This window comes from Pseudonocardia xishanensis, assembly GCF_039541715.1.
Lineage (GTDB): Bacteria > Actinomycetota > Actinomycetes > Mycobacteriales > Pseudonocardiaceae > Pseudonocardia > Pseudonocardia xishanensis.
The window spans coordinates 278,329-333,032 of the sequence record NZ_BAABGT010000122.1; the positions used below are offsets into that span (position 1 = coordinate 278,329).

Below are 54,704 nucleotides of genomic sequence, written 5' to 3' on the forward strand. Positions count from 1 at the left end.
CCGGTGATCCGGAACCCGCCCGCCGAGTCCGGGCCGAGCGAGACGTCCGCCGTCACGTCGAGCGACTCCGGCGTAGCCCCCTCCTGACCGATCAGCGCCGAGAGCTGCATGGCGTAGCAGGACGAGTGCGCCGCCGCGATCAGCTCCTCCGGGCTGGTGGTGCCCCCGGCCTCGTCGGCCGCGCGCTTCGGGAAGCTGACCTCGTACGTGCCGACCCTGCTGCTGGTCAGCTCGACCTGCCCGGAGCCCTCCTCGAGGGAGCCGTTCCAGGCGGTCCGTGCCGTGCGGGTGGGCATCTGCGCATCCTCCGATCGGTCGAGCGACTCCGCTCAGAGGAACCCCGGTCTGTCGCTCCGACACACCCGCAGGCTCGCCGCAGGCGACGAACGGTCGTCTGCGGGCGACGACCGGCCCCGCACGGCGTCCGAGCGGCGGGCCGTGGCGCCGCTGCCCGGGTTCGCCCAGGTCGTCGACGCGGGACGGATGCCCCGGGCGGCGCGCGTAGGATCACCGCGCCGAGGTCCCGAGGCGAAGGAGTACCCATGCCCGACTCCCCCCGACCGACCGCGTCGGTGGTGCTGGCCGCGGGCGAGGGCACGCGGATGCGCTCGGCCACCCCCAAGGTCCTGCACGAGCTGGGCGGGCGGAGCCTGCTCGGGCACGCCGTGCACGCCGTCGCCGAGCTCGAGCCCGAGCACCTCGCGGTGGTCGTCGGGCACGGGCGGGCGGAGGTCACCGCGGCACTGCTCGGGATCGGCGAGGAGATCGCCCGGGACGTCCGCACCGCCGTCCAGGAGCAGCAGAACGGCACCGGGGACGCGGTCCGCTGCGGGCTCTCCGCACTGCCCGGCGGCCTGACCGGCACCGTGCTCGTCACCTACGGGGACGTCCCGCTGCTCGACGCCTCCACCTTCGGCCGAGTGCTCGACGCGCACTCCGGGGCCGCCGTCACCCTGCTCACCACGGATCTCCCCGACCCGACCGGGTACGGCCGGATCGTGCGGGCCGAGGGCCGGGTGACCGCGATCGTGGAGCAGAAGGACGCCACCCCGGAGCAGCAGTCGATCACCGAGATCAACTCGGGCGTGTACGCGTTCGACGCGGAGTTCCTCACCGCCGGGCTCGCCCGCCTCGACACCGACAACGCGCAGGGCGAGCGGTACCTCACCGACCTCGTCGCGCTGGCCGTGGCGGACGGGCTGCGGGTCGAGGCCGTGCGCGTCGACGACCCGTGGCTGGTCGCCGGGGTGAACGACCGCGTGCAGCTCGCCGAGGTCCGCGCGGAGCTCAACCGCCGGGTGCTGCGCCGGGTGATGCTGGGCGGGGCGACCGTCGTCGACCCGGCCACGACCTGGGTGGACGTGCAGGTCACGCTCGGGCGGGACGTCGTCGTCGAGCCGGGGACGCAGCTGCGCGGCCGGACGACCGTCCGGGACGGCGCCGTCGTCGGGCCGGACACCACGCTGGTGGACTGCGAGGTCGGCGAGGGTGCGTCGGTGATCCGCACGCACGGCTCGGCGTCGGTCGTCGGGGCGGGCGCCAGCGTCGGCCCGTTCGCGTACCTGCGGCCCGGGACCCGGCTCGGGGAGAGCGGCAAGATCGGCACGTTCGTCGAGACCAAGAACGCGGAGATCGGGCGCGGCTCGAAGGTCCCGCACCTGACCTACGTGGGGGACGCGACGATCGGCGAGCAGAGCAACATCGGGGCGTCGTCGGTGTTCGTGAACTACGACGGTGTCAGCAAGCACCGGACCAGCATCGGTTCCCACGTGCGCACCGGATCGGACACGATGTTCATCGCCCCGGTGAGCATCGGCGACGGCGCTTACACGGGGGCGGGGACGGTGGTCCGCGAGGACGTCCCGCCGGGGGCGCTGGCGGTGTCGTCCGGGCCACAGCGCACCATCGACGGGTGGGTCGTACGGAAGCGACCCGGAACGCCGGCGGCCGAGGCCGCCGAGCGCGCCACGAACGCAGCCGGAAGCGGCCAAGGAGGCTCAGCGCAGTGAGTGCCATGTCGGGTCAGCCCAAGAAGAACCTGATGTTCTTCGCCGGGAGGACGCACCCGGAGCTGGCCGAGCAGGTCGCCAAGCACCTCGATGTCACCGTCACGCCGCAGTCGGCGTACTCCTTCGCGAACGGCGAGATCTTCGTCCGCTTCGAGGAGTCCGTCCGCGGGTGCGACGCCTTCGTGCTGCAGGCGCACTCCGCCCCGATCAACGACGCGATCATGGAACAGCTGATCATGGTCGACGCGCTCAAGCGCGCCTCGGCCAAGCGGATCACCGTGGTCATGCCGTTCTGGGGCTACGCGCGCCAGGACAAGAAGCACCGCGGCCGTGAGCCCATCACCGCGCGCCTGGTCGCCGACCTGTTCAAGACGGCGGGCGCGGACCGGATCATGACCGTCGACCTGCACACGTCTCAGATCCAGGGCTTCTTCGACGGCCCGGTGGACCACCTGTTCGCCCTCCCGGTGCTGGCCACGCACATCAAGGAGCGCTACTCCGGCGCGGACCTGGCGGTGGTCTCGCCGGACTCGGGCCGCGTGCGGCTCGCGGAGCGCTGGGCGGAGACCCTCGGCGGCACGCCCCTGGCCTTCATCCACAAGACCCGGGACCCGCGCAAGCCGAACGAGGCCGTGGCGAACCGGGTGGTCGGTGAGGTCGAGGGCCGCACCTGCGTGGTGATCGACGACATGATCGACACCGGCGGCACCGTGGCCAAGACGGTCGAGGTGCTGCTCAAGGAGGGCGCCCAGGACGTGATCATCGCGGCCACCCACGGCGTCCTCTCCGGCCCCGCGGTGGAGCGGCTGAGCACCTGCGGCGCGCGCGAGGTCATCTTCATGGACACCCTGCCGATCCCGGAGGAGAAGCGCTTCCCCGGGATGACGGTGCTGTCCATCGCCCCGCTGCTCGCCGAGGCGATCCACCAGGTCTTCGACGACGGCTCGGTCACCAGCCTGTTCGACGGCAACGCCTGACGGCCAGACCGGCGGTCACCCAGGGCAGGCGGCGGCGCTTGCGCTCCGCGGCCTTCTTCTCCGCGCGGCGCGAGAGCGTGGTCGGCCACGGCTCCGCGGCAGGGATCGGGTTCGCAGGCACACCCCGGTCGCCCGTGGCGTTCCACGCCGCCCCCGGGTCGACGGCCCCGGTCGACCCCACCTCGGGCCCCGGGGCGGGGGCCCGACCCCGCGTCCACATCCGCGCCCCCGCGGCCTCACCGACGGTCATGACCCGGTAGCCCTCGGCGGCGGACGGCCGGTCCCCCGGCGAACGCTGGGCGGGGACCGCCGCGAAGGTCGGGACCGCCGGGATCGCCTCGGTCGCGGAGTCGACGTCGCTGAGCCGGTGCGGCGTGTTGGTCGGCGTGGTGGTCATGGCGTTCCCCCGAATGCCTGGAGTGTGTGCGGACATCCGGCCCATCGCGACACGCGGCGGCGGCCGTAGCAGCGACACGCCGAAATCGTCGAAACTGACGAGAACACCCACCTCCGGGGGGCTGCGGGCGCCGGCGTACGCTCGTCACCATTCCGCGGCGAGGGCGGGTGTTCGTCGAGCCCGCCGTCATCGACGTGGTCGGCCCCTCTCGGTCGTCCCTCCTCGCCGCGCGCACGTCATCCGCAGTACCGAGGAGAGAGACCCACCGTGGCCCAGTCCAAGATCGCCGCCGAGACCCGGACCGAGTTCGGCAAGGGCGCAGCGCGCCGCACCCGCAAGGCGGGCAAGATCCCCGCCGTCCTGTACGGGCACGGCACCGACCCGCAGCACCTGGCGCTCCCGTCGCTGGAGTTCGCCGCCGTCGTCCGCGAGCAGGGTCGCAACGCGATCCTCGAGCTGGACGTCGCCGGTGGCGCGCAGCTCGCGCTGACCAAGACGGTCACCTTCCACCCGATCCGCCCGTACATCGAGCACGTCGACCTCCTCGTGATCAAGAAGGGCGAGAAGGTCGTCGTCGAGGTGCAGGTCATCGTCACCGGCGAGGCCGCCCCCGGCTCGCTCGTGACCCAGGAGCTCAACACCATCGAGCTCGAGGCGGACGCCCTGAACATCCCCGAGAGCATCGAGCTCTCGGTCGAGGGCGCCGAGGTCGGCACCCAGTTCCTCGCGGGCCAGCTCGTCCTCCCCGAGGGCTCCGAGCTGCGCACCGACCCCGAGTACCTGGCCGTCAACGTGGTCGCCGCGCCGACCGCCGAGGACCTCGAGGCCGAGATCGACACCGAGGGCGCCGGCGTGGTCGAGGACCAGCCGGAGACCCCGGCCGCCGAGTCCTCCGAGGGCTCGTCCTCCAACTCCGAGAGCTGATGGCCGCAGCGGGCACCGCGCTGGTGGTCGGGCTCGGGAACCCCGGGCCCGGCTACGCGGAGACCCGGCACAACGTCGGGTTCGCCGTCGTCGAGCTGCTCGCCGACCGGGCAGGGGCGCGGTTCTCGCTGCACAAGCGGTCCAACGCCGAGGTCGCCGAGGGCAGGCTGGCGGGCCGCAAGGTCGTGCTGGCCAAACCGCGCACGTACATGAACGAGTCCGGCGGCCCCGTCGCCGGGCTCGTGCGGTACTTCTCGGTTCCCCGGGAGGACCTCGTCGTCGCGCACGACGACCTGGACCTCGGCTTCGGCGTGGTCCGGCTGAAGCGGGGCGGCGGCGAGGGCGGGCACAACGGGCTGCGCTCGATCAGCCGCTCGATCGGCACGAAGGACTACCTGCGGCTGCGCTTCGGCATCGGCCGCCCGCCCGGCCGTCAGGACCCGGCGGACTTCGTGCTCAAGAAGTTCTCCCCGACCGAGCGCAAGGAGCTGGACTTCGCGGTCGACCTGGCCGCGGACGCCGTCGAGGCGCTGCTGGAGCAGGGCCTCGAGCCCACCCAGAACCGCTTCCACGCCCTCTCCTGAGCCGTGCGCGGTGAGTGGCACTCACCGCGCACGGTCTAGAGGAGATCGGCGGTCGCGGCGCGGCGCAGCTTGCCGCTCGGGGTCTTCGGCAGCGAACCCGGCGCCAGCACCTCCACGCGGGCGGGCCGCACCCCCACCGCGTCCATCACCCGCGAGATCACGTCCTTGCGGATCACGTCCACGTCGTCCGTCCGCCGGGACTCCACGACCACGGCGAACGACTCCCGCCGCTCCCCCGCGGGCAGCCGGACGGCCACGGCGTTGCCCGCGCGGACGCCGTCCGCCTCCGCCGCGGCCCGCTCGATGTCCGTGGGATAGATGTTGCGGCCGCCCATGATGATCACGTCCTTGCGCCGGCCGCACACCACCACCTGCCCGTCCTCGGTCAGGTAGCCCTCGTCCCCGGTGTCGAACCAGCCGTCCGCGTCCTGGGTGGCGAGCGGGCCGTCGACGGTGAGGTACCCCGGCGTCACGGACTCGCCGCGCAGCTGGATCACCCCGACCCCCCGGGTGCCGAGCACCTCGCCCGCCTCCCCGACCACGCGCGCCTCGATGCCCGGCAACGGCGGCCCGAGCAGCGGGAAGACGCGCCCTGTGCCGGGCTCGGCGCGCCGGCCGGACTCGAGCGCCTCGGCGTCGATCTCGTCCACGGCCAGCCCCGCCTCGACCGGCGCGAACGCCACCCCGAGCCCGGTCTCGGCCATGCCGTAGGCGCACAGCACCGACTCCGGCCGCAGCCGGAACCGCGCGCCGGCCTCGACGAACGCGGCGACCGCGGCCGGGTCGACGGGCTCGGCCCCGTTCAGCGCGATCCGCAACGACGAGAGATCCAGGTCGGAGGCCCGCGCGAGCTGGCGGGCGAGGACCGCGTAGGCGAAGTTCGGGGCGGCGGTGACGGTGCCGCCGTACTTCGAGATCAGCTCGGCCCACAGCAGCGGCCGGGACAGGAAGTCCACCGGCGTGACCGTGACCAGCTCCAGGCCGGTCACCATGGGGATGGTCAGGAACCCGACCATGCCCATGTCGTGGAACAGCGGCAGCCACGAGACCATCACGTCCCGCTCGACGTCCAGCCGCGCCGCCTCCCGCATGCCCGAGATGTTGGCGTGCAGGTTCCCGTGGGTGATCCGCACGGCCTTCGGCTCGGCCGTCGACCCGCTCGTGAGCTGGAGCAACGCCGTGTCGCCCTCGGCGGCGACGGCGTCGTCCGGGGCGAACGCCCCCGGGTCCCCGGTGAGCGCGTCGATCAGCAGGAACGGGACGCCGCGCTCCTCCAGGACCGGGGCCAGCGCGTCGAACGGGGCACCGAGCAGCACGGTCTTCGCGCCGATCATGTGGAGCACCTGGACGGTCTCCTCGGCCCAGCGCGCGAGGTCGGTGCGGGCCGTGGGTTGGTGCAGCATCGTGACGCTCCCGCCGAGCAGCCAGACGGCCTGCGCGAGCGGGGCGATGACGACCGGCTCCCCGGCGAGCACCCCGACGGCCTGCCCGGCGCCCAGCCCCTCCCGGCGCAGTGCGTCGGCCCGCCCGCGGGCGACGGCGTGCACCTCCGACCAGGTGCGACGGGCGGGTTCGGCGGGTTCGCCGGTGGTCATACCGCGGGTCGTCACGCGGGCGGAGTCCAGCAACGACACCAGGAACCGGGACATATCCCCAGCCTACGGCCGCGGGGGTACCGTCGCCTCGTGTCCGACACCCGGGAATCCCTGGCCGCGGCCGTCGAGGCGGTCCTGCCCGCCGCCCGCGCCGACCTCGAACGTCTCGTGCGGATCCCCAGCATCTGGGCCGATCCCGCGCACGCGGCGGACACCGAGGCCAGCGCCGCGGCCGTCGCCGAGCTGGCCGGGGCGCTGAACCCGACCACCCTGCAGATCCTGCGGGCGGGGGACGGGGCACCCGCCGTCGTCGCGCGGTGGCCCGCGCCCGAGGGGCAGCCGACGGTGCTGCTCTACGCCCACCACGACGTCCAGCCCACCGGCGGGGACGACCAGTGGACCAGCCCGCCGTTCGAGCCGACGGAGCGCAACGGTCGGCTCTACGGGCGCGGCGCCGCGGACGACAAGGCCGGCGTGATGACCCACCTCGGCGTACTGCGGGCGTTCGACGGGAAGCCCCCGGTCGGGGTCACGCTGTTCATCGAGGGCGAGGAGGAGTCCGGCTCGCCGACGCTGCCCGCCCTGCTCGCCGAGCACCACGAACTGCTGGCCGCGGACGTCATCGTCATCGCGGACGCCGCCAACCCGGCGGTGGACGTCCCGGCGCTGACCACGAGCCTGCGCGGCCTGGTGGACGTGGTCGTGGAGGTGTCGCTGCTGGAGCGGCCGCTGCACTCCGGGGTCTTCGGCGGCCCGGTCGGGGACGCGCTCACCGCCCTCACCCACACGCTCGCGAGCCTGCACGACGAGAAGGGCGAGGTCGCCGTCGCCGGTCTGCGGCACAACGAGGGGACGGACGCCGCGGCCACCGACATGCCCGAGGCCGAGTTCCGGGCCGAGGCCGGGCTGGTCGAGGGCGCCGAGCTGCTCGGGACCGGCACGCTCGCCGAGCGGATCTGGCACAAGCCCGCGATCGCCGTGCTGGGGATCGACGCGCCGAGCGTGGCCCAGTCGGCGAACGTGTTGCTGCCCAGGGCCCGCGCGATGGTCAGCATGCGGCTCGCGCCCGGCGAGGACACCCTCGCGGCGCGGGACAAGCTGGCCGAGCACCTGCGTGCGCACACTCCGTGGGGCGCCCGGGTCACCATCACCCCGGGCTCGGGCGTGGCCGAGCCGTTCTCGCTGGACGCGAACGGCGGCGCGTACGACGCCGCCAAGCGCGCCTTCTCCGAGGCCTACGGCAACGCCGCGGTGGAGACCGGCATCGGCGGGTCCATCCCGTTCATCGCCGAGTTCGCGCGCACCTTCCCGGGCGCGGCGGTGCTGGTCACCGGCGTCGGCGATCCGGCCAGCCGGTGGCACGGCATCGACGAGAGCCTGTCGCTGTCCATGTTCGGCACGGGAGTGAAGGCCGAGGCGTTCCTGCTGGACGAGCTCACGTCGAGATGAACCGGGGTGTGGGCCAGACCATGATCGAACAGCACTGAGGTTCCTCTCGACGGCGGTTGAGCGATATATCGCTAGCGCTGGCACGGGTCGCGCGGCAGACTGGGGCGATGCGGATCGGCGTGCTGGGCCCGGTGGCGGCGTGGGCCGCCTCGGGCGCGGACGTCGCGCCCGCGGGCCTGCGGCTGCGCGGCCTGCTCGCCCGGCTCGCGCTCGCCCCGGGCCGCACCGTGACCGGCGAGACGCTGGTGGACGACCTGTGGGGCGGCGAGCCTGCGAGCGCGAACGCCCTGCAGGCCCTGGTCTCGCGGCTGCGCCGAGCCCTCGGGCCCGAGCTCGTGGCCACCGTGCCCGGCGGGTACCGACTGGAGATCGGGCACGGCGACGTGGACGCGGTGCGCGCCGCCGGACGTCTCGCCGAGGCCACCCACGAGCCCGATCCCGCGGCCGCGCGGGAGCTGGTGGGGCAGGCCCTCGCGCTCTGGCGGGGCCCCGCGCTGGCGGACGTCCGCAGGCTGCCGTTCGCGACCGTCGCCGCCGACCGGCTGGACGAGCAGCGCGCGGCCGCCGTCGAACGGGCGGCGGGGCTGGACCTGCGGCTGGGGCACGCCGCGGCGAGCGTGGAGCCGCTGACCGTGCTGCTCGGGGAACAGCCGCTGCGGGAGAGCGCCGCCGCCGCGCTGGCCCGCGCCTTGCACGCCACCGGTCGTCAGGCGGACGCCCTCGCGGTCCTGGACCGCACCCGCGCGCGGCTGGCCGGGGAGCTCGGGGTCGATCCCGGACCGGAGCTGGACTCGACCCGGCTGGACGTCCTGCGGGGGGTCTCGGCGCCGGTGGCGCCCGCGCCGCCCCGGCCGACCCGGTCCGCTCCCCCGGCCGCGCTGACCAGCTTCGTCGGCCGGGACGCGGACGTCACCCGGCTGCGTGAGCTGTTGGACACGGCCCGGCTGGTCACCCTCGTGGGGCCCGGCGGGGCGGGCAAGACGAGGCTCGCGCGGGAGGCCGCGCCCGCAGCGACGGTCGCCGAGCTGGCCCCGCTCACCGGGCCGGACCAGCTGGTCGAGACCGTGCTGGCGGCGGTCGGCACCCCGGAGCTGGTCATCCGGCAGGAGGAGCACACGGACGCGGTCGACCGGCTCGTCGCCGCGGTCGGCGGGCGCGAGCTGACCCTCGTCCTGGACAACTGCGAGCACCTGGTGCACGCCGCCGCCGGGCTCGCGGGCACCCTGTTGGACCGCTGCGCCGCGGTGCGGATCCTCGCGACGAGCCGGGAGCCGCTGGCCGTCCCCGGCGAGCGGCTGCACCCCGTGGAGGCGTTGGACGAGACCGCGGCCGTCCGGCTGTTCGTCGACCGCGGGGCCGCCGTCGCCCCGGACTTCGACACCGCCGACCCGGCCATCCCGGAGATCTGCCGCAGGCTGGACGGCCAGCCGCTGCCGATCGAGCTCGCCGCCGCTCGGCTGCGGATGCTGACCCCCGCGGAGATCCTCGCTCGGTTGGACGACCGGTTCCGGCTCCTCACCTCCGGCTCGCGCACCGTGCTGCCCCGCCACCAGACCCTGCGCGCGGTGGTCGACTGGAGCTGGGACCTGCTCACCGAGCCCGAACGCGCCCTGGCCCGCAGGCTGTCCGTGTTCGCGGGCGGCGCCACAGCGGACGCCACCGACCAGGTCTGCGGGGACGGGCTGGACGACCCCTTCAGCACGCTCGCCGCCCTCGTCGACAAGTCGCTGGTCGTCACCGTGCCCGGCAGCCCGACCCGCTACCGGATGCTGGAGACGATCCGGGAGTACGCACGGGAAAGGTTGGTCGCGGCGGGCGAGCAGCCGCGGACGGAGGCGCGGCACGCGGCCTGGACCGTCGCGCTGGTCGAGCGGGCCGAGCCGGAGCTGCGCGGCCGGGACCAGCTGCGGTGGCTCGCGGTGCTCCGGGCGGAGGCGGGCAACATCACCGGAGCGCTGCGCCGGGCCGTCGGGCAGCGGGACTCGGCCATGGCGTACCGGCTGGTCGCGGCCATGTTCTGGGCCTGGCTCATCCGTGGCGCCACCGAGGAGTCGATGAGCTGGGTGCGGTCCGTCGGGGAGCTCCCCGCGGCGGAGGCGCCCGCCTCGGCCGTCGCCCGCGTGACCGCCTTCCAGGCGATCGAGTCGCTCGGCCGCGGGCAGATGCCCGCCGCGCAGCGGTACATCGCGACGGCCCGGCACCTGGCCGAGTCCGTGCCTCAGCCCCGACACCCGGCGCTGGACCTGCTGGCGCCGATCAGCGAGGCGTTCCTGGTCAGGGACCAGGAGCCGCTGACCGCGATCAGCACCACCCACCCCGACCCCTGGGTGCGCGCGTTCGCACTCGAGATCCGTGCCACGCTGTCGGAGAACTCCGGCCTGATCGACCTCGAGCGGGAGCTGGTGCGCGCCGCGCACACCCTGTTCACGCAGGTCGGCGACCGGTTCGGGCTGGGCATGACGCTGACGACCCTCGGCGAGCTGGAGAAGTGGGCCGGGAACGCCGACGCGGCCGCCGCCGCCTTCGACGAGGCGATGGCCCTGGCCACCGAGCTCTCCAACGACGACGACCTCCCGCAGTTCATGGTCCAGCGCGGGGCCCTCGCGGCGCGCTGCGGCGACCACGCGCTGGCGCGCAAGCTCTACGGCGAGGCGCTGGACCGGATGAGCGGGTCGGCCTACGCCACGCCGGAGATGGTGCTGGTCTCGCTGGCCGAGCTCGACCGGCTGGAGGGCGACCTCGACGGCGCGCGGGCCCGGCTGGCGGAGGTCGATCCGGCCGCCGGCAGCGGGATCGCGGTGGCGCAGCGGGTCGCGCACCTGCACGTCCAGCAGGCGTTGCTCGAGCTCGCGGCGAACGCGCCCGCCGCGGCGGCCGCGCTGCTCGCGAAGGCCGTCGACGCAGGCGAGACGAGCCGGGACGGGCCGGTGGTGGCGGTCGTCGCCGAGACGGTCGCGCAGCTCGCCATCGCCCGGGGGGACGCCGCGGGTGCGGCGCGGGCGCTGGGGGTCGCCGAGGCCCGCCGCGGCACGCTCGACCTGAGCGATCCCCCCGTCCGTGCCCTACTGCGGGAGACGGACGAGGGCCTGCGCCGGGAGGCGGCGAGCCTGCCGACGCAGGCCGGGCTGGACCTGCTGCGGTCCGTCTGCGTCGTCCCGGTCAGGTCCGACGGCGGTACAGGGCCACCGCCACCGGCGCGAACACCAGCGTGATGCCCGCGGCCCAGATCAGGGCCGTCCCGGCGGGGCCTGCGACCGGGCCGCCCAGCAGCAGGCCGCGGACCGCGTCGGCGGTCTTGGACACCGGGTTGACGTTCACCCAGCCCTGCAGCCAGCCGGGCATGGTGCTCGCGGGCACGAACACGTTGCTGCCGAAGGTCAGCGGCAGCGAGATCAACGCGCCCAGACCCTGCACCGAGCGCGGTTCCTTGACGACCATCGCCAGCGCGGTGAACACCCAGCACAGGGCGAACGCGAAGGCCATGACCATCGCCAGCGAGGCGACGATCGCGAGCGGGCCCGCCTCGGTGCGGAAGCCGAGGATCGCGCCGAACACCAGCATGATCACACCGGAGGTGGCGTACCGCGCGAGGTCCGCGGTGATCGCCCCGAGCAGCGGCGCCGACCGCGGGATCGGCAGGCTGCGGAAGCGGTCGAAGATACCGGTGTGCAGGTCGTCGGCCAGCGCGGTGCCGGTCCCGGCGGACGCGAAGATCACCGTCTGGACGAGCACGCCGGGCAGGGCGAACTGCAGGTAGGCCGAGGGGTCGCCGGCGATCGCGCCGCCGAAGACGTAGACGAACAGCAGCAGGAAGATGACCGGCTGCAGCGTCACGTCGATCAGCGCCTCGGGCGAGTGCACGGTCTTGACGAGCCCGCGCCAGGCGAGCGTCATCGCGTGCCGGAGTGGCCCGTGGCGGGCTCCGGTGCGTGGCATCGGTTCCCGGACGGGCGTGGGGACGGGCGCGAGGCTGTCGGTGCGGGTGGTCATGCGGTGATCTCCTCGGCTGCGTGGCCGGTCAGGGTCAGGAAGACGTCGTCGAGGCTGGGCAGGCGCAACCCCAGCTCGGCGATCGGCACCCCGGAGCCGGCACCGAGCCGCGCACCGAGGGCTTGGAGCAGCTCGGGCGAGCCTGCGACGGTCAGCTCCCCCGTCGGGTCGATGGCGGGCGCCTCGGGGGTCAGCTCGGCGAGCAGGGTCGCGACGGCGGGCACGTCCGTGCGGTGCAGCGGCCGGACGTGCAGCAGCTGTCCGCCGACGTCCGACTTCAGCGACGCCGGGGTGCCGGTCGCGATGACCCGACCCCGGTCGAGGACGACCAGGTCCTCGGCGAGCTGGTCGGCCTCCTCCAGGTACTGCGTGGTCAGCAGGACCGTGGTGCCCTCGGCGGCGAGCGTGCGGACCTGGTCCCACACCTCGTTGCGGTGCCGGGGATCGAGGCCGGTGGTGGGCTCGTCGAGGAACAGCACGTCCGGCCTGCCGACCAGGCTCGCGGCCAGGTCCAGCCGCCGACGCATGCCGCCGGAGTAGGTCTTGACCCGACGTCGGGCGGCGTCGGCCAGGCCGAAGCGCTCCACGAGCTCGTCGGCGCGGGCCTTGGCGTCGCGCCGGGAGAGGTCCAGCAGCCGGGCGATCAGCTGCAGGTTCTCCAGGCCGGAGAGGGCGTCGTCGACCGCGGCGTACTGGCCGGTCAGCCCGACGACGGCGCGGACCGCCGCGGCCTCGGCCACGACGTCGTGGCCCAGCACGGTGGCCCGCCCGCCGTCCGGACGCAGCAGGGTGGACAGGATGCGCACGGTGGTGGTCTTGCCGGACCCGTTGGGGCCCAACAGACCGAGCACCGAGCCGCGGCGCACGGACAGGTCGATGCCCGCCAGCGCGGTGGTGTCGCCGAAGGTCTTGCGCAGGCCTTCGACGCAGAGGACAGGTTCCATGCCGACGAGCATCGCGGCCGGCCCTGCGATCTCCCTGACACGGCACTGACGCCATCGACTCCGCCACCGCGCCGAGATGTCAGCGGGCCGGCCCGGGGCCCGCAGGCCCCGCGACCACCACCTCGAGCAGGACAGCGCGGGAGGCCGCCGAGTCCGCGCGAGTAACGACTACATGGACCCGATCGCGAGCGCCGCCCTCTTCGGCGCCACCGCGCAGCTCGCGGCGGCCCCCACGTCCTGACGCGGGTCAGGCCTCGGCGCGCTCCGCGGCCTCCAGCCACTCCACCTCGACCTGCTCCTGCTCCGCCTGGACCTGCTTGAGCTCCGACGAGAGCTCGATCAGCTTCTGCGGGTCCGTGGCGGCCTCGGCGAGCTTGGTGTGCAGCTGCTCGGCGCGCTTCGTCAGCTGTGTCATGCGGCGCTCCAGACGCTGGGCCTCCTTGCGGGCGACCCGTTGGGCCGCGGCGTCCACCGCCTTGGGCGCAGCGGAGCCGGTGGCCTTCGCCGACGGGCCGGTCTGCGGGGCGGACGTGTCGGTGCCCTGGATCGCCCGGCGGCGCAGGTACTCCTCGATCCCGCCCGGCAGGTGCGTGATCCTGCCGTCCCCGAACAGCGCGACCACAGTGTCGCACACCCGCTCGGTGAGGTACCGGTCGTGGCTGACCACGATCAACGTGCCCGGCCAGCCGTCGAGCAGGTCCTCGAGGTTGGTCAGGGTGTCCACGTCCAGGTCGTTCGTCGGCTCGTCCAGCAGCAGGACGTTCGGCTCGGCCATGAGCAGCCGGGTGAGCTGCAGCCTGCGCCGCTCGCCGCCGGAGAGCCGCCCCACCGGCGTCCACTGCCGCGCGGGCGGGAAGCCGAGGCGCTCGGCGACCTGGGAGGCCGTCATCTCCTCCTTGCCGAACCGCACGTACTTGGCGACGGCCTCGACCGCCTCCAGCACCCGCATGTCCTTCGGCAGGTCGACGAGGTCCTGCGTGAGCTGCGCGAGCTGCACGGTGGTGCCCTGCACGCGCTTCCCGCCGTCCAGCGGGCGCTCGCCGGTCAGGGCCCGCAGCAGCGTGGTCTTGCCGGAGCCGTTCACCCCGACGATCCCGATCCGGTCCCCCGGGCCGAGCCGCCAGGTCTGGTGGTCCAGCAGCGTCCGCTCGCCGATCTTCACGGTCGCATCCTCGAGCTCGAGGACGGTGCGGCCCAACCGGTTCGTGGCGAAGTTCAGCAGCTCCACGGAGTTCCGCGGCGGCGGGACGTCCGCGATCAGCGCCTCCGCGGCCTCGATCCGGTACCGGGGCTTCGACGTCCGCGCGGGCGGTCCGCGGCGCAGCCAGGCCAGCTCCTTGCGCGCCAGGTTCCGCCGCCGGGCCTCCGCCGCGTCCGCCTGCTTGGTGCGCTCGGCCCGGGCGTAGACCCAGTCCTGGTAGCCGCCGAGGTAGCTCTCGACCTGCCCGTTCGCGACCTCCCAGGTCCGCGTGCAGACCGAGTCGAGGAACCAGCGGTCGTGCGTGACCACCACGACGCCGCAGCGCCGGGCGATCAGGTGCTCCGCGAGCCAGGTGACGCCCTCGATGTCCAGGTGGTTGGTCGGCTCGTCCAGCACCACGAGATCGGGCTCGCCGAGCAGCGCGCGGGCCAGCGCGACCCGGCGCTTCTCGCCGCCGGACAGCCCGTCCGTGGACCGCTCGAGGTCACGGATCCCGAGGCCGCCCAGCACGTCCCTGGCCTTCGCGTCGCTCGCCCACTCGTGGTCGGAGCCGTACTCGGCGAGCACCACGTCCCGGACCGTGGAGCCCTTCGGGAAGTCGTCCCCCTGGGTCAGGTAGGCGAGCTTGAGCCCACCGAGCCGGGAGACGCGGCCCGCGTTGGGCTCGCGGCGCCCGGAGAGGACCTCCAGGAGCGTGGTCTTGCCGCCCCCGTTGAGCCCCACGACGCCGACGCGCTCGCCCCGCTCGATGCCGAGCGACACGGCGTCCAGCAGCACGCGGGAGGCGTCCCCCGGGACGTGAGCGGTGACGCTCTCCAGGTTGACGAGGTTCTGACCAGCCATTATCACGCTCTCGCAGGCGGCCAGGAGCCGCTCGGGGTGGGTGGGGTGTCGGAGCCGTCCGACGCGACGACGCGCGCGCCCGGCACCGGGCCGTGCGCGACGCGGACGGTACGGCACACGCCGACACCCGCCAGCTCGGCGGCGACCTCGACAGCGGAGTCCGCGCTGGGACAGAGGAAGGCGCAGGTGGGACCGGAGCCGGAGACGATCCCGGCGAGCGCGCCCGCGCTCACCCCGGCCCGCAGGGTGCGGCGCAGGTCCGGCGCCAGGCTGACGGCCGCGGCCTGCAGGTCGTTGCCCAGCGCCAGCGCCAGCACGCGGGGATCGCCCTGGGCCAGCGCCCCCAGGACGGGTTCGACCGGTCGCTCGGGCGGCTCGTCCGCCCCGCGCAACCGGTCCAGCTCGTGGAAGACCGTGGGTGTGGAGAGCCCGCGGCGGGCCAGGGCGATCACCCAGTGCAGCGGGTGCCGGGAGAGCACGGGCACGATCTGCTCGCCGCGCCCGGTGCCGAGCGCGGTGCCGCCGTGCAGCGCGAACGTGACGTCGCTGCCCAGCTGTGCGGCCATCTCGGACAGCTCGTCCCGGGAGAGGTCCAGCTTCCACAGCGCCGCCAGCGCGACCAGCGTCCCCGCCGCGTCGGCACTCCCCCCGGCCATGCCCCCGGCGACCGGGATGCCCTTGCGGAGCACGACCTTCACCTCGGGATCACGCCCGGAGTGGCGGGCCAGCAGGTCGACGGCGCGCCAGGCGAGGTTGGTGTCGTCCACCGGGACCTCGGAGACTCCCTCGCCGAACACCTCGAGCCCCGGCTCGTCGCTCGCCGAGACCGCGACCTCGTCGAACAGGCTCACGGCGTGGAACACGGTGACCAGGTCGTGGTACCCGTCCTCGCGCACGCCACCGACCGCGAGGTGCAGGTTGATCTTCGCAGGCACCCGGACGGTGACCGGCGGTCGGAGGGCGGAGAGCACCACCCAACCCTACTGACCGCGGCCGGGCCGGAGGCTGACGGTGAAGGTGAGCACGGCCACCAGGCCCAGGACCAGCACGCCGGCCGGGAGCAGCAGGGACTGCGCCATCGCGGTGCTGAAGCCCGCGTGCAGCGCGGGCGGGATGGCGGTGATGGTCTCGCCCGCGGGCGAGGCCCCGCCGCCCGAGAACTGGGCGGCGATCCGGGACTCCATGAGCACGGCGATCCCCGCGCTGCCCAGCACCGCGCCCACCTGGCGGGTGGTGTTGTAGACACCCGCGCCCGCACCCGCCTGGTCCTGCGGCAGGTTGCGGTTGGCGGTGGTGGACACCGGCCCCCAGACGAACGCGTTCCCGACGCCGAGCAGGGCGATCGGCAGCAGCAGGACCCACACCGCGGTGCCCGGCTTCATCACCGCCGCCAGCCAGACCAGCGCCACCACCCAGGCCGCGATGCCGAACCCGGCGATCCAGCGGGGGTGCGCACGGTCGGTGAGCCTGCCGACGAACGGCGCCAGCACCCCGGAGAACACCGCCATCGGGATCAGCAGCAGGGCCGCGCGCGTGGGGCTGAGCCCCATGACCCCCTGCGAGTAGAAGGTGATGGGGAACGCCATCGCGGTGATGGCGAAGCCCACCGTGGTGATCGCGATGTTGGCGAGGCTGAAGTTCCGGTCCCGGAACAGCGACAGCGACATCAGCGGCTCGGCGCGGTTGCGCGCCTGCCAGAACACGAAGCCCGCGAGCACCACCACACCGGACGCGATCAGCGCCCACACCCCAGCGCCCCAGTCGTAGCTCTGCCCCTCCTGGATCCCGAAGACCAGCAGGAACATGCCGACGCCCGACAGCACGACGCCGAGCACGTCGAACCGGCGCACCGTCGTGGGCAGCGCCGGGACCAGCCGCATGGCCAGCACGAACGCGACCACGCCGATCGGGACGTTGATGAAGAAGATCCACTCCCAGCCGAGCCCGTCCACCAGGACGCCGCCCAGGATCGGGCCGACCAGCGTGGCGACCCCGGCGCTGGCGCCCCACAGGCTCATCGCCTGGCCGCGCTTGTGCGGCGGGAACGTGCGGGTGATCACGGCCATGGTCTGCGGGGTCATCAGCGAGGCGCCGAGGCCCTGCACCGCCCGGGCCGCGACGAGCATCTCGATCGACGAGGTGAGCCCGCACCACAGCGACGCCAGCGTGAAGACCGTCAGCCCGACGAGGTACATCCGCCGCGGGCCGAACCGGTCCCCCAGCCTGCCGGTGATCAGCAGCGGCACGGCGTAGGCCAGCAGGTAGGCGCTGGTCACCCACACCACCGCATCCACGCTCGCCCCGAAGTCCCGCTGGATCGCCGGGGTGGCGATCGACACGATCGTCATGTCGATCAGGATCATGAAGAAGCCGACCACCAACGCCCAGAGGGCCGGCCACGGGCTCACCTCGACGGGAGCGGTGGCACGGGTGCCTGAGTCACTGACGGCCATGGGTGCACCTTCGGGACGGGTTCGGTTCGCCGTGAAAGCCTAGGCCGGACCCCCGACACTTCTCGCGGCGGAGGCGGCCCGACCCGGGCGCCTATCTCCGCGCGGCGGCGATCCGGGCGAACTCGTCGATCCCGAGCGTCTCGGCCCGGGCCATCGGGTCGACGTCCGCGGCCCGCAGGATCTCCTCGGCCGCTGCGGCCGAGCCCGCCCACCCCGCCAACGCGGGCCGCAACGCCTTGCGGCGCTGGGCGAACGCCGTGTCGACGACGGCGAACACCGCGGCCCGGTCCCCGGCGGGCGGCTCGCGGCGGGTGAAGGCCAGCAGGCCGGAGTCGACGTTGGGCACGGGCCAGAACACCGCGCGCGGCACCGGTCCGGCCTTACGGGCGGTGGCGAACCACGCCAGCTTCGCGCTGGGCACGCCGTAGACCTTGCTCCCGGGCCCGGCCGCCAGCCGGTCCACGACCTCCTGCTGCACCATGACCAGCCCCTTCTCCAGGCTGGGCAGCGCCCCGAGCAGCGTCAGCAGGACCGGGACGCCGACGTTGTACGGCAGGTTCGCGACGACGGCGGTGGGCCGGGGATCGAGCTCCCGCACCGTCATCGCGTCCGCCTCGGTGACGGTGAGCCGGTCGACGAGGTCCGGTGCGAACTCCGCCACCGTGCCCGGCAGGGCCGCGGCCAGCGCCGGGTCGATCTCCACCGCGTGCACGTGCGCCGCCGCGGGCAGCAGGGCGAGGGTCAGCGAGCCGAGCCCCGGCCCGACCTCGACCACCACGTCCTCCGGGGTGAGGCCCGCGGCCTTGACGATGCGCCGCACCGTGTTCGGGTCGTGCACGAAGTTCTGCCCGAGCCGCTTGGTGGGTCGGATCCCGAACCGCTCGGCGAGCGCACGCACCTCGGCCGGGCCGAGCAGGCGGGAGGTGGTCACGGGCCCCATCTTCCGGGATGGCCCGGAACGGGCACACTGCCGGGTGTGCTGAGGCTGCGCTGGCTCACCCTGCTCACCGGGGACCGCGACGTGCGGATCGGCGGGGTCGACTTCGCCCTCCGCCGTAATACAGTTGCATCATGACTGATCTCCCGGCTGTCGTGTTCGACTTCGGTGGCGTGGTGACCTCGTCGCCCTTCGAGGCCTTCGCCCGGGTCGAGGCCGAACGCGGGCTGCCGAAGGACCTCGTCCGCCGGATCAACGCGACGAACCCGGACACCAACGCCTGGGCGCGGTTCGAACGCGCCGAGATCGACGCGGCCGCGTTCGACGCCGAGTTCGCCGCCGAGGCACGGGCGCTCGGCCACGACCTGCCCGGCAGCGTGGTGCTCGCCGTGCTGTCCGGCGCGGTGCGGCCGCGGGTGGTCGCGGCGATCGACCTGCTGAAGGAGCGCGGGCACCGACTGGGCTGCATCACCAACAACGTCCCCGCGGGCCACGGCGCGCAGATGTCGGCGACGGCGGAGCAGGCCGCCGAGATCGCCGCGGTCATGGCGCGGTTCGACCACGTCGTGGAGAGCAGCAAGGTCGGCGTGCGCAAGCCGGACCCGCGGATCTACGAGATGGCCTGCGCGGGGCTGGGCGTGCGCCCCGAGGACTGCGTGTACCTGGACGACCTGGGGATCAACTGCAAGCCCGCCGCGGCGCTGGGCATGCGGGCGATCAAGGTGACCGGCGAGGAGCAGGCGTTGCGCGACCTCGGGGCCGCGCTCGGCCTCACCTTCTAGCGCGGCAGGCCGAGCTTGCGGGCGCAGGCGGGCCAGGCGCCGTAGCCGCCGCGGTCGTCCCTGACCTTCTCGGCCACCGCGATCTGCTCCTCGCGGGAGGCCTGGTGCGGCAGCGGGGCGTACTGGTTGCCGCCGTAGGCGCGCCAGGTGGAGGCGTCGAACTGGACGCCGCCGTAGTAGCCGTTGCCGGTGTTGATCGCCCAGTTCCCACCCGCCTCGCACTTCGCGAGCTTGTCCCAGGTGGCGGTGTCGCCGATCTCGGGCGCGGGCGGCTGCTCGTCGTTGGTGCCGACCTTGACGATGCGCGGGCTGGGCGGGGTGCTGGCGCCGCCGCGGATCTGCTCGCGCCGGACCTCCTGGCCGTTCTGCACGTACACCCGCATCACGGCGGTCTGCTCGCCCGGCTTGCCCGGGTCCACGACCTTCTTCTCGCCGCGGGGCATGTCCGGGTCCTCGATCTCCTGCACCGGCGGGTCGGTCCTGCGGACCTCGACGACCTCGCCCTCGCCGTTGCGCACCAGGTGGACCTGGAGGCCGTCGGTCAGCGGGGTGTCGCCGCTGGGGACCGAGACGTCGTCCGGGCCGAGGGTGATCCCGCGCTGCTCCAGCAGGCCGCCCACGGTGCCCGCGTTCGTGCGGACGTCCTCGGGGGCGCCCGTGCCGTCGACCAGGGTCACCGAACGCGTGACCTCGATCTGCACGGCGAGCCCCGCCATGGGGATCTCGGTGTCCGGGGACAGCGACATCTGGATGGGCGCCACGCTCACACCCATGCCCTGCAACGCCTCCTCGACCGACGCCGCGGTGGTCCAGATCGTGCGGGTCCGGCCGCCCTCGGTGAGGGTGAGCACCCGGGCCCGGTTGACGATCACCTGGTCGCCGTCGGCGAGGTCGGTGGTGGGGGCGGGCTCCACCCGGTCCTGCGGGGACGCCGCGACGCCCGCCGCGGCGAGCACGCCCTGCACGTCCCGGGCGAACGTGTGGACGGTGCGGTCCCGCCCGTCCACGGTCACCGTGATCGTCTTGTCCATCGCCAGCGCGGTCCCGCTGACGCCGGTGAGCATCAGCAGCGCGACCATCACCGCGACCTTGGCCCCCCTGCCCCGGCGCGGCGCGGCTGTCCGGGGGTGGCGGGGTGCGGCACGACGAACGGGCCGCTCGGCCCGTTCCGGAGCGGGGGCGGGCTCCGCGGGGGTGACCCGGCCGGGCGCCCCGGGCGCCCCGGGAGCCGCGACGGCGGCGAAGGCCTCGGTCGGCGGCTCGTCCTCGACGACGGGGAGCGCACCGGAGGCGACCGTGGGGAACGAGCCCGTCGCGGGCTCCGCCACGACGGTCGGGAACGCACCCGTCGCGGGCTCGGACCGGACCGCCGGGAAGGACCGGGACCGCGGCTCGGACTCCGACGCCGAGACGGCGGCGAACGCGCCGGTGGCGGCCTCGAAGGTGCCGGTCGCGGGCTCGACCCGGGGCAGCCCGCCCGTGGGGGCGTCCTCGGTGAACCAGTCCCGCACCACGGGGACCGGGGAGGTGAGCGGCTCGTCGACGACCGGGAACGGGTCCGAGGGGAGACCGTCCTGCCAGGAGCCGGGGACGTAGCCGGTCGCGGTGGTCCCCGCCGGGACGCTCGCCCAGTCGACGGCGCCGGAGTCGGCGCCGGAATCCGCGTCGGAGTCCGCGCCGGAGTCCGCCTCCGCGTCGCGCTCCAGCCACGGGCCGACGCGGTCCTCGGCGCGCTCGTCCAGCGCCTCGAGCCCGAGGCGCACGCGGACGGCGCGGCGTCGCGCGCGTGCGGATACGTCGACCACTGGCTTCCAGACGCTCGGCGGACCGGGCAGGGGTGGCGCGCGACGGACGACCGGGGAGCGTGGCCGACCCTCGCGACACCGGTGCTGGGGAGCGTCCCATCCCGGCTGGGCGAATCACGGAACCGTAACGGGGCGTGGTCGCCTACTTCGACCCCCGACACGCGAGCGGCGCCGAACGGTGCCCCTGCTACGCCGAACGAGACCCCGGACCGCCGGGCGACGTCACACCCGTCCACAGGTCCGCGCCGAAGACGCGGCGGGCGTTGCGCAGCGTGACCTCGGCCAGCGAATCCGCCTGTGCGCCACGGAGTTCGGCCAGGCCGCGCACGGTCCAGGGCAGGCAGAACGGCTCGTTGCCGCGACCCCGGTTCGGGTGCGGGGTGAGGAAGGGCGCGTCCGTCTCGACCAGCAGCAGATCCTCCGGTGGGACGACGGCGGCCTCACGCAGGTCCTCGGCGTTACGGAACGTGACCGTCCCCGCGAACGACAGCACGTACCCCGCCGCGGCGCACTCGCGCGCCATCGCCGCGTCCCCGGAGAAGCAGTGGAAGACCACCGTCTCCGGCGCGCCCTCCTCGCGCAGGATCCGCAGGACGTCCGCGTGGGCGTCCCGGTCGTGGATCATCAGCGGCTTGCCCAGCCGCTTGGCGAGGTCGATGTGCCACCGGAACGACTCCTGCTGCGCCGCGGGCGGCGAGTAGTCCCAGTAGTAGTCCAGCCCCGTCTCCCCGACCGCGACCACACGCGGATCGGCGGCGAGCCGCTCGATCTCGGCGAACTCGTCGTCGCTCACGGCGGCGGTACGGGTCGGGTGCAGCGCGACGGCCGCGTACACCCGCGGGTCCCAGTGGGCGGCCTGCACGGCGGACCGCGCCGCGGGCAGGTCGTCGGCCACCGTCACGGCCCCGACGACCCCCACGGCCGAAGCACGGTCCATCGCGGCGACGACGGTCTCCGGGGAGTCGCACCCACACGCGTCGAGATGGGTGTGGGCGTCCACGGTGGGCGCCCCGAGCGGCTCCGGCGGCGCGGGCGGTTCACGCCGGCTCATGCGTCTCCCTACGAGGTCGAGAGGAACCTCCGTGCTGTTCGATCACGGTCTCGACAGCACTGGGGTTCCTCTCGGCTACTTCTGGATGGGGGCCCACTCCGGGCCGTCCTCGCCCAGGCCCGGGTCCAGCTTCCGGAACAGTGGGCTCGGCTTCTGCAGAGGCTTGCCGACCTCGATCGGGCGGGACTCCCACACGGCCTGCTGCTCGGCGTACTCCCCGGTCAGGACGTCGTAGTCCGGGCCGTCGCCGAGGTCTTCGACGGTGCGGATCGCCGGCTGCGCCGCCCACACGCCCTCGCCGCCCAGCGCCTCGTGCACCTTCTGCGCGGCGTGCGGGAGGAACGGGGTGAGCAGAGTGTTCGCGTCCGACACGACCTGCAGGGCCGTGTGCAGGATCGTGTCCCGGCGGTCCGGGTCGTCCTTGCGCTTCCACGGCTCCTGGTCGGAGATGTACTTGTTCGCCGAGGACACCACCCGCATGGCCTCGCCGACCGCCTGCTTGAACCGGTTGCGCCGCAACAGGTCCCCGACGACGTCGAAGCTCGCCCGGGAGGCCGCCAGCAGCTCGGCGTCCTCGGCGGTGGGCGCGGTGGGCTTGGGGATGGCGCCGACGTTCTTGTGCGCCATCGACACCGAGCGGTTGACCAGGTTGCCCCACTCGTTGGCCAGCTCGAAGTTCGTGCGCCGCACGAACTCCTCCCAGGTGAAGTCCGTGTCCTGGTTCTCCGGCCCGGCCACGGCGATGAAGTACCGCAGCGCGTCCGGCCCGAACTCCTCGAGGAAGTCGCCGACGTAGATCACGGTGCCGCGGGAGGTCGAGAACTTCGACCCGCTCATCGTGAGGTACTCCGAGGACACGATCTCGTTCGGCAGGTTCAGCGTGCCGAACGCGCCGGGCTCGCCGCCGTGGTCCCCGGCACCGTTGTGCCCCAACAGGATCGCGGGCCACATCACCGAGTGGAAGGTGATGTTGTCCTTGCCCATGAAGTAGTAGCCCTGGGCGGCCGGGTCCGTCCACCACTGCTGCCAGGCGTCCGGGTCCGGGCCGCGGCGGGCCCACTCGATGGAGGCCGAGAGGTAGCCGATGACGGCGTCGAACCAGACGTAGATCTTCTTGAGCGGGTTGTCCGACCAGCCGTCCAACGGGACGGGGACGCCCCAGTCCAGGTCGCGGGTGATGGCCCGCGGCTTGAGGTCCTCGATGAGGTTCGCGGAGAACTTGAGGACGTTCGGCCGCCAGTCCGTGCGCGTGGACAGCCAGCGCCCCAACGACTCCGAGAAGGCGGGCAGGTCCAGGAAGAAGTGCTCGGTCTCGACGAACTTCGGCGTCTCGCCGTTGATCCGCGAGCGCGGGTTGATCAGGTCGGCGGGGTCCAGCTGGTTGCCGCAGTTGTCGCACTGGTCGCCGCGCGCGCCGTCGTACCCGCAGATCGGGCAGGTGCCCTCGACGTAGCGGTCCGGCAGCGTACGGCCCGTGGACGGGCTGATCGCGCCCATCTGGGTCTTCGCGACGATGTAGCCGTTCTTGAACAGCGACAGGAACATCTGCTGCGTGACGTCGTAGTGGTTGGACGTCGTGGTGCGCGTGAACAGGTCGTAGGACAGCCCGAGCCCCTGCAGGTCCCGGGTGATCACGCCGTTGTACTTGTCGGCGAGCTGCCGCGGGGACAGCCCCTCGGCGTCCGCCTGCACCTGGATCGGAGTGCCGTGCTCGTCCGTGCCGCTGACCATCAGGACCCGGTCGCCCGTCATCCGCCGGAAGCGCGAGAAGACGTCGGAGGGCACACCGAAACCGGAGACGTGGCCGATGTGTCGCGGACCGTTGGCGTAGGGCCACGCCACGGCGGTCAGCACGGCACTCGACGGGCTGGAACTCATGCCGACCAGCGTATGCCCGGGCGGGAAGCGGCTTTCGGCCGCCCACGACCGGGCGGATCACACGGCCCGGTGGCCGGGCGGGCGATACGGTGAGGTCATGGACGCCGCAGAGCCGCGCGCGGTCGGGGCCGAGGACCGGCGGGCCGCGATGCGCGACGCCGGCCTGCAGATCTGGGCGGACGAGGGCTGGGCGGCGGTCACCGCGCCCGCCGTCTGTGCCGCCACCGGGGTGTCGCCGTCGGCCTTCGCCGCCGAGTTCGCCACCGCCGAGGAGCTGCTCGGTGAGATCTTCGACGAGGGCACCGAGGAGCGCACCGCGGTCGTCCTGGCGGCGATGGAGGCGGCGGGCACGAACCTGGTCGCCCGCATCCACGCCTGCCTGGACGCCGTCGCGGGCTGCTTCGAGCGGGATCCCCGGCAGGCGGTGGTCCTGATCGAGGCGATCGGGTCACCCGTCCTGCGCACCCGGCGGCGTGTCGCGAACCGCGGCTTCGCCACGCTGATCGCGGGCGAGCTGCGCCCGGTCGCGCTGCCGATCTCCCCGGAACAGCTGCACGTCGCGGCCCACTTCTGCCTCGGTGGCCTCGCCGAGCTGGTCCTGTCCTGGCAGGACGAGGGCACGGCGGTCGACCGCGCCCGGCTCGTCGAGCACGGCACGCTGCTGTTCGAGGCCTGCCTGACCGCCCGCTGACCGGTCAGCCCTGTCGGGTCGGCCGCAGGGTGATGTCCCCGATCTCGACGTCCGCGGGCTGCTCGACGGCGAAGGCGACCGCCCGCGCGACGGCGTCCGGCCCGATCCCGAGCGCGGCCATCGCCTGGTGGGCCTTCTCCCGCTCCACCGGGTCGTCGACGTGGTCCACGAGCTCGGTGCGGACGTACCCCGGCGAGATCGAGGTCGTGCGCAGGACGCCGTCGGTGGACTCCTGGCGCAGGGCCTCCATCAGCGTGCGCACGGCGTTCTTGGTCCCCGCGTAGACCGCCTGCGTGGGCACGATCTTCAGCCCGGACGTCGACACGACCGTGACGAGGTGCCCGCTCCCCTGCCGCCGGAACACGGGGAGGGCGGCCGCGACGCCGTGCAGCACACCCCGCAGGTTGACGTCGATCATCGCGTTCCAGTCGTCCACGTCGAGGGACGCCATCGGCGCGATCCGTGCGACCCCGGCGTTCCCGACCAGCACGTCGAGGCGCCCGAACCGGTCCACCGCCAGTGCCACCAGCTCGGTCAGGTCACCGCGCCGGGTCACGTCGACCCGCTGCATCTCGGCCCGCCCGCCCGCGGACCGGATCCGTTCCACCAGAGCCTCGAGCCGATCGGTCCGCCGCGCACCCAGCACCACGGCGGCACCCCGCCCCGCCAGCTCCAGCGCGGTCGCCGCACCGATCCCACTGCTCGCCCCGGTGATCGCGACGACCGTCCCGTCCAACCCGCTCATGGCCCACTCCTCGGTCTAACCTGACAACTGTCCGCTTAGCCGACCGTACCGGACAGTTGTCCGACAAGGAGGTGCGCCCGTTGTCCCCCCGCGAGCCCCGGTCCGACGCCGTCGCCAACCGCCGCCGCATCGTCGAGGCCGCGCGCGCCGAGCTGAGCAGCGCCAACGGTGCGACCGACGACCTGAGGCTGCACCGGGTCGCCAAGGCCGCCGGTATCGGGCAGGGCACCCTGTACCGGCACTTCCCGACCCGCGAGCACCTGCTGGCGGAGGTCTACCGGCAGGAACTGACCGAGCTCGTCGACGCCGTGGGCCCGTTGCTCGCCGAGCACCCGCCGCTGCGCGCGCTGGAGTGCTGGCTCGATCACCTGCTCGCCTACGCCCGCGTGAAGCGCGGCGTGATGGCGGCGATCGAGGCCTCCACCTGGGAGGACCTCTACTCCGCGCAGCACCATCGACTCGACGACGCGCTCGACGAGCTGCTCGCCCGGGGCCGGGCGGCGGGTGAGGTCCGGGAGGGAATCGACGCCACCGACGTCGTCCTGCTCCTCGGCGCGCTGTCCCGCATCCCCGGTCCGGAGTGGGACACCCGGGCCCCCACCGTCGTCGCGATGGTGGTCGAGGGTCTGCGCGCCACCCCAGCGCGCGGTCCAGGTTGATCGCGCTGCTGATCACGGCGAGGTGGGTGAAGGCCTGGGGGAAGGTGCCCAGGTGGGTGCCGGTGAGGCCGATCTGCTCGGCGTAGAGGCCGAGGTGGTTGCCGTTGGTGAACATCTTCAGCAGGGCGATCCGGGCGTCCTCGAGCCTGCCCGCGCGGGTCAGGGCCTCGACGTACCAGAACGAGCAGATCGAGAACGTGCCCTCGGAGCCGTGGATCCCCGAGCCGTACTTGTCGAACGGGTAGACCGAGTCGATGATCTCGCCGTAGACGTCCAGCTGGAGCTGGTCGGACCGGTGTAGGTGGACTGCGCGAGCCACCGCCGCCAGAACGCCATGGTGGCGTCGAGCAGCCCCGCGCCGTCCTCCGGGGTCAGGTCGTCCGCGCCGGTGTCGGTGGTTTCCAGGACGAAGGTGACCGACTCGCCGTCGGAGACGGTGAACTCCGCCGAGGCGGTGCCGTCGGCCACGGTGAGGTCCACGGTGGCGTCCAGCTCACAGCCGTCGACGAACCGCACCCCGCCCGCGACCACCTCCACCGTGGGCACGACCCGGCCGTAGTCCGACCGCGGCGCGACCTCCACCCGCATCTCGACGGTCCCGCGCACGTTCAGCACGCGGCGCACGATCCGCTGCCGGTGGCGGGCCGCCTCGCACGGCGACGGGGAGGGTCACCGAAGGCGCCAGCCGCGGTCCCCGGGCAGGTCCAGCGCGGCCTGCGGACCCCACGAGCCCTGGGCGTAGGACTGCACCTGCGGCGGGTCCGCGAGCACCGGGTCGCACAGCGCCCACAGCCGCTCGACCTCCTCGGTGGAGGTGAACAGGGTGTGGTCGCCGCGCATGGCGTCGAGCAGGAGGCGCTCGTAGGCCTCGACGGCGGTGTCGTCCGGGAAGGCCTGCTCCAGCTCGAGGCTCAGCCGGGCGTGCGCGATGTCCAGGGCGGGCCCGGGCTTCTTGGCGCGCAGGTCGACGTAGACCTTCGCGTCGTCGGTCAGCTCCAGGACCAGCTCGTTCGGCTCCCCGTCCGCGGTGCAGGGGAAGACCTCCAGCGGCGGCTCGCGGAAGCCGATCGTGATGGTCCGGCGGCCCTCGGCCAGGGCCTTGCCGGTGCGCAGGTAGAAGGGCACGCCCTTCCATCGCCAGTTGTCGATGCGGGCCTCGAGGGCCACGAACGTCTCGACGCGGGAGTCGTCCGCGACGCCGTCCTCGTCCCGGTAGCCCTCGTACTGGCCGAAGACGACCTTGGCGGGGTCGAGGGCGCGGATCGCGCGGAAGGCCTTCGCCTTCTCCTCGTGCAGCCCCTTCGCGTCGATCACCGTCGGCGGCTCCAACGCGACGAACCCGAGCAGCTGGAACAGGTGCGTGGAGATCATGTCCCGGAAGGTGCCGGTGGACTCCATGAACGAGGCGCGGCCCTCGATGCCGATCGCCTCCGGGACGTCGATCTGCACGTACGCGACGTGGGCGGCGTTCCAGACCGGCTCGAACAGCCCGTTGGCGAAGCGCAGGACCAGGATGTTCTGCACGGCCTCCTTGCCGAGGAAGTGGTCGATCCGGAACAGCTGCTCGGGGGCGAAGACGTCCAGCAGCACCTCGTCGAGCTCCTTGGCCGAGGCCAGGTCGGTGCCGAAGGGCTTCTCCAGCACCAGGTGGGCCCGCTCGTGGAGACCTTCGCGCTCCAGCATCCGGACCATGCCGCCCGCGGCCGACGGCGGCACGGACAGGTAGACCAGCCTGGTCGCCTCGTCCCCCAGCTCCTTCTCCGCCACGGCGACGGCCTCGGCCAGGTCGGAGCCGTCGTCCGCACTCGACGCCACGAAGGTGATCCGGGAGGCGAACTCGTCCCAGTCGTCGCCCTCCTGGCGGACCAGCTCGCGCAGGTCCTCGTCCGGGGTGTGCCGCCCGGACCCGATGATCCGCACCTCCGGCAGCAACCCGTTGCGCCACAGGAAGAACAGCCCGGGGAAGAGCTTGCGCGCTTGGCGAGGTCGCCGGTGGCCCCGAACAGCAGGAGAACCTGGGGCGCGAGATCGGTCATGGTGAGGGGACTACCCCGGGGGTCGGTGACCTACGCTGGGACGTGTGAATGTCGAGGTCACCCCGCTGCCGGGGATCGGGGTCCGGAAGGACTTCGCCCTGCGCAACGGCAGGCGCATCGGGGTCGTCACCCACCGGGACGGGCAGCTCGAGCTGATCCTGTCCAAGTCGGACGATCCGGACGCCTGTCTGGCCGAGCTCCCGCTCACCCCCGACGAGGCCTCGGCGCTGGCCAACCTGCTCGGCGCACCGCAGCTGGTCGCGCAGCTCAACGAGGAGCACAAGGACCTGCCCGGCATCCACACCCGGCAGATCCCGGTGCGGGAGGAGAGCCCCTTCGACGGGCGCACGCTGGGCGACACCGCCCTGCGCACCCGGACCAGCGTGTCGGTCGTCGCGGTGATGCGAGCGGGCCAGGCGCACCCGTCCCCCACACCGGACTTCACCCTGACCGCCGGGGACCTGCTGGTCACCGTGGGCACGTCGGAGGGACTCGACAACGCCGTCAAGATCCTCACCCACGGCTGAGCCGTGGACCACACCGCGCTCGAGCTGATCGAGCTCGGCGCCGTCTTCTTCGGGCTGGGCCTGCTCGGCAGGCTGGCGGGGCGGATCGGACTCTCGCCCATCCCGCTGTACCTGGTCGGCGGGCTGTGCTTCGGCAACGGCGGGCTGATCCCGCTGGGGGACATCGGCGAGTTCACGTCGTTGGCCAGCGAGGTCGGCGTCGTCCTGCTGCTGTTGCTGCTCGGCCTGGAGTACTCGGCCAACGAGCTCATGACCGGCCTGCGCCGCTCCTGGATGGGCGGCGTCCTGGACATCGTGCTCAACGCCGCACCGGGCGTGGCCGTCGCGCTGATCCTCGGCTGGGGTCCCGTCGGGGCGATGGTGATGGGCGGCGTCACCTACATCAGCTCGTCCGGGATCGTGGCCAAGGTGCTGTCCGACCTGGGCAGGCTCGGCAACCGCGAGACTCCGGTCGTGCTGTCGATCCTCGTGTTCGAGGACCTCGTGATGGCCGTCTACCTGCCGATCCTCACCGCGCTGCTGATCGGGGTGACGTTCCTCGGCGGGCTCGAGGCCGTCGCGATCTCGCTCGTCGTGATCGCCGTGGTGCTGCTCGTGGCGCTGCGCTGGGGGCGGTACGTGTCCGCCGTCGTGGACAGCCCGGACCGCGAGGTGTTCCTGCTCAAGGTGCTGGGCGCCGCGCTGCTGGTGGCCGGCATCGCGTCGGCGCTGCAGGTGTCCGCGGCGGTCGGGGCGTTCCTGCTGGGCATCGCGATCTCCGGGTCGACGGCACACAACGCGACGCGGCTGCTGGAGCCGCTGCGGGACCTGTTCGCCGCGGTGTTCTTCGTCGTCTTCGGGCTGAACACCGACCCGAGCGCGATCCCGCCGGTGCTGGGCTGGGCGGTCGTGCTGGCCGTGACCACCTCGCTGACGAAGATCGGGACGGGGTGGTGGGCGGCTCGGCGGGCGGGCATCGGGAAGCTCGGCCGGGCCCGGGCGGGCGCGGCGCTGATCGCGCGCGGGGAGTTCTCGATCGTCATCGCGGGGCTGGCGGTGTCCTACACCGCCGTACCCGCCGAGCTCGCGGCGCTGGCCACGGCGTACGTGCTGCTCATGGCGATCCTGGGCCCGATCGCGGCGAAGTTCGTGGAGCCGGTGGCGAGAGCCCTGCAACGCAGGCCCGCCCACGCCTGAGCCGATGGCGCTCGGGGTCCCCAAGCGTCGCTGAGTGGCGCTTGGGGACCCCGAGCGTCGGGCTCACTGCTTCAGGGTCGCGTTGTAGAGCTCCCGCTTCGGCACACCGGCCGCGCTCGCCACCGCCGCGACCGCGTCCTTGAGCCGCTCGCCGTCCTCCACGCGCTCCTGGACCGCCCCCACCAGCGACTCGACGGTCGGAGCCTCGGTCGGGGCCGCCCCGGCCAGCACCACGGTGATCTCGCCCCGCACGCCCTGCGCCGCCCACTCCGCCAGCGCGCCCAGCCCGCCGCGCCTGACCTCCTCGTAGGTCTTGGTCAGCTCCCGGCACACCGCCGCGGCCCGGTCGGGGCCCAGCACCTCGGCGGCCAGCGCCAGGGTGTCCGCGATCCGGTGTGGCGACTCGAAGAACACCACCGCCCGCGGCTCGTGCTCCAGCTGCGCCAGCCAGCGCCGCCGGTCGCCGTCCTTGCGCGGGGCGAAGCCCTCGAAGCAGAACCGGTCGCACGGCAGGCCGGACAGCACCAGCGCGGTGGTCACCGCCGACGGTCCTGGCAGGCAGGTGACCTTCAGGTCCTCCGCCGCGGCGGCCGCGACGAGCCGGTAGCCGGGGTCCGACACCGCGGGCATGCCGGCGTCCGAGACCACCAGGACCGTGCGGCCCGCTCGGAGGTCGTCGAGCAGCCGGGGCATCCGGGCCTCCTCGACGGCGTCGTAGTGGCTGATCACGACGCCCGTGTAGGTGACCTCGAGGGCGGCCGCGAGCGTCTTGAAGCGCCGGGTGTCCTCGGCGGCGATGACGTCCGCGGTGGCGATGGCCTCTCGCAGCCGCGCCGAGGCGTCCCGGGGATCGCCCAGCGGGGTGGCGGCGAGAACGAGCATGTGTGGGAGCGTAGGCGGCGTGGAACCGACCGTGCGGCGTGACCGGGTCGTGGAGCCGGACGAGCGCGCGGTCGCCGGGACCACCGTCGTCGGGACCCCGCCACCGCTGCGGGCTCCGGAGCCCGATCCCGCGGTCCGGCTCGGCCCGCCGATGCCCACGGACACCGCCCGCGGCTGGATCGTGGCGCTGTCGCTCGCCCTGCTCGGCGGGGTGCTGCGGTTCACCGGCCTCGGCTACCCGACGGACGCGGGCACACCCGTCTTCGACGAGAAGCACTACGTCCCGCAGGCCTGGCAGATGCTGCGCAACGGGGGCGTCGAGGACAACCCGGGCTACGAGCTCGTCGCGCACCCGCCGCTGGGCAAGCAGCTGATCGCGATCGGCGAGTGGGTCTTCGGCTACGACCCCCTCGGCTGGCGGGCCGCCGCGGCGCTGTGCGGCACGCTGATGATCGTGATGATCGTCCGGGTGGGGCGGAGGCTGACCCGGTCCACGCTGCTCGGCGGCATCGCGGGCGTCCTGCTCGTCTGCGACGGCGTCAGCCACGTACAGGCCCGCGTCGGCATGCTGGACGTCTTCCAGGCCTTCTTCGTCCTCGCCGCGTTCTGCACGCTCGTCCGGGACCGGGACGACGCCCGGGACCGCCTGGGCGCGCTGCTCGACCGGGTCGGCGACACCCCCTTCGGCCCCGCGTTGGGGGTCCGCTGGTGGCGGATCGCGACCGGCGTCCTGCTGGGGATGGGCTGCGGCGTCAAGTGGTCCGGCGTGTACTGGATCGTCTTCTTCGGGGTGCTCGCCGTCCTGTGGGACGTCTCCGCCCGCCGGTCCGCGGGCGTCGTGCGGCCCTGGGTGGGGGCGATCCGCCGGGACCTCGCGCCCGCGGTCGGGATCCTCGCCGTGCTGCCCGTGCTCGTCTACCTGGCCTGCTGGTGGGCCTGGTTCGGCAGCGAGGTGGGGATCGACCGGCACGTCGTCGGGCGGGAGGTCGGGACGGGCGGGACGTGGTCCTTCGTGCCGGACGCCCTGCGCTCGCTCTGGTACTACTCCGGCCACGTCCTGGACTTCCACGAGAGCCTCGACACCCCCGCGGGCCATCCCCACCCGTGGGAGTCGAAACCCTGGACCTGGCCGATGGGCCTGCGTCCGATGCTCTACTTCTACGAGTCGGACATCCCGTGCACGGACGGGACCTGCACCAGCGCGGTCATGCTCGTCGGCACGCCCGCACTGTGGTGGCCCGCGATCCCGGTGCTCGGCTGGGCGCTCTGGCGCGCGGTCACCCGCGTGGACTGGCGCTACATCGCGGTGCTGGTCGGCTACGGCGCCGGGTTCCTGCCGTGGTTCGTCAACCTCGACCGGCAGATGTACTTCTTCTACATGACGCCGGTGGCCCCGTTCCTGGTGCTGGCCACGGTCCTGGTCATGGGGGACGTCCTGGGCCGCGCGCAGCGCGCCGGCTCCGAACGGCGGCAGACCGGCCTGCTCGTCGTCGGGCTGTGGGTGGGTGCGGTGGTGGCGAACTTCGCCTGGCTCTGGCCGATCCTCGTCGGGCTGCCGATCACCCCCGGACACTGGCAGGCCGAGCTCTGGCTGCCGTCCTGGAGGTGAGCGGTCAGGCGCTCATGGCGACGCCGGCGCCCAGGGCCAGGATGACGCCGACCAGCTGGGCCGGGCTGAGCCGCTCGCGGAGCACCAGGCGGGCGAGCAGGACCACCGCGACGGGGTAGAGCGCCACGATCACCGAGGTCACGCCGAGCTCACCGGCACGTGTCGCCAGCAGGAAGAGCACGTTCGCCGCCGAGTCCAGGCCCCCGCTGGCCAGCATCAGCCAGGGGCTGCCCCGCCTGCCGGGGCGGCGCACGGCGAGCGTGAGCAGCAGCAGGGTGACCGTCGTGACGCGGCCGACGACCAGCGGCCACAGCCCGGAGTCGGCCGGGGTGGCGTCGAGGACCACGAAGAACAGGCCGAACCCGGCGCCCGAGGCCAGCCCCAGCACGATCCCGCTCAGCGCCGCGGGCTCGCGCCGGGAGCCCATGGTGGCCAGCACGATCGCCACCAGCGCGAGCACCATCCCGCCCACCGTCAACGGGCCCGGACGCTCCCCGCGCACGATCCCGACCAGCAGCGGCAACCCGGCGGCGACGACCGCCGAGAGCGGCGCCACCGTGCCCATCGGCCCGACCGCGAGCCCGCGGAAGTAGAGCAGCAGACCCGAGACGCCACACATCCCGGCAAGCATGCCGAGCAGGGCGGCGGAACCACTGAACGCCCCACCGACCAGCCACAATCCCGGTACCAGGACGAGCAGCCCGGCGGACTGGGCCACGGCCGTCACGATCAGCACGGAGGAGCGGCGGGCGGCCAGGCCGCCCGCGAAGTCGGCCAGTCCGTAGCTGACGGCGGAGAGCAGGGCCGAGGGCACGGGCGGGATCACGGCAGTACAACAGACTGGACGAACGAGAACACGACGATGAACTGTACGGAGGGTTCACCAGACTGTCCACCCGGATACGACAGAATGGACCGCGTGCAGTCCCCCGACGACGTCGCCGCCGCGATCGGCCGCAACGTCCGCGCCCTGCGCCAGCAGCGCCGGATGACGATCGACGCGCTCGCGGCCGCGTCCGGGGTCAGCCGCGGCACGGTGATCCAGATCGAGACCGCGCGGGGCAACCCCAGCATCAGCACGTTGGTGCACCTCGCCGAGGCGCTGCGGGTGGGCGTGACCTCGCTGGTCGACGGCGACGCCGCCCCCCGCGTCGTCATCCGGCGGGCCGAGCAGGCGGTGCCGCTGTGGAGCAGTGCCGAGGGCAGCACCGCGGTCTTCCGGATCGGGACGGACCCGCCGGACGTCGTCGAGCTGTGGGACTGGACCCTGCAGCCCGGGGACTCCTTCGAGGGTGAGGCGCACGCGGTCGGCACCCGCGAGGTGCTGTCGGTCCTGCGCGGCAAGCTGGGACTGCGGGTCGGCGCGACGACCCACGAGCTGGCCGAGGGCGACACGGTCCTGTTCGAGGCCCACACCCCGCACCGCTACAGCGGGGTGGGCGCCAGTCCTGTCCGCTTCACGATGGTCGTGTTGCAGCCGGGCGACTCCGGCCTGGTCCCGCCGTCGGCGATCGCGCCCGCCGAACCGGAGTGAGCCGAGGACCTGCCGAGCCGGAGCGGACAGCCCGGTCGTGCGGCGCGGACCACGCGGCGCTCCGGGCTCGGGCTGCCGGCCTGCGCGTGGGATCGGGGCGGGTGACGAGAGAGCCGACCACCCCCACCACGAGGGCTCCGACCAGCGCACCGACCAGCGCCCGACGACGGGGGCCTGCACGGACAGCACGTCCACCACCAGGTCGCGGCGCGGCAGCCGCGGTCCGATCAGGCGTTGCCCATGGCGCTCGTGCTCCAACACGAGCGCTCGGCGGCGTCCCGCACGGACACCCCGCGCCCCCTCAGCTCGCGGGCGAAGTCCGCACAGAACCGCTGCGGCGTGTCCCGCCGTGTCCATGGCCACGGCCGCGGACGGCGGACTCAGCAGCCGTCGAGCCGCAGGGGGTGGTGTACCGGGTCGACGTCCAGGGTCACCGGGGTCACAGTGGACCGGTAGCCACAACCGGCACTCGAGACCACCTCCACGGTCCGCCCGTCGGCGAACCGGGCCTCGGCGGGCTCCGCCCCCTCACCGAGCCCCACCCAGACCGGCGAGTCCTGGGTGAGCAGGCCGGAACCGGCCCGCAGGCGCACGGAGTAGGCGGGCCCGTCCGTCGCGAGGGTCTCCACCTCCACGACTGCCAGGCGGAGCCGCGAGCCCTCCGGCCCGGGCACCTCGCGGAGGACCTCGAGCCCGGGGGAGATGGCGATCGAGGCCCACGCCAGGGCCGCCCACCCCAGCGTGACCAGCGCCCCGACGGCGGCGACCAGTACCTTGGCGAGCGGGCGACGGACGGTCAGCCCCACCCAGAGCATCACGAGCACGATCGCCAGCCCCACCGAGATCCCGGCGATCCAGGGCGCGACCAGCAGGTGGAAGGGGTCCAGCACCGCGAACACGGCCACCGCCACGACGACGAGCGCCGCCATCCCGAGCCCCAGCCGCATCCGACCCCCACCTCTCGGCGCCAGGCTACGGGCCGCCGCGGCACCGGGCGGGCCACGGGTGCCGAGGACCCGCAGCGTCACGAGCGTGACGAAGAACCCTTCGCTCGGGGAACTGAGTAGAGCACCGGTGGGGGTGGAGCCAGGCCACATCACGCCCACCCGGCATGGCGGCCGCCGAGCGTCGGAATTCCCCCCAACACGACGGCACCCCGGCCGCGGGGACGGTCGGGGTGCGGGATCGAACGCTGTGGTGGAGCTGAGGGGAATCGAACCCCTGACCTTCTCGATGCGAACTACCGGCCAGGGGGTCGACGAGGGCCGATCACGACCCTGACCAGCCGGTGACGTTCGGCTCCGGTCGGACACGGACGGCACGGTTGCTGTACTTCGCTGCTGTACAGCAGCGCTCCCCCGCCCGCTGAGTGCCATCCCGTCGACCTGCTGCAAGCCGACCGTGCGGACGTCCGTGGGCGGCCCTCGACGCCACCGCCGGCCGACCTACGCCCGCTCCGCCCACGGGCGTCCGTGCGGTAGCCCTCCGGGAGGTCGGCGGGATGGCACGGGCCGCCATCCTGTTGATCTGCCGCCCGGCGAGGGCCCGTGTCGGCGGACGGATACCCGACAGGCCCAACCTCCCCCGCGGACCTCGGACGAGCCTGACATCATGGAGTCGTGGCTCAGGATTTCGGTGATGCCCCCCGCCCATGGATCTTGGCGATCGGTTTTGCATCTGATGACGAACTAGTAACAGCCCTTACGAAGAAGCACCAGAAAGTAACGGCAATTTCGGCCGACAGCGATCCGAGCGTACAGGTCCGCGAGTCGGACTACGATATCGCCATTGTTAATGGCCACACCTACCGTGACCCAGCCCCACACCTCCATGTCATACAGTTCGGCGGAGGCGGCGAGAAGCGTCATTCGGGCCCCGAGAATGGCCAACGCAGATACGTTGCGGATGGCAATGGTTGGGCTGGGCGATTAACCGGGCCGGACAGCGAGGCTCCGCCGGAGGTCGACAGCCTGGCCCGAGACTCACTAGCGAGTCACCTCCTCTCAGAGTCCCCCCGGACGTTGATCCGGAAACATCTTAGCCAAGGAACCGCGCAAGTTTGTGATGCAATCGCCTTCGTCCGAGAGTCCGCTGGCGAGCCGTGTGCAGGTTTCTGGCTGCGCCACTGCCCAGCCAGCGACACCTCGCCTGAGTGGTGGTGGCTGCCTGAAGATGCCCCACAAAAAGAAGAGTGGATTCGCGCGGCGTTCTCATCTTGGAGCAGAAAGAGGCCAGCGCTATTTGATGGCATCACGCTGTCCTGGCTTGAAGACGCCGAATGGATGACCACCGACGAGCTGAGCGCCCGGCGTGCGATTAATGAAGCCGAGCGAGAGCTAGCTGAACTCATTGCACAGAAACAGAAAGATCTTGAGCAGCTCCGTCTCGACCGCGAGGCCGCAGAGGAACGAGCGAGTCAAGGTGATCGGCGTCTTTTGACCGCCCAGAGTAACGAGCTTAAAGACGCAGTCGCCGATGCATTGGCATCGATCGGACTCAGAGTGAAAGACTCAGACGTACTCCGAGAAGCGGAGGATCTGCCACTCCTAGAAGACCTTCAGGTTTCGACTGGCCCCGATTGGACTGCCATAGTCGAGGTTAAAGGGTATTCGAAGAGTTCTGGCAAGACCGCCGATTTCCAAAAGATCGCTCGCGCGGCGACCCAGTTCGAAAGAAGCGCAGGCCGAGCGCCAGATGCTCGATGGTACGTTATCAATCAGTCCTTCTCGAAAGCGCCACCCGATCGCCCGCAGGTGCTGGCAGGCGCGCAGATGGACTTGGACGAATTCGTGAAGGACTGCGGCCTCGTCCTAGACACGCGCGACCTCTTTCGACTTCTCCAAGCAGTAAAGAGCGAGGCCATAAATATCGAGGAGGCGCAGCGAATGTTGATCGGTTCCGTTGGAAGGTTTTCGTACCCCCATGGCACCGATGAGCGCCAGAAGAGAGACGCTTAATCGCTCGGTAACTCAGCAGACAATTCACGAAGCTAAGGTCAGCCTTAGCCAGTCAGGCGGACCCGACCTTAAGCGAACGTCTCTACGACGCCCTCACATTCACCGAGGCAACGACCGCAGAGAACCGGGTCGCCTGCAGAGAAGGAGTCGCCCAGCGCCTCCTTGATGTCACGCAGAGGGACGCCAACGCGACTAATCCTTGCATCCGGAAAATTCGGCCGAGCAACTAGAGATACTTCGATTATCTCAGCTTCCTTAATGATCTTTATGCACCTCTCCGCTCCATACTCATGACCAGTAATGTGATCACAATCTTCCGGATCCTGGTGACAGATGGAACACTCTGAATCTAGAATGATCATCCCCGGACTCAGTCCAACCCTGTTGTGCGCTAACGCGACCGGGCACGACTGATGGTAGCCATCATCGTCGTAGTCGAAATGACAGCCGTCCGGGAACTGCTCGCGCGCGAGTTGACCGCACGCGTCAAGCACTTGATGCGCGCTATCAAAAAGCGGAGTATCTTCGAGGTGATCCATCGCGGACCTGGCTGTGGCCATATTCGAGCGAAGCTTCCGTTGAGCCTCCTCGGTCGGCCCCTCAATTGAGAGGATGGTCTGGATCTGATTTTTCGTCCTCTGAGCGAGCCTCAACAGCTCGGCTCCTTGTGCGCTCAATCTGCTTTCCCTCGAACTCCGACAGCGCCCCTATCACATCCGGTCCGCGTCCATCAATCTTGATAGCTTGAACCTGACCGTCACTGTCAACGATTCGGTACTCGACATGCAAGATCGTCTGGTCGATTTTCCGACGGTCGAGGTAGCGCTGAATCATATTCGTAATTAGGCCAGCCGACATCCCAACGAGTAGGTCGACACCTACCTGAATAACAGGGATCCATAAGTCCGCCGCGTTATGCGCAAGATATGTCCGACTGCTGCGGTCGGCATCCTCGTATTCCACTTCCAGGCCGGCAGCCCGCACAATCTTCGCGAAATCAACGGCCGTATCGGGGTACGGGTTAATGTCACGGTCCATCGCCGGCATCGCGAGTCCGGGGACACCCCGCATGATCATCACTGTTCGCGAAGACTGCACACTGATCACGTCGCGCGTGACACCCACCCTGTTACGAGGGCTGGCGACACACGGGTTGGGTGCGGACCGGCCGGAGGCCGCAGCCGCAACCCAAGCGGCGGCGGAGCCGCCGCCTTGAAGAGGAAGAGAAAGTCTGAACCCCGCGGCCGCAGGCGGCGTGAAATCGGAGGTCAGCGCGGCGGCTAGCCTCGGCTGGCGGTGTCACGAGTCTCAGGAGATGGGTGACATGACAGGCGTCCAGGCCAGGATCGTCTTGTCGTCGTGGCGCTTGGACCGGGGCAGCTCGACGCCCTCGGGGTCGGCGTGGGTCTCCCAATCCTGCGCAGCTTCGATGAATGCGACGAGCTGCTCGTCGTCTTTGGCGGCGATCTCGGACCAGGGCAGGCCGAGACGGTCCACATGCTTCTGCGCGCCGTCGGAGGCGAGGACCACCCAGGCGACGGCGTCTCGGGGGAACGCTCGGATCACTGACTCGTCGGCAGCCGCGGGGTCCGCTTCGGCGATCCAGTACCCGCCGCGTCGGTTGCGCCGGGGAGTTTCACTGCGTTGCAGCTCGCGGAGGCGTACGCGGTGTTCTTGCCCGAACCCGCTCCCCCGGCGCAGCTCGTCCCGATAGTCCTGGCGCAGCTCGGTGGAGATGCACTGGAGGCGGTCATCGGTGATGCGGGTGGTGGTGCCGCCCGGGTGGCCGATGACAGCGGTGCTGTCGCCGAGTGCCGCGATCTCGACGTCCCGCTCCCCCACGCGCAGCATCAGCACCGTCGAGGACGGCGAGTGACCCGGGGACACGCCAAGAGTCGTGGCGGTCTCGGTGATCGCGTCCCTGAGGACATCGCGGAGGTCGCCGTCGTCGATGCGCCGGAGAAGGCAGGCGAGAAGCTGATCGACGTAGGCATCCGCTGCCGGGGCCTCGGGGCTGTACGAGCTGGCCCCGTCGAGGACGACCGCGGCGCGCTCGCTGGTCCCCCAACGGTCCTGTCCCGGCGGCGTTCCACCGGGGAGCGACGCAGCGCGGACGATCAAGCCCATGCGCGCGGCGGGACGATGACGTCGATGACCTTCGGGGTGAGGCTGTCGAACTCGGCGGAGACCGCCATGCTGAACGACTCGTCGGGATGGGCGGCGTAGAGGTCGGCGAGGTGCTCGGTGAGGTAGTGCGCGGCGCCGACCGAGCCGAGGGCGTGCACTCCGGCGACGTGGGTGATGACCTGTCCCTCGCGGACGTGCCGGGCCAGGTAGGCGACGTCGGCGCGGCGGGGCGTCTGGTCGTCCATGGAGGAGCCGAACCGCTCGCCCGTGGTCTTGTCCACGATGTACCAGCGCGCGCCGTCCGCGATCGTCATCCCCAGAACCGGGTCGGCGTTGAGCAGTGCGTTCCCGACATGCGCCGAGGCAGGCCCGCACACCACGATGGCGTCACGCGTGGGCTCCCACTCTTCGCGCGGATCGACGACGAGACGCTCGGCAGTGAAGGCGAGCTGTTCGACCTCGCCGAGTAGATACGCACCGACGGCGTCGTCCTCGGCGGCGATGACCATGTCCTCGCGCTCGAAGATCCGCCGCCCCACGAGCGCGACGTCGAGCGGCCCGACACCGAAGAACGCCCGATGAGCGGGCGGGGCACTGTTGCGGATCTGCGTGACCCGCCCCTTCGACAGGCCGAACGCCTTGGCGACCTCCGTGTAGCTGCCACCGAGCTGGTCACGCGCCTCCTCGATCGCCGCACGCCGCAGCCGGGCCAGCTCGACCGATCGCTGCTGATAGGTGGCCAGGAGCTCGGTCGCCTGTCGCCCACGGCGCACCGGGTCAGGCTCCCGGCGCAGGCGTTCGAACTCCTCATCCACGTTCGCAGTTTAGGCCCCTTGACAAGCTCCCGCGCCGACCGGCACTATCGGTTTAGCCCCCTCAACCAACGCCACGGCGGATGTTTAGGGGCCTACACACACCAGATGGACACGGAGGAACCATGCGAGACATCCCCGTCAACCTCGGCGGCTACAAGCTGACCGTCGTCGAGCCGCCCGCACCGAAGATGCGTGAGGACGCCAACGGCGCCCAGGTGCCCGTCACCGATCGGGACGGTGCCACCCAGTTCACGGTGTCGTTGTTCGCGAAGCTGCGGGTCAAGCCCGGCGAGCGGGCCCCGAAGGGAGAGGAGATCAAGGTGACCCTCGGGACCGACCCCGGCCCCGACTTCGGTGAAGACGTCCGGGTCGAGCTGCTCGACGCCCGGGTCAGCCCGTACCAGATCGAGACCGCCGGGCGGGTCAACGCCGGACTCGCCTGGCGCGCGATGGGCATCAAGCACGCCGGTCCCGCCCCCGCACCGCGCCCGTCCGGAGACAAGTGATGGCGCGCCCGGACTGGCTGCCCACCACCCACGTGGAGGTCGGCCTCCACGTCTACGAGACCACCCGCTACGCCACCCACTTCTACCCCGAGCAGGACCGCGCCACGGTCCGCATCGACGGCAAGGATGCGCACGTGACCGTGTTCGGCCACCACGGCGACCTCGTCCGCCTCCGCGACATCCTCACCGACGTCGTCACCCAGCTCGAAGCAGCCCGCAGCACGACCAGCACGACCGCGGCCTGACCGCCGCCCATCGGGCACGGGGCAGCCGACCCCCTTCTGATCGGCGAAACCGCAGCAATTCCGCAGTGGCTGCCCCCTGCCCGAAAACAGGCCCACCCACCAAGGAAGACCTCCCGATGAGCACCTGTCCCGATTGCACCGGCTCCGGCTCGTGCGACACCTGCCAGGGCTACGCCACCACCCCCGACACCCACCCCGGCGCCGCCGACGGCCGCGACTGCCCCGCCTGCACCGCGGGTGTGTGCCCGACCTGCCACGGCACCGGAACCCCCTGCACCGCAACCACTTCTCAGGAGCTGTCATGCCGATGACCACCACCCGCACCAGTCACGGCCGGGTGCGCCAGCCCGCCCACGGCGTCGGCCGCCTCGTGCGCCGCCTCGACCGCGAACGCCGCCGGTTCCTGCACGCCACCACCCCGGAGATCCCCACCGAGCAGGCCTGGCGCGCCGGAGTCGCCGAAGGTCTCCGCTTGGCCCAGCTCGCCATCCGCAAGGGAGTCTGACCATGCCCCGCCCGACCAACCGCCCGTCGCTTCGCCACCACCGCGCCCGCCACGACACCGTCCGCCACTCCTCCCGCCGCGTCGGCGGCGAGTTCCGCGGCGTCGCCTGGCTCGTCCGCCACCCGCTGTTCGCCCTCGTCCCCGCCGCCCTGGTCGCCGCCGCCGTGCTCCTCGGTGCGCTCCCGACCGCGATCGGTGTCGGTGCGCTCGTCCTGGCGATCGCCGTGTGGGGGCGGCTGCACCCGCCCTCCTTCGACCGCTGGGCCGCACCCACCCTCCGCGCTACGTGGCGCCGGTGGACCACCTACCGCGGCCGCCGCTGGGCCGCCCTGCTCGCCGACTGCGGCCTCGCCCAGACCAACCACCACACCGGACACATCCACGCCCCACGCGTGCTCCGCGTCCGCTCCGCCACGCCCACACTCGACACCCTGCGCGTCCGCCTGACTCGCGGGCAGGACCTCACGCTCTGGACCGGCCGCACCGAACCCCTCGCCGACGCGCTACGCGCGCACCGGGTCGCCGTGGCCCGGCACCGTCCCGGGGTGCTCACCGTCGTCGTCGAGCGGGAGATGCCGTTCCGGTTCCCGATCCCCGCCCCCGCGATCCCCTGCGCAGCGGAGTCGGTCGACCTCGGCGCGCTGCCGATCGGGGAAGACGAGTACGGCCACCCCTTCACACTCCCCGTCCCCGGCCGACACATCGCCGTCGCGGGCGCATCGGGCTCGGGGAAGAGTTCGCTGATCTGGTCCCCGCTACGCGCCATGGGACCCGCCATCCGCGACGGCCTCGTCCGCGTCCACGTCATCGACCTCAAAGGCGGTGCGGAGACCCGCCGCGGGGTGCCGCTGTTCCACCGCCACGCCACCACCGCAACCGAGGCAATCGCGCTGCTCACCGACGTGCGCGACGAGATGAAAGCCCGCCAACAGCTCATGGCCGACCAAGGCCTTCGGCGTCTCGACGTCACCGCGGAGACCCCGCTGGACGTGGTGATCATCGACGAGATGGCCATGCTCACCGCCTACGGCGAACGCGCCGACGTCCGCGAAGCCCTCCGGCTGCTCGCCGAGATCCTCACCCAGGGCCGGGCCTGCCTCACCTCGGTGCTCGGGTATGTGCAGGAGCCGACCAAGGACGTCGTCGACGTCCGGGACCTGTTCACCACCCGGATCTGCCTCGGCGTCACCGCCAGCTCGCACGTGGACATGATCCTCGGCGACGGAGCCCGCGAACGCGGCGCACTCGCCGACGAGATCCCCGGCGGCGACGACCACGCAGGCATCGGCTACATCATCGACCAGCGCTCACGGCTCCCGATCCGCTTCCGCGCCTGCCTGGTCACCGACGACGAGATCGACGAGCTCGTCGCCCGCTGCGCCCCGCCCGCCCCGCCGGAGCTGCGCGCGATCGACGGGGAGGCCGCGTGATGTGGGCCGTCACCGGATGGGCCGCCGCGACCTGGCTTCGCGTCACCCTGGCCCTCACCCTGCTGCTCGGGGTCCTCTGGCTGGCGCTCGGCACTGGTTCCGGCTGGTTCTGGGCCGCTGTCGCCGCCGCCGCTCTGGTCGAGTGGCACACGACCCGAGCGCTCGCGGCTGAGTGGGGATACGAGGCCCGCTACACCTGGTGGTGGACCCGATGACCCACAACCACGACCACGACCTCACCGCCCGACTGCGCTCCTTCGACTACCCCGCCTGGCGGGCCCGCATGGAAGCCACCGGAGGCTGCGCCCACCCCGTCCGGCTGCGCGGCTCCTCGACCATCACCACCACCAGCGGAGAGGTCCTGGCCCAGCGCTCCGGGGAGGTCTGGGCGCCGTGCGGGAACCGCCGCGACACCGTCTGCCCCGCCTGCTCGCACCGCTACGCCGCCGACGCCTTCCACCTCATCCGCGCTGGACTCGCCGGACAGGAGCGCGGCGTCCCGGCCTCGGTCACCGACCGGCCGCGGGCATTCCTGACCCTCACCGCACCGTCGTTCGGTTCGGTCCACACTCGACGGCTCACCGCCCGAGGCCGCGTTGTTCCCTGCCGCTGCGGGGCGCATCACCAGGCCAACGACCCGAACATCGGCGGGGCCGTCGACCACGACACCTACGACTACACCGCCGCGGTGCTCTGGCAGGCTCACGCCGGGAAGCTCTGGGCCCGCTTCGCCATCGCCCTGCGCCGCGCGCTCGCCGCCCGCCTCGGCGTCTCCGGCCGCCGCTTCGGCCAAGTCGCCCGGCTGTCCTACGCCAAGGTCGCCGAGTACCAACGCCGCGGGCTCGTGCACTTCCACGCCGCCATCCGCCTCGACGGACCAGACGGACCCGCCGACCCTCCACCCGCCGGGATCACCGGCGAAGGACTACACGACGCCGTCCGAGAGGTAGCCGCCGCCACGGTCCTCGACGTCGCCCGACCCGACGGGACCACGCTCGCACTCCGCTGGGGTACGCAGCTCGACCTCCGCGAGATCACCCCCACCGCACACAACGCCGTCACCGATGAGGCCGGCGAGATCACCGACTCCCGCCTCGCCAGCTACATCGCCAAGTACGCCACCAAGGGCACCGGCAAGACCGACGGCCACCCCGACCGCCCCATCCGGTCGCTGACCCACCTCGAGCACCTGACCCTCGCCGACCACCACCGCCAGCTCATCGAGACCGCATGGCACCTCGGCGGACTCCCGCAATACGTAGAGCTGAACCTGCGCAAATGGGCCCACATGCTCGGGTTCCGCGGCCACTTCCTCACCAAGAGCCGCGCCTACTCCACCACCTTCCGCACCATCCGCAGCGAGCGCCGGGCCTGGCGCCTGACCGAACAGCTCGACCAGCTGGGCCATCCCGCCGACGAGCCCGTGATCGTCGTCAACGACTGGCACCTCGTCGGCATCGGCCACCACACCGACACCGACCGAGAACTCGCACTCGCCCACGCCGAACGCATCCGAGACGACCGACGCGCTGCCAGGAGGACACCGTGACCGCCTCGTCGACCCGCCTCGTGGTCCGTTGGCACACCGTCGCCGAGGTGGCCGTGATGCTCAACTACGGGCTCTCCAAGACCAAGATGCTGGTCGCCACAGGTGAGATCCGGTCCTTGAAGGACGGCCGCCACCGCCGGGTCCTGCCCGAGTGGGTCGACGAGTACGTCCAGCGTCGCGCCGCGGGGGCTGCCTGATGACCACGAAGGCACGTGCGAACGGCGAGGGCTCGATCTACCCGCACCGCAACGGTTTCGCGGCCTACGTGTGGGTCCAGACCCCGGCCGGGGCCCGGAAGCGCAAGTACGTCTACGGCAAGACCCGCGACGAGGTGCACGGCAAGTGGCTCTCGCTCCACCAGGCGGCGAAGGCCGGTCCCGTCGCGACCACCGTGCCGCGTCTCGATGCGTTTCTCGCGTCCTGGCTCGCCGAGGTGATCAAGCCGAACCGGGCGCCGCTGACGTACGTGAACTACGAACTGTTCGTCCGCCGGTACATCGTGCCGGGCATCGGAGAGCGGCGGCTCGACCGGCTGCAGGTCCGAGACGTGCAGCAGTGGATCAACAAGCTGCCGACCCTCTGCCAGTGCTGCGAGCAGGGCAAGGACGAGCGCCGGGAGCCGAAGGCTCGCCGCTGCTGTGCTCGTGGGCTCTGCTGCCACGATGTCCCCAGCTCGCGCACGATCAGCGATATCCGCCTGCCTCCGCTCGGCTCTGTCGCACGCGGTCCGCGAGGAGCTGGTCACGCGTAACGTCGCGCAGTTCGTCACCCTGCCGTCGGTCCGCAAGAAGAAGCGCAAGGCGTGGACCACCGACGAGGTGCGGATCTTCCTGGAGTCCGCCCGCAGCGCTCGGGACGCGATGTTCGCGGCCTACGTCCTGGCCGTGGTCCTCGGCCTGCGGAAGGGCGAGATCCTCGGTCTCACGTGGGCGGACCTCGACCTCGACGGTGGCGAGCTGACGGTCGGCCGCCAGCTCCAGCGCGCGAGCGGCGAGCTGCTGCATCGCGAGACGAAGACCGAGGCGTCTGACGACACGTTGCCGCTGCCGGACGTCGTGATCACGGCTCTCCGACACCGTCAGGAGGCCCAGCGCGCGGACCGCGCCAAGGCCGGGAGGGCCTGGCAGGACACGGTGGGTCTCGTCTTCACCACGAAGACCGGGCTACCGATCGAGCCGCGCAACTTCAACCGCTCCTGGGACAACCGCTGTGACCGCGCCGAGGTCCGGAAGATCACCATCCACGACGCCCGCCGGTCCTGCGCAACGCTGCTGGTCGACCTCGACGTCCACCCGCGCGTGATCATGCGGATCCTTAGGCACGCCCAGTTCTCCGTGACGATGGAGATCTACTCGCAAGCGTCCTCGGCCGCGACCAAGGCCGCGTTGCACAAGCTCGGCGACAGCCTCGGCGGATGAGCTACTGCTGTACTTCGCTGCTGTACACGCAAGAACGGCCCGGCTCCCACCGAGGGGACCGGGCCGCTGAGCTGCTGTGGAGCTGAGGGGAATCGAACCCCTGACCTTCTCGATGCGAACGAGACGCGCTACCAACTGCGCTACAGCCCCAGGCCTGCAGGCCTTCCGGCCGTGCAGGAAAGACCTTATCGCACCACTACTGACCGGCCGCACGAGGGTAGGTGCCCGCGGGCTCCGCTCCGGCGACCGGGAGGTCCTCGTCCTCGTCGTCCACGTCGACCAACTGCGTTCCCGCAGGCAGCGGGGGCGGCGGGGCCGGCTGCAGCCGGGGCAGCGCGGACTCGACGGCGGCGGGTGCGGCCCCGTCGAGGGTGCGGCGATGGGCGGGCAGCACACCGACGGGCTCGCCGGTGCCGCGGATCCGCTCGGGTCGTCCGTCGTCCGCGGTCCAGTCCTCGGCGTGCTCGTCCGCGGCCTCGTCGGGCGCGTCCTCGTCCTCGTCGTCCGCCGACTCCCGGTCCTCGGCCTCCCGGGTCGCGACCTCGCGGCCGCGGCGCGCCCACTCGTCGAGCTCCGGGTCGTCCGCGGCGCCCGACCGGCGGGTGCCCGCCATCCGCGCGGCGCGACGCTCCCGGATCGCCTCCTCCATCCGCACCTGCCTGCGCAGGTAGACGAGGTAGCCGACGAGGGTGAGGTCGACCAGACCGTGCGCCCACCAGAGCGCGGGCACGGCCAGCACCGCGACGAGCGCGGTGACCACGGCCAGCACCAGCAGCCCGACCACGACCCGCTGCCGGAAGGTGTACCGGGCGCGGGCGGCGAGGGCCGCGGCCTCGGCGTCGAACCCGCCGCGACCGCGGCGGAAGCTCGCGGGCGGACGCTCCCAACCCTCGTCCGCCCGGATCCGCGGCTCGTGGCGCGGCGCGGCGGCGGGCAGGTCGTCCTCGTCGTAGGCGTAGTAGCCGGCGGCGGCGTAGCCCTCGTCGGGGGCGGCCGCCTCGTCCCGGATCCGGGGATCGGGGTCGTCACGACCGGCGTCATCCCGGTCGAGATCGCCGGGCCCGCGGTCCTCCCGACCCGGGTCGACCGCGTGCTCCGGCTCCGCCGGCGTCCGGGCCGCGGGCACGCCGGGCCCTCGTGTCGTGACGGCACCGGTCGCGGGCTCGGCCCGCTCGTCGTCCGTGTCCATCGGATCCACCTCCAGGCTCCAGTGCCGCACCGGCCGCTCCAGCACCCGGCCCGAGAGGGCGGCCACACTGGGCCGCTCCACCTCCTGCCGTCGCCGCGCGACCGCGGGGACCAGGATGAGCAACCACAGCACCACGAGTCCCGCGAAGATCAACGAGCTGGGCAACGGCTGCTCCTCCCCTCCAGCGGCGCAATCGGCACGTGATCCGCCCCGGGCCGGAGCCTTGATCACTCACCGGGTGTCCCACGGTAGTGAGCGCGAGTGCGTGATCCGGGGTGCGACGCGCCGGGCTCCCCCGCCGTTCCGAGTTTCCGCCGGGACGGGTGTGACGACTGGTGCGCGAGCGACCACGCTCCGCCACATCGCACCGCGAACGGGGGCCGCGTGCCTCCGTCAGGGGCGGGTGGCGCGACCCTCTGCGACCAAGCGGCCCGTCAGCCCGCCGACGGGGAGCTCCTCGGCGGTGAGCGCGAAGCAGAGGTGGTCCCGCCAGGCCCCGTCGACGTCCAGGTAGCGCTGGAACAGGCCCTCCTCGCGGAACCCGAGCTTCGCGAGCACGCGCAGGCTCGGCCCGTTCTCCGGCCGCACGGTCGCCTCCAGCCGGTGGAGCCCGACCGCGCCGAAGCAGTGGTCGACCGCGAGGGCGACCGCCGCCGTGGTGACCCCCTCGCCGTTCACCCGGGCGTCGCACCAGTAGCCGACGTAGGCGGACAGCAGCGGCTCCCGCACCACGTTGCCGATCATGACGTGGCCGACGAGCGTGCCGTCCAGCACGATCGCGAACGGCAGGGCCGCCCCGCGCCGGGCGGCACCGCGCAGCAGCCACCAGCGACCCGGCCACTCCGCGGGCGCGTTACGCCGCGCCCAGCCGCCCGGTGTCGAGGGCTCCCAGTGCACCAGGTGCTCCTCGTCCCGGATCCGGATCGCGGACCATGTGCTGCCGTCCGACAGCTTGACCGGCCGCAACTCGACCCGCCCCGCGGGCACGTCCAGCGGGCCGAGGCGCGCGGGCCACCCGGGGTGACGCCCGACGTACTCGGGCTGGGCGTGGCTCACCTCGTCAGCGTCGCGAGGAGAGGAGTGCGACCTCGACGCGCTCGTCCATGCCGACCTCCGTCGTGGACTCGGGGATCGTGACCAGCGCGTTCGCCTCCGCGAGGGTCGCGAGCAGATGGACGCCCCCGGTGGCCAGCGGCTGCACCAGGTAGTCCCCCGACTCGACCTCGCGCAGCAGCCTGCCCCGGACGAACGACCGCCTGCCCTCGGGCGAGGCGACCGGTGAGGTCAGCCGGGCCGACACGGTGCGCCGGTACGGGTCGGTGAGGCCCAGCCCGAGCCTGATCAGCGGCCGGACGAGCACCTCGAACAGCACCAGCGCCGTAGCGGGCCCCGAGGGGAACAGGAAGGTGGGCACGGAGTCTCGTCCCAGCCGCCCGAACGCCTGCGACGACCCGGGGGACATCGCGACCCGGGTGGTGTCGATCTCCCCGAGCCCGGCGAACGCCGCCTTGGCCTCCGAGCCCGCGTTGCCGCCCGCCCCGCCGCACACCACGACGATCTCGGAGAACGGCAGCATGTCCTCGACGGCCGACCGCAGCTCGCGGGCGTCGCACCGGACCAGCCGCGGCGGCCGGACGATCTCCGCACCGGCCTCGCGGGCGGCCGCGGTGAGCGCGTAGGACGAGACGTCCGGCACGTGCCCCGCAGCCGACGGGCGGGAGACGTCCACCAGCTCGTCCCCCATCGACACCACCGAGACCCGGGGCCGCGGGTGCACCAGCACCTTGTCCCGGCCCGCGGCCGCGAGCAGCGCGACCTGGGCGGCGCCGATCACGGCATCCCGCCGCACGGCGACGTCCCCCGGCTGGAGGTCCTCGCCGATCCGCCGGACGAACCCCGCGGACGGCACGCCGCGGGTCACCTTGAGCCGCGCGGACCCGCCGTCCGTGTGAGCGCGGGGCAGCACCGCGTCCGCCAGCGTGGGCAGCGGGGCTCCCGCCGCCACCTGGACGGCCTGCCCGGGCTGCAGCCGCAGGGGCTGCCGCGATCCCGCGGGGATCTCCCCCACGACGGGCAGCTCGACGGGCTCGGCCTCGGACCCCCCGACCACGTCCACGCTGCGCACCGCGTACCCGTCGATCGCCGCCTGGTCGAAGCCGGGCAGCGCGCGGGACGCGACGACCTCCTCGGCGCTGCGCAACCCGTGGGCGTCGGAGAGGGCGACCCGGACCGGGGCCGGCCGGGCCGCGATCTCGAGGACCCGCTTGAGCTGCTCGTCGACGCTCCGCACGGGCGTCAGTCTCCCAGTCGGTCGGCCAACCAGGTGCGCAGGGACGCGCCGTAGTCCGGGTGATCCAGGGCGAAGTCGACGAAGGCGCGGACGTAGCCGCCCGGGTTCCCGAGATCGTGGCGCCCACCGCGGTGGACGACGATGTGCACGGGGTGGCCCTCGTCGATGAGCAGCTGCACGGCGTCCGTCAGCTGCAGCTCGCCGCCCGCGCCCGGGGTGATCCGGCGGAGCGCGTCGAAGATCGCCCGGTCCAGCACGTACCGCCCGGCCGCGGCATAGGTCGAGGGCGCCTCCTCCGCGGAGGGCTTCTCCACCATGCCGTGGACCTGCTTGACGTCCGGGTCGTCCGTGTCGGTGACGTCGAAGACGCCGTACGGGGAGATCTCGGCCTTCGGGATGTCGAAGGCGCACAGCACGCTGCCGCCCTTCTCCTCCCGCACCGCGATCATCCGGTTGAGCACCCCGGTCGGCAGCACCAGGTCGTCCGGCAGCAGGACGGCGATCGCCTGCTCGTCCGGCTCCAGGGCCTGCTCGGCCTGCGCGACCGCGTGGCCGAGCCCCTTCGGCTCGTACTGGTAGACCGTCTTGACCTCGATCAGCCCCGGCGCCCGCTGGACCTTGGCCAGCAGCGCGTCCTTGCCGCGGGCCTCGAGGGTCTTCTCCAGCTCCGGTGCGGGCTCGAAGTAGGCCGCGACCGACTCCTTGCCCGGCGAGGTGACGATCAGCAGCTGCTGGGCGCCCGCCTCCGCGGCTTCGGCGGCGATCAGCTCGACGCCCGGGGTGTCGACGACCGGCAGCAGCTCCTTCGGCACGGCCTTCGTGGTCGGCAGGAAACGAGTGCCCAGGCCGGCGGCGGGGACGACGGCCGAGCGCAGGGCTGAGGGCTGGCTCATCCCGCGAGCCTATCCGCGTGGGTAGCGTGACCGGGTGGCGGAGCACGGATCGGGTGACCGGAGCAGCCGGGAACCGCTGGACGGCGGACCGGCCGAGCGCGCCAAGGCCGCGCTGCGCGCCCGCCTGCTCGACGCCCGCCGCGCCCTGACCCCGCCGCAGCGCGCGCAGGCCGCGGAGAAGCTGTGCGGCCACGTGCTGCAGTGGGCGCGGGACCAGCGTTCGGGCCCGGCCTGCGCCTACCTGCCCATCGGGGCGGAGCCGGGATCGGTCGCCCTGCTCGACGGGCTGCGTGCCGCGGGTCGCCCGGTGCTGCTCCCCGTGGTGCCCGCCCGGCCGGGCCCGCTGGACTGGGCGCCCTACCGCGGGCCGGGCTCGCTCGGCCCGGGCCCACTCGGCCTGCGCGAGCCGACGACCGCACGGCTCGGACCCGATGCCCTGCGCACCGCGGCGCTCGTGCTGGTCCCCGCCCTGGCCGCCGACCGGGCGGGGCACCGGCTCGGCCGCGGGGGCGGCTACTACGACCGCACGCTGGGCGCGGCCGCCGCGGGCACCCCGTTGCTCGCCCTCCTGCACGACGGCGAGCTGATCGACGACGTTCCGGTCGACGTCCACGACCGCCCGGTCACGGGTGTGGCCATGCCGACTCCCGGAATCGTTGTGACGGGGAACAACGCCCGCGGCTGACGGGTTATGCTGGCACTCGCTCACGAAGAGTGCCAGTTCTCGGAGGATCACGTGCCGACCTACCAGTACGCCTGTACCGATTGCGACCACCGGTTCGAGGCCGTGCAGTCCTTCTCCGACGACGCACTCAGCGTGTGCCCGGAGTGCGGGGGCAGGCTTCGCAAGGTGTTCTCCTCCGTGGGGATCGTGTTCAAGGGCAGCGGCTTCTACCGCACCGACAGCCGGTCCGGCTCCTCGACCGTGAGCCCGGAGACCTCGTCCTCCTCGAACGGCTCCGACTCCTCGGCCGCCAAGGCGGACTCCGGGGCCAAGTCCGAGTCGAGCTCCTCGAGCAGCAAGTCCGACTCGGGCTCATCGTCCACGAGCACCAAGGCGGCGGCGGCCTCCTGAGGCGTCCGAGGCCGCAGTTGTCCACAGCCTGAGCGAGTCATCCACAGGTTGTCGACGACTCCGTCCACGGTGTCCGCGCGCCCTTAACGTCGCGGGCATGACCGAACGAGGAAGCGGCCGGCGCGATCCGTTGGCCTGGCTGCGCACCCAGGCGACCTGGCGGCGCACCGTCGTGGCCCGCCGCGTCGCGGCCTCGGCTCTGCTGGTCCTCGCCGTCGCGCTCGCGCTGCGACCGTCCGGGCCCGAGACCGTGCAGGTGGTCGTCGTGGCGCGTGACCTCCCGCCCGGCGCCGTCCTCGCCCCGGCGGACGTCACGCTCCGGCCGTGGCCCGCGGAGATCGTCCCCGCCGGGGCGCTCGGGGTCGCGGCGGAGGTCGAGGGGCGGGTCGTGGCGGGCGCCGTGCGCGCCGGTGAGGTCCTCACCGATCTGCGGCTGGCCGGGCCCGCGCTGGCCGCCGGTGCGACCGGGATCGCGGATGCCGCCGCGGTGCCCGTCCGGCTCGCGGACCCCGAGATCGCCACCCTGCTCACCACCGGGACCCGGGTGGACGTCGTCATGGCGGCGGCCGAGGGTGGCGGCCCCACGGTGATCGCCGACTCGGCGGTCGTGCTGACCGTGCTCGAGCCCGGCCCGAGCTCCCCCGGGGCCTCCCGCGGACGATCGGCCCTGGTAGCCCTGCCGCGGGAAGTCGCGACGCGCGTGGCCGCCGCCTCGCTCTCGGACCAGGTCGCCGTTACGCTCCGCTCGCGGTACTGATCATCGGGGGTGCCGCGTCGAGAGCCGGCCGCAGGGCCGGTCGGAGGGGGTAGCGTGCTCAAGGGTTTCAAAGACTTCATCCTGCGCGGGAACGTCGTCGACCTCGCGGTCGCGGTCGTCATCGGCGCCGCGTTCACCGCGATCGTCACCTCGTTCACCAGCGGCATCATCGAGCCGTTGCTGAACGCGATCACCCCGCCGTCGGTGCCGGGCCTGGGCATCCTGCTGCAGCAGGACAAGCCCAACACGTTCATCGACTTCTCGATGGTGATCAGCGCGGCGATCAACTTCCTGATCGTCGCGGCCATCGTCTACTTCGTCCTCGTGCTGCCGATCAACGCGCTGAAGAACCGGCGCAAGCGCGGCGAGGAGCCGGGCCCGTCGGAGCCCTCGGACGTCGAGCTGCTGGCCGAGATCCGGGACCTGCTCAAGGCCCAGACCGCACCCGCGGACAGCGGGAACGGCAAGCACCAGGCCTGAGGCCGTTTCAGTCCCGGTCGTGGTGCGGAGGGCGGTTCATCCGGTACCACTCCTCGTCCCGGTCCCGGTCCCGGTCCGCCGGGCGCGGCTCGTCGTCGAGCTCGTCCTTCGTGACCTCGGGCAGGGGGTCGCCGAAGACCTCCGCGAGCCTGCGGCGCACCGAATCCGGCAGTTCTGCCATCCCTCCATCGTGCCGGCCCACGCGGGGGTCGATTCGATGCCACCATTGGACAGACGCCGGGTGACCGGGACACGAACTGGGTGGAGGACCCGATGAGCTGGCAGGACACGTTGAAGAGCCTGATCGACAAGGCCAAGCCCTACGTCGACCAGGCGCAGGAGAAGGCCGGGCCCTATCTCGACAAGGCGGGCGAGAAGGCGGCGCCGTACGTCGAGCAGGCCAGGGAGAAGGCCGGTCCGCTGTTGGAGAAGGCGGCCAAGAAGGTGGACGAGGCCACGAAGGGCAAGTACAGCGAGCAGATCGGCTCGGTGAAGGGGAAGGTCGACGAGGCCCTGAAGAAGCCGGAGTCGCCCGCGTCCCCGACCACGACCGCCGGGCCGACCACCCCGGCTCCGTCGACGGGGCCGACCACGCCTTCAGCCCCGCCCACACCGCCCACGGCCACCCCGCCGCCCACGGCCGCGGGGCCGAACACCCCGGTGACGCCGACGCCCCCGGTCGATCCCACCCCGGACACCGGGACCACGCCCTCGGCCTGAGCGGGTTCGCCCAGCCCGTCGCCGGTCACCGTGGCCCGGCGGCGGATCAGGAGGTCTCGAGCCCCGACAGCTCCCCGATCACGTGCGCGACGAGCGGGGACAACGTGGCCATCCCGTCCCGCACCGCGGCGCGCGAGGAGGCCAGGTTCACCACCAGGGTGCTGCCGGACACGCCCACCAGCCCCCGGGACAGGCCCGCGTCCACCGCGCCCGCGGCCAGGCCGGAGGCGCGGATGGCCTCCGCGATGCCGGGGATCGGGCGGTCCAGCACACCCGCCGTGGCGTCCGAGGTGACGTCCCGCGGGGACACGCCGGTACCGCCGACGGTAATCACGAGGTCGACGCCGCCGATGACGGCCGTGTTGAGTGCGTTGCGGATGGCGACGGCCTCCCCCGGGACGGTGACTGCACCGTCCACGACGAAGCCGGCCTCCTCGAGCAGCTCGGCCACGAGCGGCCCGGTCCGGTCCTGGGTCTCCCCGTGCGTCACCCGGTCGTCCACGATCACCACGAGGGCTCGGCCGATCTGCGGGGTCGCCATCTCCATGTGCTCACCGTAGTGGTGCCGCGACGGGCCCGGCCCGGCGGGACCGCGCCGGTGCGGGGAGGGGGTTCCGGCACCGACGCGGGCCCTGACCGCACCGCGGGGCACCGCGGCACGAACACCCATCATGACCCGCCCCGGCCGTTCCCGCGGGATCTGGGGGCGTTCTCCGCCGGATGCCCGCCATCGATCACCCGGCGGGCTCAGCTGGGCTCGCCCGCCAGGGTGACCTGGACCTCTCGGTTCGCGAGCGACACGGTGACCTGCTCGCCCGGGCGATGGTCCCGTACCGCCGCCACCAGCTCGTCGCCGTCCTCGATGGGCCGGTCACCGATCCGCAGGACGACATCTCCCGGCCGCATCCCGGCCTGCTCGGCGGGGCTGCCCGGGGCGATCTGACCGACGACCGCGCCACCGCCCGCCGGCGCACCGGCCTGCGTCACGGTCACTCCGAGCACCGCGCGGGTGGCGGTGCCCGTGCGGGCGAGCTCGTCCGCGACCCGGGCCGCCTGCGCGACGGGGATCGAGAAGCCGACGCCGATCGAGCCGCCCCGCTCTCCGCCGGTGCTGGCGATCGCGGAGTTCACCCCGATCACCCGGCCCTGCAGGTCGACCAGCGGGCCACCGGAGTTGCCCGGGTTGATGGCGGCGTCGTGCTGGACGGTGTTGAGCACGGTGGCCTGGCCGCCTCCGCCGCCCACGCTCACCGCACGGTCCAGGGCGCTGATGATCCCGGTCGTCACGGTGCCGTCGAGGCCGAGCGGCGCCCCGATGGCGACGACCTGCTGGCCGACCCGCAACGACTCGGAGTCCCCCAGCTCGGCCGGGGTGAGGCCGGCCGCGCCGTCCAGCCGGAGCAGGGACAGGTCGGAGCCGACGTCCCGGCCCGCGATCCGGCCGGTGAACGCGCGCCCGTCGGCGAAGACCGCGGTGATCGTGCCGCCCTCGGCGGCGGGGGCGATCACGTGGTCGTTGGTGAGCAGCAGGCCGTCGGGGCTCAGCACGATGCCGGAGCCCTCGTCTCCTCCCGGGCCGCCTCCCTCGACGCGCAGCAGGGCGACGCTCGGCAGCACCTTCGCCGCGACTGCCTCGACCGGCGTGAGCTGCGCCGACGCCGGGTCCGGCGCGGGCAGTCCGCGCTCCAGGACGCCCAGCTCGTCGGTCCGCCGGTCGGCGAGCGACCAGCCGACCCAGCCCCCGACCGCCCCGGCGAGCAGGGCGAGGACGACCGCCGCCGCCGCGAGGGCGAGCACGCTGCGCCCACGACCGGGCGGGGAGACGGGCGGAGAGACGGGCGGAGAGACGGGCGGCGACGGCTCCTCCCGGCCCGGCTCGTCCTCCGGGACCGGCTCGACGAGCGCGTGTCGCCCGGTGTCCGTCAAGGGATCGACCGACGGTGACCCCACCGGCGGTGTGGCGAGGTCCGCAGGCCCCCCGGTCCCGCCCGGGGGAACCGCGCTCGCCTCCCGGGCGCTCGGGTCCGTGGCCGCACTGTGGCGGCCGCGATCGCCCTCGGGGTGCTCGTC

The 54,704-nt window shown here is 72.7% G+C and carries 57 protein-coding genes and 1 tRNA gene (2 of these 58 only partly in view); 29 read left to right on the forward strand and 29 right to left on the reverse strand.

The window, feature by feature from the left end; genetic code table 11:
* On the reverse strand, positions 1–296 hold the 5' portion of the coding sequence (locus ABD993_RS35315) for an OsmC family peroxiredoxin (RefSeq protein ID WP_345428470.1). The gene continues 142 nt to the left of window position 1, outside the view; only the first 296 of its 438 coding nucleotides appear in the window; its start codon is at positions 294–296; its stop codon lies off the left edge, out of view.
* 246 nt (positions 297–542) lie between these two features.
* On the opposite strand from ABD993_RS35315, the gene glmU reads away from it, so the two are divergent.
* Together glmU and ABD993_RS35325 are read left to right on the forward strand one after the other, a co-directional pair.
* Positions 543–2,009 carry a bifunctional UDP-N-acetylglucosamine diphosphorylase/glucosamine-1-phosphate N-acetyltransferase GlmU gene (gene glmU, locus ABD993_RS35320; RefSeq protein ID WP_345428473.1) on the forward strand — a complete coding sequence of 489 codons (1,467 nt, stop codon included), beginning with the start codon at positions 543–545 and terminating at the stop codon, positions 2,007–2,009.
* Positions 2,010–2,014: 5 nt separating this feature from the next.
* Complete coding sequence (locus tag ABD993_RS35325) at positions 2,015–2,986, forward strand: ribose-phosphate diphosphokinase (protein ID WP_345428634.1); 972 nt, start codon at positions 2,015–2,017, stop codon at positions 2,984–2,986.
* Here ABD993_RS35325 and ABD993_RS35330 read toward each other — a convergent pair.
* Complete coding sequence (locus tag ABD993_RS35330; protein ID WP_345428476.1) at positions 2,958–3,383, reverse strand: hypothetical protein; 426 nt, start codon at positions 3,381–3,383, stop codon at positions 2,958–2,960. The genes ABD993_RS35325 and ABD993_RS35330 overlap by 29 nt on opposite strands.
* A 267-nt stretch (positions 3,384–3,650) precedes the next feature.
* On the opposite strand from ABD993_RS35330, the gene ABD993_RS35335 reads away from it, so the two are divergent.
* Both ABD993_RS35335 and pth read left to right on the forward strand, forming a co-directional pair.
* Positions 3,651–4,307, forward strand: a complete 657-nt coding sequence (locus ABD993_RS35335) for a 50S ribosomal protein L25/general stress protein Ctc (RefSeq protein ID WP_345428479.1) — start codon at positions 3,651–3,653, stop codon at positions 4,305–4,307.
* Entirely contained in the window at positions 4,307–4,891 is a 585-nt protein-coding gene (pth, locus tag ABD993_RS35340) for an aminoacyl-tRNA hydrolase (protein WP_345428481.1), read from the forward strand. The genes ABD993_RS35335 and pth overlap by 1 nt, the downstream gene beginning before the upstream one ends.
* A gap of 35 nt (positions 4,892–4,926) precedes the next feature.
* On the opposite strand, the gene ABD993_RS35345 is transcribed toward pth, so the two are convergent.
* Entirely contained in the window at positions 4,927–6,540 is a 1,614-nt protein-coding gene (locus ABD993_RS35345) for a fatty acyl-AMP ligase (RefSeq protein ID WP_345428484.1), read from the reverse strand.
* Positions 6,541–6,576: 36 nt separating this feature from the next.
* On the opposite strand from ABD993_RS35345, the gene ABD993_RS35350 reads away from it, so the two are divergent.
* Positions 6,577–7,935: a dipeptidase gene (locus ABD993_RS35350; protein ID WP_345428487.1), complete on the forward strand. Its 1,359-nt coding sequence runs from the start codon at positions 6,577–6,579 to the stop codon at positions 7,933–7,935.
* 107 nt (positions 7,936–8,042) lie between these two features.
* A complete protein-coding gene (locus ABD993_RS35355) occupies positions 8,043–11,147 on the forward strand; it encodes an ATP-binding protein (RefSeq protein WP_345428489.1) in 3,105 nt (1,034 codons plus the stop codon).
* Here ABD993_RS35355 and ABD993_RS35360 read toward each other — a convergent pair.
* A complete protein-coding gene (locus ABD993_RS35360; protein WP_345428492.1) occupies positions 11,095–11,925 on the reverse strand; it encodes an ABC transporter permease in 831 nt (276 codons plus the stop codon). The two genes, ABD993_RS35355 and ABD993_RS35360, sit on opposite strands and share 53 nt — an antisense overlap.
* Positions 11,922–12,869 carry an ATP-binding cassette domain-containing protein gene (locus ABD993_RS35365; protein WP_345428494.1) on the reverse strand — a complete coding sequence of 316 codons (948 nt, stop codon included), beginning with the start codon at positions 12,867–12,869 and terminating at the stop codon, positions 11,922–11,924. Before ABD993_RS35365 ends, ABD993_RS35360 begins: the two co-directional genes overlap by 4 nt.
* Positions 12,870–12,945: 76 nt before the next feature.
* Here ABD993_RS35365 and ABD993_RS35370 point away from each other — a divergent pair, with 76 nt between their 5' ends.
* Entirely contained in the window at positions 12,946–13,110 is a 165-nt protein-coding gene (locus tag ABD993_RS35370) for a hypothetical protein (protein ID WP_345428497.1), read from the forward strand.
* A gap of 6 nt (positions 13,111–13,116) precedes the next feature.
* On the opposite strand, the gene ABD993_RS35375 is transcribed toward ABD993_RS35370, so the two are convergent.
* The 4 genes from ABD993_RS35375 to rsmA all read right to left on the reverse strand — a co-directional run bounded on the left by ABD993_RS35375 (position 13,117) and on the right by rsmA (position 18,306).
* Positions 13,117–14,913, reverse strand: a complete 1,797-nt coding sequence (locus tag ABD993_RS35375; RefSeq protein ID WP_345428500.1) for an ABC-F family ATP-binding cassette domain-containing protein — start codon at positions 14,911–14,913, stop codon at positions 13,117–13,119.
* Between the two features lie 2 nt (positions 14,914–14,915).
* Positions 14,916–15,884, reverse strand: coding sequence for a 4-(cytidine 5'-diphospho)-2-C-methyl-D-erythritol kinase (locus ABD993_RS35380; protein WP_345428503.1), 969 nt, complete (start codon positions 15,882–15,884; stop codon positions 14,916–14,918).
* A gap of 9 nt (positions 15,885–15,893) precedes the next feature.
* A complete protein-coding gene (locus ABD993_RS35385; RefSeq protein WP_345428506.1) occupies positions 15,894–17,366 on the reverse strand; it encodes a DHA2 family efflux MFS transporter permease subunit in 1,473 nt (490 codons plus the stop codon).
* A 91-nt stretch (positions 17,367–17,457) separates the two neighbouring features.
* Complete coding sequence (rsmA, locus tag ABD993_RS35390) at positions 17,458–18,306, reverse strand: 16S rRNA (adenine(1518)-N(6)/adenine(1519)-N(6))-dimethyltransferase RsmA (RefSeq protein ID WP_345428509.1); 849 nt, start codon at positions 18,304–18,306, stop codon at positions 17,458–17,460.
* Between the two features lie 131 nt (positions 18,307–18,437).
* Here rsmA and ABD993_RS35395 point away from each other — a divergent pair, with 131 nt between their 5' ends.
* Positions 18,438–19,085 carry an HAD-IA family hydrolase gene (locus tag ABD993_RS35395; RefSeq protein WP_345428512.1) on the forward strand — a complete coding sequence of 216 codons (648 nt, stop codon included), beginning with the start codon at positions 18,438–18,440 and terminating at the stop codon, positions 19,083–19,085.
* Here ABD993_RS35395 and ABD993_RS35400 read toward each other — a convergent pair.
* The 3 genes from ABD993_RS35400 to metG form a co-directional block, all read right to left on the reverse strand.
* Positions 19,082–20,848 carry a resuscitation-promoting factor gene (locus ABD993_RS35400; RefSeq protein WP_345428514.1) on the reverse strand — a complete coding sequence of 589 codons (1,767 nt, stop codon included), beginning with the start codon at positions 20,846–20,848 and terminating at the stop codon, positions 19,082–19,084. The two genes, ABD993_RS35395 and ABD993_RS35400, sit on opposite strands and share 4 nt — an antisense overlap.
* Before the next feature lie 229 nt (positions 20,849–21,077).
* Positions 21,078–21,941: a TatD family hydrolase gene (locus ABD993_RS35405; protein ID WP_345428517.1), complete on the reverse strand. Its 864-nt coding sequence runs from the start codon at positions 21,939–21,941 to the stop codon at positions 21,078–21,080.
* Positions 21,942–22,016: 75 nt separating this feature from the next.
* Positions 22,017–23,819: a methionine--tRNA ligase gene (gene metG, locus ABD993_RS35410; protein ID WP_345428520.1), complete on the reverse strand. Its 1,803-nt coding sequence runs from the start codon at positions 23,817–23,819 to the stop codon at positions 22,017–22,019.
* Between the two features lie 97 nt (positions 23,820–23,916).
* Here metG and ABD993_RS35415 point away from each other — a divergent pair, with 97 nt between their 5' ends.
* Positions 23,917–24,510 (forward strand): TetR family transcriptional regulator, encoded by a 594-nt coding sequence (locus tag ABD993_RS35415; RefSeq protein WP_345428523.1) that lies wholly within the window; start codon positions 23,917–23,919, stop codon positions 24,508–24,510.
* A 4-nt stretch (positions 24,511–24,514) separates the two neighbouring features.
* Here the strand turns inward: ABD993_RS35415 and ABD993_RS35420 are convergent, their stop codons facing one another.
* A complete protein-coding gene (locus tag ABD993_RS35420) occupies positions 24,515–25,255 on the reverse strand; it encodes an SDR family oxidoreductase (RefSeq protein ID WP_345428526.1) in 741 nt (246 codons plus the stop codon).
* A gap of 80 nt (positions 25,256–25,335) precedes the next feature.
* Here ABD993_RS35420 and ABD993_RS35425 point away from each other — a divergent pair, with 80 nt between their 5' ends.
* Positions 25,336–25,914 carry a TetR/AcrR family transcriptional regulator gene (locus ABD993_RS35425; RefSeq protein ID WP_345428636.1) on the forward strand — a complete coding sequence of 193 codons (579 nt, stop codon included), beginning with the start codon at positions 25,336–25,338 and terminating at the stop codon, positions 25,912–25,914.
* A 159-nt stretch (positions 25,915–26,073) separates the two neighbouring features.
* Here the strand turns inward: ABD993_RS35425 and ABD993_RS35430 are convergent, their stop codons facing one another.
* Complete coding sequence (locus ABD993_RS35430; RefSeq protein WP_345428528.1) at positions 26,074–26,529, reverse strand: hypothetical protein; 456 nt, start codon at positions 26,527–26,529, stop codon at positions 26,074–26,076.
* A gap of 54 nt (positions 26,530–26,583) precedes the next feature.
* Positions 26,584–27,834 carry a glucose-6-phosphate dehydrogenase gene (locus ABD993_RS35435; protein WP_345428531.1) on the reverse strand — a complete coding sequence of 417 codons (1,251 nt, stop codon included), beginning with the start codon at positions 27,832–27,834 and terminating at the stop codon, positions 26,584–26,586.
* A gap of 160 nt (positions 27,835–27,994) precedes the next feature.
* On the opposite strand from ABD993_RS35435, the gene ABD993_RS35440 reads away from it, so the two are divergent.
* Both ABD993_RS35440 and ABD993_RS35445 read left to right on the forward strand, forming a co-directional pair.
* Entirely contained in the window at positions 27,995–28,477 is a 483-nt protein-coding gene (locus ABD993_RS35440) for a cation:proton antiporter regulatory subunit (RefSeq protein ID WP_345428533.1), read from the forward strand.
* Between the two features lie 3 nt (positions 28,478–28,480).
* On the forward strand, positions 28,481–29,653 hold the full coding sequence (locus ABD993_RS35445) for a cation:proton antiporter (protein WP_345428536.1): 1,173 nt from the start codon (positions 28,481–28,483) through the stop codon (positions 29,651–29,653).
* A gap of 63 nt (positions 29,654–29,716) precedes the next feature.
* Here ABD993_RS35445 and rsmI read toward each other — a convergent pair whose 3' ends face one another.
* Positions 29,717–30,535, reverse strand: a complete 819-nt coding sequence (gene rsmI, locus ABD993_RS35450) for a 16S rRNA (cytidine(1402)-2'-O)-methyltransferase (protein WP_345428538.1) — start codon at positions 30,533–30,535, stop codon at positions 29,717–29,719.
* Positions 30,536–30,686: 151 nt separating this feature from the next.
* Between rsmI and ABD993_RS35455 the strand changes: the two genes are divergently transcribed.
* On the forward strand, positions 30,687–32,144 hold the full coding sequence (locus ABD993_RS35455; protein WP_345428638.1) for a dolichyl-phosphate-mannose--protein mannosyltransferase: 1,458 nt from the start codon (positions 30,687–30,689) through the stop codon (positions 32,142–32,144).
* Between the two features lie 4 nt (positions 32,145–32,148).
* On the opposite strand, the gene ABD993_RS35460 is transcribed toward ABD993_RS35455, so the two are convergent.
* Positions 32,149–32,970: an EamA family transporter gene (locus ABD993_RS35460; RefSeq protein WP_345428540.1), complete on the reverse strand. Its 822-nt coding sequence runs from the start codon at positions 32,968–32,970 to the stop codon at positions 32,149–32,151.
* Positions 32,971–33,063: 93 nt separating this feature from the next.
* Between ABD993_RS35460 and ABD993_RS35465 the strand changes: the two genes are divergently transcribed.
* Positions 33,064–33,678, forward strand: coding sequence for a helix-turn-helix domain-containing protein (locus ABD993_RS35465; RefSeq protein ID WP_345428543.1), 615 nt, complete (start codon positions 33,064–33,066; stop codon positions 33,676–33,678).
* 380 nt (positions 33,679–34,058) lie between these two features.
* Here ABD993_RS35465 and ABD993_RS35470 read toward each other — a convergent pair whose 3' ends face one another.
* Positions 34,059–34,625: a hypothetical protein gene (locus ABD993_RS35470; RefSeq protein WP_345428545.1), complete on the reverse strand. Its 567-nt coding sequence runs from the start codon at positions 34,623–34,625 to the stop codon at positions 34,059–34,061.
* Positions 34,626–35,297: 672 nt separating this feature from the next.
* On the opposite strand from ABD993_RS35470, the gene ABD993_RS35475 reads away from it, so the two are divergent.
* Positions 35,298–36,635, forward strand: a complete 1,338-nt coding sequence (locus tag ABD993_RS35475; protein WP_345428548.1) for a hypothetical protein — start codon at positions 35,298–35,300, stop codon at positions 36,633–36,635.
* A 600-nt stretch (positions 36,636–37,235) separates the two neighbouring features.
* Here ABD993_RS35475 and ABD993_RS35480 read toward each other — a convergent pair.
* From ABD993_RS35480 to ABD993_RS35490, 3 genes are all read right to left on the reverse strand, one after another.
* Positions 37,236–37,760 (reverse strand): hypothetical protein, encoded by a 525-nt coding sequence (locus ABD993_RS35480; protein WP_345428550.1) that lies wholly within the window; start codon positions 37,758–37,760, stop codon positions 37,236–37,238.
* Positions 37,761–37,943: 183 nt separating this feature from the next.
* Positions 37,944–38,762, reverse strand: a complete 819-nt coding sequence (locus ABD993_RS35485; RefSeq protein WP_345428553.1) for a protein phosphatase 2C domain-containing protein — start codon at positions 38,760–38,762, stop codon at positions 37,944–37,946.
* Positions 38,753–39,577, reverse strand: a complete 825-nt coding sequence (locus ABD993_RS35490; protein WP_345428555.1) for a hypothetical protein — start codon at positions 39,575–39,577, stop codon at positions 38,753–38,755. Before ABD993_RS35490 ends, ABD993_RS35485 begins: the two co-directional genes overlap by 10 nt.
* Before the next feature lie 122 nt (positions 39,578–39,699).
* Here ABD993_RS35490 and ABD993_RS35495 point away from each other — a divergent pair, with 122 nt between their 5' ends.
* The 9 genes from ABD993_RS35495 to ABD993_RS35535 all read left to right on the forward strand — a co-directional run bounded on the left by ABD993_RS35495 (position 39,700) and on the right by ABD993_RS35535 (position 45,230).
* The gene (locus tag ABD993_RS35495; RefSeq protein ID WP_345428557.1) at positions 39,700–40,083 is read left to right on the forward strand and encodes a hypothetical protein; all 384 of its coding nucleotides are present in this window, start codon (positions 39,700–39,702) and stop codon (positions 40,081–40,083) included.
* On the forward strand, positions 40,083–40,328 hold the full coding sequence (locus ABD993_RS35500; RefSeq protein ID WP_345428559.1) for a hypothetical protein: 246 nt from the start codon (positions 40,083–40,085) through the stop codon (positions 40,326–40,328). Before ABD993_RS35495 ends, ABD993_RS35500 begins: the two co-directional genes overlap by 1 nt.
* Positions 40,329–40,629: 301 nt before the next feature.
* Positions 40,630–40,833, forward strand: coding sequence for a hypothetical protein (locus ABD993_RS35505; RefSeq protein ID WP_345428561.1), 204 nt, complete (start codon positions 40,630–40,632; stop codon positions 40,831–40,833).
* A 2-nt stretch (positions 40,834–40,835) separates the two neighbouring features.
* A complete protein-coding gene (locus tag ABD993_RS35510; protein WP_345428563.1) occupies positions 40,836–42,263 on the forward strand; it encodes an FtsK/SpoIIIE domain-containing protein in 1,428 nt (475 codons plus the stop codon).
* On the forward strand, positions 42,263–42,478 hold the full coding sequence (locus ABD993_RS35515; RefSeq protein WP_345428640.1) for a hypothetical protein: 216 nt from the start codon (positions 42,263–42,265) through the stop codon (positions 42,476–42,478). Before ABD993_RS35510 ends, ABD993_RS35515 begins: the two co-directional genes overlap by 1 nt.
* A complete protein-coding gene (locus tag ABD993_RS35520; RefSeq protein WP_345428565.1) occupies positions 42,475–43,812 on the forward strand; it encodes a replication initiator in 1,338 nt (445 codons plus the stop codon). The genes ABD993_RS35515 and ABD993_RS35520 overlap by 4 nt, the downstream gene beginning before the upstream one ends.
* A complete protein-coding gene (locus ABD993_RS35525; RefSeq protein ID WP_345428569.1) occupies positions 43,809–44,009 on the forward strand; it encodes an excisionase family DNA-binding protein in 201 nt (66 codons plus the stop codon). Before ABD993_RS35520 ends, ABD993_RS35525 begins: the two co-directional genes overlap by 4 nt.
* A complete protein-coding gene (locus ABD993_RS35530; RefSeq protein WP_345428571.1) occupies positions 44,009–44,563 on the forward strand; it encodes an N-terminal phage integrase SAM-like domain-containing protein in 555 nt (184 codons plus the stop codon). Before ABD993_RS35525 ends, ABD993_RS35530 begins: the two co-directional genes overlap by 1 nt.
* Complete coding sequence (locus ABD993_RS35535; RefSeq protein WP_345428573.1) at positions 44,475–45,230, forward strand: tyrosine-type recombinase/integrase; 756 nt, start codon at positions 44,475–44,477, stop codon at positions 45,228–45,230. The genes ABD993_RS35530 and ABD993_RS35535 overlap by 89 nt, the downstream gene beginning before the upstream one ends.
* Before the next feature lie 77 nt (positions 45,231–45,307).
* Here the strand turns inward: ABD993_RS35535 and ABD993_RS35540 are convergent.
* The 5 genes from ABD993_RS35540 to ABD993_RS35560 all read right to left on the reverse strand — a co-directional run bounded on the left by ABD993_RS35540 (position 45,308) and on the right by ABD993_RS35560 (position 49,602).
* Positions 45,308–45,380 (reverse strand) — tRNA-Ala (locus ABD993_RS35540).
* 46 nt (positions 45,381–45,426) lie between these two features.
* Complete coding sequence (gene sepX, locus ABD993_RS35545; RefSeq protein ID WP_345428575.1) at positions 45,427–46,584, reverse strand: divisome protein SepX/GlpR; 1,158 nt, start codon at positions 46,582–46,584, stop codon at positions 45,427–45,429.
* Between the two features lie 228 nt (positions 46,585–46,812).
* On the reverse strand, positions 46,813–47,475 hold the full coding sequence (locus ABD993_RS35550; RefSeq protein ID WP_345428577.1) for a GNAT family N-acetyltransferase: 663 nt from the start codon (positions 47,473–47,475) through the stop codon (positions 46,813–46,815).
* 4 nt (positions 47,476–47,479) lie between these two features.
* Positions 47,480–48,709: a molybdotransferase-like divisome protein Glp gene (glp, locus tag ABD993_RS35555; RefSeq protein ID WP_345428579.1), complete on the reverse strand. Its 1,230-nt coding sequence runs from the start codon at positions 48,707–48,709 to the stop codon at positions 47,480–47,482.
* Between the two features lie 5 nt (positions 48,710–48,714).
* On the reverse strand, positions 48,715–49,602 hold the full coding sequence (locus tag ABD993_RS35560) for a UTP--glucose-1-phosphate uridylyltransferase (protein ID WP_345428581.1): 888 nt from the start codon (positions 49,600–49,602) through the stop codon (positions 48,715–48,717).
* 34 nt (positions 49,603–49,636) lie between these two features.
* Here ABD993_RS35560 and ABD993_RS35565 point away from each other — a divergent pair, with 34 nt between their 5' ends.
* The 4 genes from ABD993_RS35565 to mscL all read left to right on the forward strand — a co-directional run bounded on the left by ABD993_RS35565 (position 49,637) and on the right by mscL (position 51,914).
* On the forward strand, positions 49,637–50,287 hold the full coding sequence (locus ABD993_RS35565; protein ID WP_345428583.1) for a 5-formyltetrahydrofolate cyclo-ligase: 651 nt from the start codon (positions 49,637–49,639) through the stop codon (positions 50,285–50,287).
* A 51-nt stretch (positions 50,288–50,338) separates the two neighbouring features.
* A complete protein-coding gene (locus tag ABD993_RS35570; protein WP_345428585.1) occupies positions 50,339–50,677 on the forward strand; it encodes an FmdB family zinc ribbon protein in 339 nt (112 codons plus the stop codon).
* Positions 50,678–50,774: 97 nt separating this feature from the next.
* On the forward strand, positions 50,775–51,434 hold the full coding sequence (locus ABD993_RS35575) for an SAF domain-containing protein (protein WP_345428587.1): 660 nt from the start codon (positions 50,775–50,777) through the stop codon (positions 51,432–51,434).
* Positions 51,435–51,488: 54 nt separating this feature from the next.
* Entirely contained in the window at positions 51,489–51,914 is a 426-nt protein-coding gene (gene mscL / locus ABD993_RS35580; protein ID WP_345428589.1) for a large conductance mechanosensitive channel protein MscL, read from the forward strand.
* Between the two features lie 7 nt (positions 51,915–51,921).
* Here mscL and ABD993_RS35585 read toward each other — a convergent pair whose 3' ends face one another.
* Positions 51,922–52,095, reverse strand: a complete 174-nt coding sequence (locus ABD993_RS35585) for a hypothetical protein (protein WP_345428591.1) — start codon at positions 52,093–52,095, stop codon at positions 51,922–51,924.
* 92 nt (positions 52,096–52,187) lie between these two features.
* Here ABD993_RS35585 and ABD993_RS35590 point away from each other — a divergent pair, with 92 nt between their 5' ends.
* Positions 52,188–52,634 carry an antitoxin gene (locus ABD993_RS35590; RefSeq protein WP_345428593.1) on the forward strand — a complete coding sequence of 149 codons (447 nt, stop codon included), beginning with the start codon at positions 52,188–52,190 and terminating at the stop codon, positions 52,632–52,634.
* Positions 52,635–52,680: 46 nt separating this feature from the next.
* On the opposite strand, the gene ABD993_RS35595 is transcribed toward ABD993_RS35590, so the two are convergent.
* Positions 52,681–53,175 (reverse strand): MogA/MoaB family molybdenum cofactor biosynthesis protein, encoded by a 495-nt coding sequence (locus ABD993_RS35595; protein ID WP_425569242.1) that lies wholly within the window; start codon positions 53,173–53,175, stop codon positions 52,681–52,683.
* 206 nt (positions 53,176–53,381) lie between these two features.
* On the reverse strand, positions 53,382–54,704 hold the 3' portion of the coding sequence (locus ABD993_RS35600; RefSeq protein WP_345428595.1) for a S1C family serine protease. It continues 6 nt past the right edge of the window; 1,323 of the gene's 1,329 nt are visible here — the last part of the coding sequence; the start codon falls outside the window, past its right edge; it ends in the stop codon at positions 53,382–53,384.

Excerpts from the sequence above, each read along its gene's own strand:
- pth (WP_345428481.1), top strand. The coding sequence starts at position 4,307 with ATGGCCGCAGCGGGCACCGCGCTGGTGGTCGGGCTCGGGAACCCCGGG.
- ABD993_RS35405 (WP_345428517.1), bottom strand. The coding sequence starts at position 21,941 with ATGAGCCGGCGTGAACCGCCCGCGCCGCCGGAGCCGCTCGGGGCGCCC.
- ABD993_RS35530 (WP_345428571.1), top strand. The coding sequence starts at position 44,009 with ATGACCACGAAGGCACGTGCGAACGGCGAGGGCTCGATCTACCCGCAC.
- ABD993_RS35515 (WP_345428640.1), top strand. The coding sequence starts at position 42,263 with ATGTGGGCCGTCACCGGATGGGCCGCCGCGACCTGGCTTCGCGTCACC.
- ABD993_RS35560 (WP_345428581.1), bottom strand. The coding sequence starts at position 49,602 with ATGAGCCAGCCCTCAGCCCTGCGCTCGGCCGTCGTCCCCGCCGCCGGC.
- ABD993_RS35590 (WP_345428593.1), top strand. The coding sequence starts at position 52,188 with ATGAGCTGGCAGGACACGTTGAAGAGCCTGATCGACAAGGCCAAGCCC.
- ABD993_RS35325 (WP_345428634.1), top strand. The coding sequence starts at position 2,015 with ATGTCGGGTCAGCCCAAGAAGAACCTGATGTTCTTCGCCGGGAGGACG.
- ABD993_RS35470 (WP_345428545.1), bottom strand. The coding sequence starts at position 34,625 with ATGCGGCTGGGGCTCGGGATGGCGGCGCTCGTCGTCGTGGCGGTGGCC.
- metG (WP_345428520.1), bottom strand. The coding sequence starts at position 23,819 with ATGAGTTCCAGCCCGTCGAGTGCCGTGCTGACCGCCGTGGCGTGGCCC.
- ABD993_RS35485 (WP_345428553.1), bottom strand. The coding sequence starts at position 38,762 with ATGGGCTTGATCGTCCGCGCTGCGTCGCTCCCCGGTGGAACGCCGCCG.
- ABD993_RS35385 (WP_345428506.1), bottom strand. The coding sequence starts at position 17,366 with ATGGCCGTCAGTGACTCAGGCACCCGTGCCACCGCTCCCGTCGAGGTG.
- ABD993_RS35370 (WP_345428497.1), top strand. The coding sequence starts at position 12,946 with ATGTCAGCGGGCCGGCCCGGGGCCCGCAGGCCCCGCGACCACCACCTC.
- ABD993_RS35420 (WP_345428526.1), bottom strand. The coding sequence starts at position 25,255 with ATGAGCGGGTTGGACGGGACGGTCGTCGCGATCACCGGGGCGAGCAGT.
- ABD993_RS35455 (WP_345428638.1), top strand. The coding sequence starts at position 30,687 with ATGCCCACGGACACCGCCCGCGGCTGGATCGTGGCGCTGTCGCTCGCC.
- ABD993_RS35500 (WP_345428559.1), top strand. The coding sequence starts at position 40,083 with ATGGCGCGCCCGGACTGGCTGCCCACCACCCACGTGGAGGTCGGCCTC.
- ABD993_RS35395 (WP_345428512.1), top strand. The coding sequence starts at position 18,438 with ATGACTGATCTCCCGGCTGTCGTGTTCGACTTCGGTGGCGTGGTGACC.
- ABD993_RS35355 (WP_345428489.1), top strand. The coding sequence starts at position 8,043 with ATGCGGATCGGCGTGCTGGGCCCGGTGGCGGCGTGGGCCGCCTCGGGC.
- ABD993_RS35375 (WP_345428500.1), bottom strand. The coding sequence starts at position 14,913 with ATGGCTGGTCAGAACCTCGTCAACCTGGAGAGCGTCACCGCTCACGTC.
- ABD993_RS35585 (WP_345428591.1), bottom strand. The coding sequence starts at position 52,095 with ATGGCAGAACTGCCGGATTCGGTGCGCCGCAGGCTCGCGGAGGTCTTC.
- ABD993_RS35505 (WP_345428561.1), top strand. The coding sequence starts at position 40,630 with ATGCCGATGACCACCACCCGCACCAGTCACGGCCGGGTGCGCCAGCCC.
- ABD993_RS35595 (WP_425569242.1), bottom strand. The coding sequence starts at position 53,175 with ATGGCGACCCCGCAGATCGGCCGAGCCCTCGTGGTGATCGTGGACGAC.
- ABD993_RS35520 (WP_345428565.1), top strand. The coding sequence starts at position 42,475 with ATGACCCACAACCACGACCACGACCTCACCGCCCGACTGCGCTCCTTC.
- glmU (WP_345428473.1), top strand. The coding sequence starts at position 543 with ATGCCCGACTCCCCCCGACCGACCGCGTCGGTGGTGCTGGCCGCGGGC.
- ABD993_RS35575 (WP_345428587.1), top strand. The coding sequence starts at position 50,775 with ATGACCGAACGAGGAAGCGGCCGGCGCGATCCGTTGGCCTGGCTGCGC.
- ABD993_RS35360 (WP_345428492.1), bottom strand. The coding sequence starts at position 11,925 with ATGACCACCCGCACCGACAGCCTCGCGCCCGTCCCCACGCCCGTCCGG.
- ABD993_RS35415 (WP_345428523.1), top strand. The coding sequence starts at position 23,917 with ATGGACGCCGCAGAGCCGCGCGCGGTCGGGGCCGAGGACCGGCGGGCC.
- rsmI (WP_345428538.1), bottom strand. The coding sequence starts at position 30,535 with ATGCTCGTTCTCGCCGCCACCCCGCTGGGCGATCCCCGGGACGCCTCG.
- ABD993_RS35510 (WP_345428563.1), top strand. The coding sequence starts at position 40,836 with ATGCCCCGCCCGACCAACCGCCCGTCGCTTCGCCACCACCGCGCCCGC.
- rsmA (WP_345428509.1), bottom strand. The coding sequence starts at position 18,306 with ATGGGGCCCGTGACCACCTCCCGCCTGCTCGGCCCGGCCGAGGTGCGT.
- ABD993_RS35535 (WP_345428573.1), top strand. The coding sequence starts at position 44,475 with ATGTCCCCAGCTCGCGCACGATCAGCGATATCCGCCTGCCTCCGCTCG.
- ABD993_RS35365 (WP_345428494.1), bottom strand. The coding sequence starts at position 12,869 with ATGGAACCTGTCCTCTGCGTCGAAGGCCTGCGCAAGACCTTCGGCGAC.
- ABD993_RS35345 (WP_345428484.1), bottom strand. The coding sequence starts at position 6,540 with ATGTCCCGGTTCCTGGTGTCGTTGCTGGACTCCGCCCGCGTGACGACC.
- ABD993_RS35330 (WP_345428476.1), bottom strand. The coding sequence starts at position 3,383 with ATGACCACCACGCCGACCAACACGCCGCACCGGCTCAGCGACGTCGAC.
- ABD993_RS35495 (WP_345428557.1), top strand. The coding sequence starts at position 39,700 with ATGCGAGACATCCCCGTCAACCTCGGCGGCTACAAGCTGACCGTCGTC.